Source organism: Streptomyces sp. NPDC026538 (genome assembly GCF_055567535.1).
In genome coordinates, this window is sequence record NZ_JBVHQG010000018.1 from 1 (window position 1) to 57,223 (window position 57,223).

The 57,223-nt window shown below is 70.3% G+C and carries 50 protein-coding genes (1 of these 50 cut by a window edge); 25 read left to right on the forward strand and 25 right to left on the reverse strand.

What is annotated here, in order from left to right; translation table 11 throughout:
- The 4 genes from ACZ4N4_RS43540 to glgB all read left to right on the forward strand — a co-directional run.
- Nucleotides 1-428, forward strand: a 428-nt coding sequence (locus tag ACZ4N4_RS43540; protein WP_467599699.1) for an alpha-glucosidase C-terminal domain-containing protein, incomplete at its 5' end; no start/stop codon positions are given.
- Nucleotides 425-2,122, forward strand: coding sequence for a maltose alpha-D-glucosyltransferase (gene treS, locus ACZ4N4_RS43545; RefSeq protein WP_467599702.1), 1,698 nt, complete (start codon nt 425-427; stop codon nt 2,120-2,122). The genes ACZ4N4_RS43540 and treS, both read left to right, overlap by 4 nt.
- A 104-nt stretch (nt 2,123-2,226) precedes the next feature.
- Entirely contained in the window at nt 2,227-3,591 is a 1,365-nt protein-coding gene (locus tag ACZ4N4_RS43550) for a maltokinase N-terminal cap-like domain-containing protein (protein WP_467599705.1), read from the forward strand.
- Between the two features lie 36 nt (nt 3,592-3,627).
- Nucleotides 3,628-5,805, forward strand: coding sequence for a 1,4-alpha-glucan branching enzyme (glgB, locus tag ACZ4N4_RS43555; RefSeq protein ID WP_467599877.1), 2,178 nt, complete (start codon nt 3,628-3,630; stop codon nt 5,803-5,805).
- Here glgB and ACZ4N4_RS43560 read toward each other — a convergent pair.
- The 5 genes from ACZ4N4_RS43560 to ACZ4N4_RS43580 form a co-directional block, all read right to left on the reverse strand.
- Complete coding sequence (locus tag ACZ4N4_RS43560; protein WP_467599880.1) at nt 5,780-8,068, reverse strand: HelD family protein; 2,289 nt, start codon at nt 8,066-8,068, stop codon at nt 5,780-5,782. The genes glgB and ACZ4N4_RS43560 overlap by 26 nt on opposite strands.
- Nucleotides 8,069-8,199: 131 nt before the next feature.
- Nucleotides 8,200-8,535, reverse strand: a complete 336-nt coding sequence (locus tag ACZ4N4_RS43565) for a thioredoxin family protein (protein WP_467599708.1) — start codon at nt 8,533-8,535, stop codon at nt 8,200-8,202.
- Complete coding sequence (locus tag ACZ4N4_RS43570; RefSeq protein ID WP_467599711.1) at nt 8,532-8,960, reverse strand: MerR family transcriptional regulator; 429 nt, start codon at nt 8,958-8,960, stop codon at nt 8,532-8,534. The genes ACZ4N4_RS43565 and ACZ4N4_RS43570 overlap by 4 nt, the downstream gene beginning before the upstream one ends.
- 29 nt (nt 8,961-8,989) lie before the next feature.
- Nucleotides 8,990-9,763, reverse strand: coding sequence for a DUF2127 domain-containing protein (locus ACZ4N4_RS43575; protein WP_467599714.1), 774 nt, complete (start codon nt 9,761-9,763; stop codon nt 8,990-8,992).
- 129 nt (nt 9,764-9,892) lie between these two features.
- Nucleotides 9,893-11,566, reverse strand: coding sequence for an MFS transporter (locus ACZ4N4_RS43580; protein ID WP_467599717.1), 1,674 nt, complete (start codon nt 11,564-11,566; stop codon nt 9,893-9,895).
- Nucleotides 11,567-11,741: 175 nt separating this feature from the next.
- Here ACZ4N4_RS43580 and ACZ4N4_RS43585 point away from each other — a divergent pair, with 175 nt between their 5' ends.
- Nucleotides 11,742-12,359 (forward strand): TetR/AcrR family transcriptional regulator, encoded by a 618-nt coding sequence (locus ACZ4N4_RS43585; protein ID WP_467599720.1) that lies wholly within the window; start codon nt 11,742-11,744, stop codon nt 12,357-12,359.
- 213 nt (nt 12,360-12,572) lie between these two features.
- Here the strand turns inward: ACZ4N4_RS43585 and ACZ4N4_RS43590 are convergent, their stop codons facing one another.
- The gene (locus tag ACZ4N4_RS43590) at nt 12,573-13,982 is read right to left on the reverse strand and encodes a cation:dicarboxylate symporter family transporter (RefSeq protein WP_453579864.1); all 1,410 of its coding nucleotides are present in this window, start codon (nt 13,980-13,982) and stop codon (nt 12,573-12,575) included.
- Between the two features lie 121 nt (nt 13,983-14,103).
- On the opposite strand from ACZ4N4_RS43590, the gene ACZ4N4_RS43595 reads away from it, so the two are divergent.
- Nucleotides 14,104-15,741, forward strand: coding sequence for a sensor histidine kinase (locus tag ACZ4N4_RS43595; RefSeq protein WP_467599723.1), 1,638 nt, complete (start codon nt 14,104-14,106; stop codon nt 15,739-15,741).
- Nucleotides 15,738-16,421: a response regulator gene (locus tag ACZ4N4_RS43600; RefSeq protein ID WP_467599726.1), complete on the forward strand. Its 684-nt coding sequence runs from the start codon at nt 15,738-15,740 to the stop codon at nt 16,419-16,421. Before ACZ4N4_RS43595 ends, ACZ4N4_RS43600 begins: the two co-directional genes overlap by 4 nt.
- On the opposite strand, the gene ACZ4N4_RS43605 is transcribed toward ACZ4N4_RS43600, so the two are convergent.
- Nucleotides 16,309-18,717: a tetratricopeptide repeat protein gene (locus ACZ4N4_RS43605; RefSeq protein WP_467599729.1), complete on the reverse strand. Its 2,409-nt coding sequence runs from the start codon at nt 18,715-18,717 to the stop codon at nt 16,309-16,311. The genes ACZ4N4_RS43600 and ACZ4N4_RS43605 overlap by 113 nt on opposite strands.
- Nucleotides 18,718-18,757: 40 nt before the next feature.
- The gene (locus tag ACZ4N4_RS43610; protein ID WP_467599732.1) at nt 18,758-19,318 is read right to left on the reverse strand and encodes a hypothetical protein; all 561 of its coding nucleotides are present in this window, start codon (nt 19,316-19,318) and stop codon (nt 18,758-18,760) included.
- Nucleotides 19,319-19,439: 121 nt separating this feature from the next.
- Here ACZ4N4_RS43610 and ACZ4N4_RS43615 point away from each other — a divergent pair, with 121 nt between their 5' ends.
- From ACZ4N4_RS43615 to ACZ4N4_RS43630, 4 genes are all read left to right on the forward strand, one after another.
- On the forward strand, nt 19,440-20,288 hold the full coding sequence (locus ACZ4N4_RS43615) for a 5'-methylthioadenosine/S-adenosylhomocysteine nucleosidase family protein (protein WP_467599735.1): 849 nt from the start codon (nt 19,440-19,442) through the stop codon (nt 20,286-20,288).
- A gap of 109 nt (nt 20,289-20,397) precedes the next feature.
- Nucleotides 20,398-22,371, forward strand: coding sequence for a tetratricopeptide repeat protein (locus tag ACZ4N4_RS43620; RefSeq protein WP_467599883.1), 1,974 nt, complete (start codon nt 20,398-20,400; stop codon nt 22,369-22,371).
- A gap of 736 nt (nt 22,372-23,107) precedes the next feature.
- A complete protein-coding gene (locus tag ACZ4N4_RS43625) occupies nt 23,108-23,959 on the forward strand; it encodes a helix-turn-helix domain-containing protein (RefSeq protein WP_467599738.1) in 852 nt (283 codons plus the stop codon).
- A 9-nt stretch (nt 23,960-23,968) separates the two neighbouring features.
- Nucleotides 23,969-24,160 (forward strand): hypothetical protein, encoded by a 192-nt coding sequence (locus ACZ4N4_RS43630; protein ID WP_217554459.1) that lies wholly within the window; start codon nt 23,969-23,971, stop codon nt 24,158-24,160.
- Between the two features lie 13 nt (nt 24,161-24,173).
- Here ACZ4N4_RS43630 and ACZ4N4_RS43635 read toward each other — a convergent pair whose 3' ends face one another.
- Complete coding sequence (locus ACZ4N4_RS43635; protein ID WP_467599741.1) at nt 24,174-24,638, reverse strand: PPOX class F420-dependent oxidoreductase; 465 nt, start codon at nt 24,636-24,638, stop codon at nt 24,174-24,176.
- Between the two features lie 132 nt (nt 24,639-24,770).
- Between ACZ4N4_RS43635 and ACZ4N4_RS43640 the strand changes: the two genes are divergently transcribed.
- The 4 genes from ACZ4N4_RS43640 to ACZ4N4_RS43655 all read left to right on the forward strand — a co-directional run bounded on the left by ACZ4N4_RS43640 (nt 24,771) and on the right by ACZ4N4_RS43655 (nt 28,718).
- On the forward strand, nt 24,771-26,144 hold the full coding sequence (locus ACZ4N4_RS43640) for an extracellular solute-binding protein (RefSeq protein ID WP_467599744.1): 1,374 nt from the start codon (nt 24,771-24,773) through the stop codon (nt 26,142-26,144).
- Between the two features lie 44 nt (nt 26,145-26,188).
- Nucleotides 26,189-27,061, forward strand: a complete 873-nt coding sequence (locus ACZ4N4_RS43645; protein WP_467599747.1) for a carbohydrate ABC transporter permease — start codon at nt 26,189-26,191, stop codon at nt 27,059-27,061.
- Between the two features lie 9 nt (nt 27,062-27,070).
- A complete protein-coding gene (locus ACZ4N4_RS43650; RefSeq protein WP_360477527.1) occupies nt 27,071-27,901 on the forward strand; it encodes a carbohydrate ABC transporter permease in 831 nt (276 codons plus the stop codon).
- A gap of 100 nt (nt 27,902-28,001) precedes the next feature.
- Complete coding sequence (locus tag ACZ4N4_RS43655; RefSeq protein WP_467599750.1) at nt 28,002-28,718, forward strand: XRE family transcriptional regulator; 717 nt, start codon at nt 28,002-28,004, stop codon at nt 28,716-28,718.
- Nucleotides 28,719-28,799: 81 nt separating this feature from the next.
- On the opposite strand, the gene ACZ4N4_RS43660 is transcribed toward ACZ4N4_RS43655, so the two are convergent.
- A complete protein-coding gene (locus ACZ4N4_RS43660) occupies nt 28,800-29,825 on the reverse strand; it encodes an ATP-dependent 6-phosphofructokinase (protein WP_453579819.1) in 1,026 nt (341 codons plus the stop codon).
- A gap of 197 nt (nt 29,826-30,022) precedes the next feature.
- Between ACZ4N4_RS43660 and pta the strand changes: the two genes are divergently transcribed.
- From pta to pyk, 3 genes are all read left to right on the forward strand, one after another.
- Entirely contained in the window at nt 30,023-32,122 is a 2,100-nt protein-coding gene (gene pta / locus ACZ4N4_RS43665) for a phosphate acetyltransferase (RefSeq protein ID WP_467599753.1), read from the forward strand.
- Nucleotides 32,119-33,336, forward strand: coding sequence for an acetate kinase (locus tag ACZ4N4_RS43670; RefSeq protein WP_467599756.1), 1,218 nt, complete (start codon nt 32,119-32,121; stop codon nt 33,334-33,336). Before pta ends, ACZ4N4_RS43670 begins: the two co-directional genes overlap by 4 nt.
- A gap of 73 nt (nt 33,337-33,409) precedes the next feature.
- Nucleotides 33,410-34,837, forward strand: a complete 1,428-nt coding sequence (gene pyk, locus ACZ4N4_RS43675; protein WP_360477511.1) for a pyruvate kinase — start codon at nt 33,410-33,412, stop codon at nt 34,835-34,837.
- A 200-nt stretch (nt 34,838-35,037) separates the two neighbouring features.
- Here pyk and ACZ4N4_RS43680 read toward each other — a convergent pair whose 3' ends face one another.
- The 4 genes from ACZ4N4_RS43680 to ACZ4N4_RS43695 form a co-directional block, all read right to left on the reverse strand.
- A complete protein-coding gene (locus tag ACZ4N4_RS43680; protein ID WP_467599759.1) occupies nt 35,038-36,420 on the reverse strand; it encodes a hypothetical protein in 1,383 nt (460 codons plus the stop codon).
- Nucleotides 36,410-36,988 carry a DUF6114 domain-containing protein gene (locus ACZ4N4_RS43685; RefSeq protein WP_467599761.1) on the reverse strand — a complete coding sequence of 193 codons (579 nt, stop codon included), beginning with the start codon at nt 36,986-36,988 and terminating at the stop codon, nt 36,410-36,412. The genes ACZ4N4_RS43680 and ACZ4N4_RS43685 overlap by 11 nt, the downstream gene beginning before the upstream one ends.
- A gap of 142 nt (nt 36,989-37,130) precedes the next feature.
- Complete coding sequence (locus ACZ4N4_RS43690; protein WP_467599764.1) at nt 37,131-37,778, reverse strand: DUF6230 family protein; 648 nt, start codon at nt 37,776-37,778, stop codon at nt 37,131-37,133.
- Nucleotides 37,779-38,410: 632 nt separating this feature from the next.
- Nucleotides 38,411-39,388, reverse strand: coding sequence for a tetratricopeptide repeat protein (locus ACZ4N4_RS43695; protein ID WP_467599767.1), 978 nt, complete (start codon nt 39,386-39,388; stop codon nt 38,411-38,413).
- Between the two features lie 232 nt (nt 39,389-39,620).
- Here ACZ4N4_RS43695 and ACZ4N4_RS43700 point away from each other — a divergent pair, with 232 nt between their 5' ends.
- Entirely contained in the window at nt 39,621-40,253 is a 633-nt protein-coding gene (locus ACZ4N4_RS43700) for a TetR/AcrR family transcriptional regulator (RefSeq protein WP_467599770.1), read from the forward strand.
- A 257-nt stretch (nt 40,254-40,510) separates the two neighbouring features.
- Here ACZ4N4_RS43700 and ACZ4N4_RS43705 read toward each other — a convergent pair whose 3' ends face one another.
- The 8 genes from ACZ4N4_RS43705 to ACZ4N4_RS43740 all read right to left on the reverse strand — a co-directional run bounded on the left by ACZ4N4_RS43705 (nt 40,511) and on the right by ACZ4N4_RS43740 (nt 46,327).
- Nucleotides 40,511-42,211 carry an acyl-CoA mutase large subunit family protein gene (locus ACZ4N4_RS43705; protein WP_467599773.1) on the reverse strand — a complete coding sequence of 567 codons (1,701 nt, stop codon included), beginning with the start codon at nt 42,209-42,211 and terminating at the stop codon, nt 40,511-40,513.
- Nucleotides 42,212-42,285: 74 nt separating this feature from the next.
- Nucleotides 42,286-42,624, reverse strand: coding sequence for a DUF3817 domain-containing protein (locus ACZ4N4_RS43710; protein ID WP_453579838.1), 339 nt, complete (start codon nt 42,622-42,624; stop codon nt 42,286-42,288).
- A 66-nt stretch (nt 42,625-42,690) separates the two neighbouring features.
- Nucleotides 42,691-43,200, reverse strand: a complete 510-nt coding sequence (locus tag ACZ4N4_RS43715) for a MarR family winged helix-turn-helix transcriptional regulator (RefSeq protein ID WP_467599776.1) — start codon at nt 43,198-43,200, stop codon at nt 42,691-42,693.
- 243 nt (nt 43,201-43,443) lie between these two features.
- The gene (locus ACZ4N4_RS43720) at nt 43,444-44,094 is read right to left on the reverse strand and encodes a TetR/AcrR family transcriptional regulator (protein ID WP_453579846.1); all 651 of its coding nucleotides are present in this window, start codon (nt 44,092-44,094) and stop codon (nt 43,444-43,446) included.
- A complete protein-coding gene (locus ACZ4N4_RS43725; RefSeq protein ID WP_467599779.1) occupies nt 44,091-44,771 on the reverse strand; it encodes a DUF4166 domain-containing protein in 681 nt (226 codons plus the stop codon). The genes ACZ4N4_RS43720 and ACZ4N4_RS43725 overlap by 4 nt, the downstream gene beginning before the upstream one ends.
- Nucleotides 44,768-45,511, reverse strand: coding sequence for a hypothetical protein (locus tag ACZ4N4_RS43730; RefSeq protein WP_467599782.1), 744 nt, complete (start codon nt 45,509-45,511; stop codon nt 44,768-44,770). The genes ACZ4N4_RS43725 and ACZ4N4_RS43730 overlap by 4 nt, the downstream gene beginning before the upstream one ends.
- Before the next feature lie 181 nt (nt 45,512-45,692).
- Nucleotides 45,693-45,986: an MTH1187 family thiamine-binding protein gene (locus tag ACZ4N4_RS43735; RefSeq protein WP_467599785.1), complete on the reverse strand. Its 294-nt coding sequence runs from the start codon at nt 45,984-45,986 to the stop codon at nt 45,693-45,695.
- On the reverse strand, nt 45,983-46,327 hold the full coding sequence (locus ACZ4N4_RS43740) for a DUF3817 domain-containing protein (RefSeq protein ID WP_453382504.1): 345 nt from the start codon (nt 46,325-46,327) through the stop codon (nt 45,983-45,985). Before ACZ4N4_RS43740 ends, ACZ4N4_RS43735 begins: the two co-directional genes overlap by 4 nt.
- Nucleotides 46,328-46,565: 238 nt before the next feature.
- Here ACZ4N4_RS43740 and ACZ4N4_RS43745 point away from each other — a divergent pair, with 238 nt between their 5' ends.
- The 4 genes from ACZ4N4_RS43745 to ACZ4N4_RS43760 all read left to right on the forward strand — a co-directional run bounded on the left by ACZ4N4_RS43745 (nt 46,566) and on the right by ACZ4N4_RS43760 (nt 49,214).
- Nucleotides 46,566-47,198, forward strand: a complete 633-nt coding sequence (locus ACZ4N4_RS43745; RefSeq protein ID WP_467599886.1) for an AIM24 family protein — start codon at nt 46,566-46,568, stop codon at nt 47,196-47,198.
- Nucleotide 47,199: 1 nt separating this feature from the next.
- Nucleotides 47,200-47,850, forward strand: a complete 651-nt coding sequence (locus tag ACZ4N4_RS43750) for an AIM24 family protein (protein ID WP_467599788.1) — start codon at nt 47,200-47,202, stop codon at nt 47,848-47,850.
- Nucleotides 47,847-48,644, forward strand: a complete 798-nt coding sequence (locus ACZ4N4_RS43755; protein ID WP_360477471.1) for an AIM24 family protein — start codon at nt 47,847-47,849, stop codon at nt 48,642-48,644. Before ACZ4N4_RS43750 ends, ACZ4N4_RS43755 begins: the two co-directional genes overlap by 4 nt.
- A 93-nt stretch (nt 48,645-48,737) precedes the next feature.
- Nucleotides 48,738-49,214, forward strand: coding sequence for a MarR family winged helix-turn-helix transcriptional regulator (locus tag ACZ4N4_RS43760; RefSeq protein WP_351710553.1), 477 nt, complete (start codon nt 48,738-48,740; stop codon nt 49,212-49,214).
- Between the two features lie 62 nt (nt 49,215-49,276).
- Here ACZ4N4_RS43760 and ACZ4N4_RS43765 read toward each other — a convergent pair whose 3' ends face one another.
- From ACZ4N4_RS43765 to ACZ4N4_RS43775, 3 genes are all read right to left on the reverse strand, one after another.
- On the reverse strand, nt 49,277-50,485 hold the full coding sequence (locus ACZ4N4_RS43765; RefSeq protein ID WP_467599791.1) for an MFS transporter: 1,209 nt from the start codon (nt 50,483-50,485) through the stop codon (nt 49,277-49,279).
- Between the two features lie 283 nt (nt 50,486-50,768).
- A complete protein-coding gene (meaB, locus tag ACZ4N4_RS43770; RefSeq protein WP_453580436.1) occupies nt 50,769-51,725 on the reverse strand; it encodes a methylmalonyl Co-A mutase-associated GTPase MeaB in 957 nt (318 codons plus the stop codon).
- 59 nt (nt 51,726-51,784) lie between these two features.
- On the reverse strand, nt 51,785-52,990 hold the full coding sequence (locus ACZ4N4_RS43775) for an acetyl-CoA C-acetyltransferase (protein WP_453580439.1): 1,206 nt from the start codon (nt 52,988-52,990) through the stop codon (nt 51,785-51,787).
- A 149-nt stretch (nt 52,991-53,139) separates the two neighbouring features.
- On the opposite strand from ACZ4N4_RS43775, the gene mce reads away from it, so the two are divergent.
- Both mce and scy read left to right on the forward strand, forming a co-directional pair.
- The gene (gene mce / locus ACZ4N4_RS43780; RefSeq protein WP_093499037.1) at nt 53,140-53,580 is read left to right on the forward strand and encodes a methylmalonyl-CoA epimerase; all 441 of its coding nucleotides are present in this window, start codon (nt 53,140-53,142) and stop codon (nt 53,578-53,580) included.
- Nucleotides 53,581-53,802: 222 nt separating this feature from the next.
- Nucleotides 53,803-57,223, forward strand: the 5' portion of a protein-coding gene (gene scy / locus ACZ4N4_RS43785) for a polarized growth protein Scy (protein WP_467599795.1). The gene runs 428 nt beyond the window's last position; only the first 3,421 of its 3,849 coding nucleotides appear in the window; the start codon lies at nt 53,803-53,805; the stop codon falls past the right edge of the window.

The following is a 57,223-nucleotide window of genomic DNA, read 5'->3' on the forward strand; positions in this document are numbered from 1 at the left end:
ACTCCGAGAAGTACCAGCTCAAACCCCGCGACTGGACCCGCGCCGACACCGAGGGCATCGCCCCCCTCATCACCCGCCTCAACACCGTCCGACGCGGCAGTCCGGCCCTGCAACAGCTGCGTGATCTCCACTTCCACCATGCCGACCAGGAATCGGTGCTCGTCTACAGCAAGCGGAGCGGATCGAACACGGTTCTGGTGGTCGCCAACCTCGACCCCCACCACACCCAGGAGGCCACGGTCTCGTTGGACATGCCGCAACTCGGCCTGAACTGGCACGAGTCGGTACCGGTGCGCGACGAGCTCACCGGTGAAACCTTCAACTGGGGCAGGGCCAACTATGTGCGCCTGGAACCGGGTCGACGACCCGCGCATATCTTCACGGTTCTGCGACCGTCCCCGCAGATCGGAGGGTCACCCACAAAATGATCGTCAACGAACCCGTCCCGGACACCTTCGAGGACACTCCCGCAAAGGACCGGGACCCGGACTGGTTCAAACGCGCCGTCTTCTACGAGGTCCTGGTCCGGTCCTTCCAGGACAGCAACGGTGACGGCATCGGCGACCTCAAGGGCCTGACCGCGAAACTCGACTACCTGCAGTGGCTCGGTGTCGACTGCCTCTGGCTGCCGCCCTTCTTCAAGTCCCCTTTGCGGGACGGCGGTTACGACGTCTCCGACTACACCGCGGTACTCCCCGAGTTCGGCGACCTCGCCGACTTCGTGGACTTCGTCGACGCCGCCCACCAGCGTGGCATGCGCGTGATCATCGACTTCGTCATGAACCACACCAGCGACCAGCACCCGTGGTTCCAGGAGTCCCGCAAGGACCCCGACGGGCCGTACGGCGACTACTACGTCTGGGCGGACGACGACAAGCAGTACCAGGACGCGCGGATCATCTTCGTCGACACCGAGGCGTCCAACTGGACCTACGACCCGGTCCGCAAGCAGTACTTCTGGCACCGCTTCTTCTCCCACCAGCCGGACCTCAACTACGAGAACCCGGCGGTCCAGGAGGAGATCCTCTCCGCGCTGAAGTTCTGGCTGGACCTGGGCATCGACGGCTTCCGGCTGGACGCGGTGCCGTATCTCTACCAGCGCGAGGGCACCAACTGCGAGAACCTGCCCGCCACCCACGACTTCCTGAAGCGGGTGCGCAAGGAGATCGACAGCCAGTACCCGGACACCGTGCTGCTGGCGGAGGCCAACCAGTGGCCGGAGGACGTGGTCGACTACTTCGGCGACTACCGCAGCGGTGGCGACGAGTGCCACATGGCGTTCCACTTCCCGGTGATGCCGCGGATCTTCATGGCGGTGCGCAGGGAATCCCGCTACCCCGTCTCCGAGATCCTCGCCAAGACACCGGCCATCCCGTCCGGCTGCCAGTGGGGCATCTTCCTGCGCAACCACGACGAGCTGACCCTCGAGATGGTCACCGACGAGGAACGCGACTACATGTGGGCCGAATACGCGAAGGACCCGCGTATGCGCGCCAACATCGGCATCCGCAGGCGGCTCGCCACGCTCCTCGACAACGACCGCAACCAGATCGAGCTCTTCACCGCCCTGCTGCTCTCCCTCCCCGGCTCGCCGATCCTCTACTACGGCGACGAGATCGGCATGGGCGACAACATCTGGCTCGGCGACCGGGACGCGGTCCGCACCCCCATGCAGTGGACGCCGGACCGCAACGCCGGCTTCTCCTCCTGCGACCCGGGGCGCCTGTATCTGCCGACCATCATGGACCCGGTCTACGGCTACCAGGTCACCAACGTCGAGGCCTCGATGTCCTCGCCGTCCTCGCTGCTGCACTGGACGCGCCGGATGATCGAGATCCGCAAGCAGAATCCTGCCTTCGGACTGGGGTCCTATACCGAACTCCAGTCGTCGAACCCGGCGGTGATCGCGTTCCTGCGGGAGTACGAGGACGATCTCGTCCTCTGTGTGCACAACTTCTCCCGGTTCGCGCAGCCCACCGAGCTGGACCTGCGGCGCTTCAACGGCCGGCATCCGGTGGAGCTGTTCGGCGGGGTGCGCTTCCCGGCCATCGGCGAGCTGCCGTACCTGCTGACCCTGGCGGGACACGGCTTCTACTGGTTCCGGCTGCGCGCGGACGGGTAACCGGAACACGGCATAGTCCACCCCGGGCGGCGGCGGTTTCCTCCGGCCCGCCCGGGGCACGCATCACTAACGCCCCCGACGACCGGGGAAAGGACGTACCCGCCATGGCGGAAACGGTCACCCCCTCCACGCCCCCACTCCTCGCCTCGCTCGATCCCCTCCTGCGCGAATGGCTGCCCCGGCAGCGCTGGTTCGCGGGCAAGGGCAGTCCGGTCACCGGCTTCGCCACGGTGGCGGAGACCGAACTCCTGCCGTCGGACAGCAGGCTGGGCCTGCACCATCTGCTGGTCCGCGCCGAACAGCCGCCCGCCCCCGCCGAGGCCGGCGACTGCTACCAGCTGCTCATAGGCACGCGCGAGGCGCTGCCGCCCCGGCTGGCGCCCGCACTGATCGGCCATCTCACCGACGGCCCGCTGGCCGGACGCACGGTGTACGACGCCCTGTACGACCCCCGGCCCGCCGAACTGCTCCTGGAGGCGCTGCGCACCCGGGCCCGTATCGGCGGGCTGTTCTTCGAACGCGATCCCGGCACCGAGATACGCGACGGGCTGGTGGCCCGGCTCCTGACCGCCGAGCAGTCCAACTCCTCGGTCGTCTACGGAGATACGTTCATCCTGAAGCTCCTGCGGCGCGTCGTGCCCGGCGTCAACCCCGACCTGGAGATACCCCTGGCCCTGGCCCGCGAGGGCTGCGACCGGGTGCCCGCCCCGACGGCCTGGCTGCGGGCGGAACTGGCCGGGGAGTCGTACGTCCTCGCCGTCCTCCAGCCCTTCGTACGCGGCGCGACCGACGGCTGGGAGCTGGCGCTGCGCGAGCTGGCCAAGGGCGAGGACTTCGCGGCGGACGCGCGGGCGCTGGGACGGGCCACGGCCGAGGTGCACACCGCGCTGGCCCGGGCGCTGCCGACCGTCACCCTCGGGCACAGCCGGCTGGAGTCGATGATCGCCGGCATGACCGAGCGGCTGACGGCGGCCGCCCAGGCGGTCCCGGCGCTGCGACCGTACGAGGACGGGCTGCGCTCGGCCTACGAGGCGCTGGCCGGGCTGGCCGCCGAGGGCCGCACCTGGACCGCTCAGCGGGTGCACGGCGACCTGCACCTGGGGCAGTGCCTGCGCTCGCCGTCCGGGGAGTGGTCCCTGATCGACTTCGAGGGCGAGCCGGCCCGCCCGCTGGCCGAACGCCGGATGCCGCAGCCGCCGGTGCGGGACATCGCCGGCATGCTGCGCTCCTTCGACTACGCGGCCCACTCGGTGACCCCGCCGGCCCGTGCCTGGGCGCAGCTGTGCCGGGCGGCCTACTGCTCCGGATACGCCGAGATCACCGGCGTCGACCCGCGCACCGACCCCGTGCTGCTGCGGGCCTACGAGACCGACAAGGCCGTCTACGAGGTCGTCTACGAGGCCCGGCACCGCCCGGACTGGCTTCCCGTGCCCCTGTCGGCCGTCCACCGCCTCGCCACCTCCGACTGACTCGACCTGATCCCGGGAGAACCGTCCGTGACCTCCATGAAGTCCGTTTCCGTAGCCGCCGAGGACCGCGATCGGCTGCTGCTCGGCACGCACCACGACCCGCATTCGGGACTGGGCGCCCATCCGGTGCCGGGCGGCGGGATAGCCGTGCGGGTGTTCCGCCCGTACGCCCGCGCGGTGACGGTGGTCGCCGGCCACGATCTGCGGACCGGCCTGCACGACGACGGCGACGGCTTCTTCTCCGTCCTGCTCCCCCTCTCCGACGTGCCGGTCTACCGGCTGCTGGTGGAGTACGAGGGGACGGTCCAGGAGTCCGAGGACGCGTACCGCTTCCTGCCCACCCTGGGCGAGCTTGACCTGCACCTGCTCGGCGAGGGCCGGCACGAGCGGCTGTGGGAGGCGCTGGGCGCGCACCCCATGACCCACCAGGGCGTGTCCGGCACCCGTTTCTCGGTGTGGGCGCCGAACGCGCAGGGCGTCCGGCTGGCCGGCGGTTTCAACTTCTGGGACGGCACCGCGTACCCGATGCGCTCGCTCGGCTCCTCCGGGATCTGGGAGCTGTTCGTGCCGGGCATCGGGGCGGGCGAGCTGTACAAGTTCGACATCACCCGCCCGGACGGCTCGCACACCCTGCGCGCCGACCCGCTGGCCCGGCGTACCGAGGCTCCGCCCAGCACGTCGTCGATCGTCCACACGTCCCACCACGAGTGGACCGACGAGGAGTGGATGAGGCACCGGGCCGACACGCCCGTGCACGAGGCCCCCTTCTCGGTCTACGAGGTGCACCTGCCGTCCTGGCGCCCCGGCCTGACCTACCGCGAACTGGCCGAGCAACTGCCGCGCTACGTCGGCGACCTGGGCTTCACGCACGTCGAGCTGATGCCGGTCGCCGAGCACCCCTTCGGCGGTTCCTGGGGCTACCAGGTCACCGGCTTCTACGCCCCCACGGCCCGCCTCGGCACCCCCGACGACTTCAAGTACCTGGTCGACGCCCTGCACCGGGCCGGCATCGGGGTGCTGATGGACTGGGTGCCGGCCCACTTCCCGCGGGACGACTGGGCGCTGGCGGAGTTCGACGGGCGGCCGCTGTACGAGCACTCGGATCCGCTCCGGGCCGCCCACCCCGACTGGGGCACCCTGGAGTTCGACTTCGGGCGCCGGGAGGTGCGCAACTTCCTGGTGGCCAACGCGGTGTACTGGTGCGAGGAGTTCCACATCGACGGGCTGCGGGTGGACGCGGTCGCCTCGATGCTCTACCTGGACTACTCGCGCGAGCCGGGCCAGTGGACGCCGAACGAGCACGGCGGCCGGGAGAACCTGGACGCGGTGGCGTTCCTCCAGGAGATGAACGCGACGGTCTACCGGCGGGCGCCGGGCGTGGTGACGATCGCCGAGGAGTCGACGGCCTGGGAGGGCGTGACCCGCCCCACCGACGCCGGGGGTCTCGGCTTCGGACTGAAGTGGAACATGGGCTGGATGCACGACTCGCTGGAGTACATGTCCCACGAGCCGGTCCACCGCAAGTACCACCACCACGAGATGACCTTCTCGATGGTGTACGCGTACAGCGAGAACTACGTGCTGCCCATCTCCCACGACGAAGTCGTGCACGGCAAACGCTCGCTGGTCTCCAAGATGCCCGGCGACTGGTGGCAGCAGCGCGCCAACCTCCGCGCCTACCTGGCCTTCATGTGGGCCCACCCCGGCAAGCAGCTGCTCTTCATGGGCCAGGAGTTCGCCCAGGGTGCGGAGTGGTCGGAGGCGCACGGCCCGGACTGGTGGCTGCTGGACCCGGCCTACGGCGCCGAGGCCGACCACCGGGGCGTCCGCGACCTGGTCCGCGACCTCAACACCGGCTACCGCGCCACCCCGGCCCTCTGGCAGCGGGACACCTCCGTCGCCGGCTTCCAGTGGATCGCCGGCGACGCGGCCGAGGACAACGTCTTCGCGTTCCTGAGGTACGACGCCGAGGGCACCCCGCTGCTCGCGGTCTCCCACCTCGCCCCGGTGGTCCGCGCCGACTACCGCCTGGGCGTCCCGGACGAGATCCCCGCCTGGCACGAGATGGTCAACACGGACGCGGCCGGGTACGGCGGCAGCGGCATCACCAACCCCGATCCGGTGAAGCCGGAGCACCAGCCGTCCCACGGCCGCCCCACGAGCATCCGCCTGACCCTGCCGCCGCTGGCTACGGTGTGGCTGCGGCCTGCCTGAGCCCGTCCGGCAGCGGGCCGGTGTGCAGTACGCCCAGTCGCTGGGTGGCCCGGGTCAGCGCCACGTACAGGTCGCTGGTGCCGTAGCGGCCCGGTTCGACCACCAGGACCGAGTCGAACTCCAGGCCCTTGGCCTGCCGCGGGTCCAGGAGTACGACCGCCTGGGTCAGGTCGGGTTCGGTGCCGGGCGTGACGCCGGCCAGGCGGCCGGCGAGGGTGCAGTGCAGGTCGCGTGGGGCGATCACCGCCAGGCGGCCCTCGGCGGGGGTGAGTTCGGCCACCGCCTTCTCCACGGCGCCGGGGAGGTCGTCGTGGGCCTGCCGGATCCACGGGCTCACGCCCGTCGAGCGGACCGAGCTCGGGGGCTCGAAGTCCGGGTTCTCGGCGCGGACCACGGCCGCGGCGAGGTCCATGATCTCGGACGGGGTGCGGTAGTTGACGCCGAGGCGGGTGTGGTCCCAGCGGTCCTCGACATACGGTTCGAGGATCTTCGACCAGGAGCCCACGCCCGCCGCCTCCGCGGTCTGGGCGGGGTCGCCGACCAGGGTCATGGAGCGGGTCGGGCTGCGCCGCATCAGAAGCCGCCAGGCCATCGGCGACAGCTCCTGCGCCTCGTCGACGATGATGTGCCCGAAGGCCCAGGTGCGGTCGGCCGCCGCGCGTTCGGCCGCGCTGCGGAAGTCCTCCTCCTCATGGCGTTCGGCGAAGCGCTCGGCGTCGATGATGTCGTGCGCGGACAGGACCTCCGAGGCGTCGGGATCGCTGTCCTCCTTGTCGTCGAACTCGTAGGTCCGGGAGGCGTAGGAGACGTCGAGGACGCCCTGCGCATAGGCGATCTGGGTCTCGCGCTCGCGTTCGGCCCGGGCCCGGGCGACCCGTTCGTCGACACCCAGCAGCTCGGCCGCCTCGTCGAGCAGGGGGACGTCCGAGACCGTCCAGGACCGGGTGACCGGGCGGCGGATCGCGGCCGCGTCCTCGGCGCCGACGTAGCCCTCGGGCCCGGCGAGGAAGTCGGCGACCAGGCGCTGCGGGGTCAGCCGCGGCCACAGCTGGTCGACGGCGGACCAGACCTCGGGGTTCTCGGCGAGTTCGTCGCGGATCTGGGTGATGTCGGAGGCGTCCAGCAGGCTGCTGCCGTCGAAGGGGTCGGTGCCGACCCGCTCGGCGTACAGCTCGGTGAGGGTGTTGAGGATGTGGCCCTCGAAGTACTCACGGGCCACGTTGTGCGGGAGATCGGCGGCGCGGGTGCGCTCGCGGGCCATGTTCACCAGGCCGTCGTCGAGCATCAGCACCTCGCGGTCGTGCTCGACGGTGATGACCGGGTCGGGCAGCGCCTGCCGGTCGCGTACGACGGCGGCGAGCACGTCGGCCATGTCCGCGCGGCCCTTCACCGCGGCCGCCTCGGGGGTGTCGGCGGCCGTGGCCTTCACCCCGGGGTACAGCTCGCCGACGGTCGCCAGCAGCACGCCGGTCTCGCCGAGCGAGGGCAGTACCTCGCCGATGTAGCCGAGGAAGGCGGGGTTGGGGCCGACGATGAGCACGGCCCGCTTGGCGAGCAGTTCGCGGTGTTCGTAGAGGAGATAGGCGGCCCGGTGCAGGGCGACCGCGGTCTTGCCGGTGCCCGGGCCGCCCTCAACGACCAGGATCCCGCGGTGCGGCGCCCGGATGATCTCGTCCTGCTCGGCCTGGATGGTCTGCACGATGTCGCCCATCCGGCCGGTACGGGCCGAGTTGAGGGCGGCGAGCAGCACCGCGTCGCCGGACGGGTCCTCGTGGCCGGTGCGCTCCTGGTCGCCGAGGTCGAGGATCTCGTCGTGCAGGGAGGCGACCTTGCGGCCGTCGGTGGCGATGTGCCGGCGGCGGCGCAGACCCATCGGGGTGTGGCCGGTGGCCAGGTAGAAGGGGCGGGCGACCGCGGCGCGCCAGTCGATGAGGAGCGGGGTGCGCTCGGCGTCGTCCCGGCGCAGCCCGATCCGGCCGATGTGGTGCTTGGTCCCGGAGGTCAGGTCGATCCGGCCGAAGCAGAGCGAGCCGTCCACGGCGTTCAGCGCGGCGAGCAGCCCGGACCGCTCGACGACCAGGATGTCCCGCTCCAGTCGGGCCTGCATCGGCTTGTCGCCGAGGGAGAGGGCGTCCGCGACGGAGTCCTCGGTGTCGCCGCGCAGCGCGTCCACCCGTGCGTACAGTCCGTCGATGAATTCCTGCTCGTGCCGCAATTCATCGTCCGGAAATTCGGTGTTTGACAATTCCGCTCCCGCCCGGATATACTGTGCCCACTGAACTTCTTCGCGACCGAACCGATTTCACATCGGCCTGAAGTCACGAACTCTTGAATATACGCAAAGAAATCCCCCGAGCGCAATTGCTCGGGGGATTCTTCGTGTCGCCGGTCGGTTCAGAGCAGCACGTCGGACAGCTCCTCCAGGAGCCGCCGCTTGGGCCGGGCGCCCACCATCGACTTCACCGGCTCGCCGTTCCGGAACACCATGAACGTCGGCATCGACAGCACCTTGTAGGCGTTCGTCGTCTCCGGATTGAGGTCCACGTCCAGCTGGACCACCTTCAGCCGCTCACCCTCCTCCGCCGCCAGGGCCGTGAGCACCGGCGCCATCTGCCGGCACGGCGGGCACCAGTTCGCGGTGAACTCCACCAGCACCGGCCCGTCCGCCCCGATCACCTCCGCCGCGAAGTCCGCGTCCGTCACCTCGGCCACACCCGCCGCCTTGGTCATCCGCCATCCCCTCCCAGCTCGCACACCGGTTCCGGACCACCCGGAACCTCCGCCTCGGCAGCCAGCTCGTCCCGTGCCCGTTCGGCCCGCTCCAGCTGGGCGCCGACCTCGGCCCGCACGGCCTGCAACTCGCCGATGAGCGAGTCCAGCTCCGCCAGCTTGCGCCGGTAGACCGCGAGCGACGCCGGACAGGTGTCGCCCTCCGGGTGCCCGGCCCGCAGGCACTCCACGAACGGCCGGGTCTCCTCCAGCTCGAACCCGAAGTCCTGGAGCGTCCGGATCTGCGTGAGCAGCTTCAGATCGCTCTCGTCGTAGGTCCGGTGGCCGTTGCCGGAACGCCGCGCGGGCAGCAGCCCGCGCGCCTCGTAGTACCGCAGGGTGCGCGTGGTGGTACCGGCCCGTGCGGCCAGCTCGCCGATTCGCATGTCCACGACGGTACGACTTGACGCCGACGTCAAGGCAAGCTCGGCTGCACCCCCGCGGACTCCTCGACCTCCAGCAGGGAGGCGCTGTGCCGCTCCTCCTCGAAGGCCCGGCGCCCGCCGCGCAGCCCGAACAGCCGCTTGGCGAGGGCGATGTAGAGCACCGCGAGAATGTTCAGCACCAGGGTGGCGATCTTCAGGTAGCTGACCTTCTCGGTGAGTTCGTAGATCTCCAGCGGCAGAAAGGCGGCCGTGGCGACCACCGTCAGGTACTCCGCCCACCGCTTGGCGTACCAGAGGCCGACCGCCTCGACGAGTTCGATCAGCGCGTACGCCAGCAGCAGCACGGCCACCAGCAGCAGCGTGGAGTGCTTGTAGCCGAAGGCCTTCTGTATGGAGCCGACGACCGGTGAGTGGTCGAGGTCGTAGTGGAAGTGCCTGAAGACCGGCCGGAAGGTGTCCAGGTACTCGTTGAAGAGCCGGCGCACCGCGTCCTGGCTGTTGCTGAACTTCCACACCGCGACCGCGACCAGCACGATGAACACCCCGCGCACGGCCCGCTCGATCGCCAGGAAGCGCAGGATGAACAGGTCCCGCAGCACCTTCCCGCGCGGCACCAGCGGGGCGTCCGCCGCCGGCCCCGAGCCGTGCGGCTCACCGAGCGCGAAGTCTCCGCAGCGCAGACAGCGCCAGGCCACCCCGACCGCGGTCTGGGCGTGCAGCCGCACCCGCAGCCGCGGGTCGTCGGGGGCATAGGTCACATGCCCCTTGCGCGCGCAGTGCCGACGGTCCCAGTCGATCTTCATCCCCCGTGCCTCCATGCAGCCATGCCGATGTGCCGTTCCGGTCGAAGTCCCGGTCGACGCTTCGGTCGAAGTTCCGGTCGAACAGGAACGGCACGTTAGTGGATACGGCTGACAAGTGGCGGCCAGGGGTCAGCGCGCCCCGCTGTCCACCAGCTTCCGCTCCTCGGCCGGAGCCTCCGCTTCGGCCTTCCCCCGCCCCGGCAGCAGCACCGCCACCAGCACGGTCCCGATGCCCAGGATCACCGCGCCGACCAGGCTGGTGTGGGCCACCGCGTCGGCGAAGGAGGAGCCGACGGCGTCCGCCATCTGCCGGGCGCCCCCGGCCAGTTGCTGCGCCTGCGCCTTCAACTGCGCGGCCTGCTGCGGGTCGGTGGCCCGCGCGGCCTGGGCGGCCGTCCGCCGGGCCTGCTCGCCGATGCCCTGGGCGACCGCGTATCCGGCGCCGACCGAGTCCTGGGCGGTGGCGAGGGCGCTCGCGGACAGCTTGCTGCCGCTGGTGGCGTCGGTGAGGTGGCTGCCGTAGGAGGTGGCGAGCAGCGAGCCGAGGATGGCGATGCCGAGGGAGCCGCCGAGCTCCAGCGAGGTGTCGTTGACGGCGCCGCCGACGCCCAGTTCGGACTCCGGGAAGGCCCCCATGATCGCGTCGGTGCACGGCGAGAGCGCGAGGCCGATGGCCAGCCCGAGGATGATCAGGGGCGCCACGAAGTCCCCGTACCCCGAGGCGGCGTCCACCCGGGTGAGCAGGGCGAGTGCCGTGGTCCCGCCGACCATCCCCGCCGTGACCGTCCACTTCATGCCGACGCGCGGGGTGAGCCAGCCGGTCAGGGCCGAGCCGGCGAAGACCGCACCGGCCAGCGGGAGCATGCGGACGCCGGTGCCGAGGGCGTCGTAGCCGAGGACGAACTGGAGGTGCTGCGTGAGGTAGTAGAAGGCGCCGAAGACGGCCAGGAAGAACAGGGCGACGGCGAGGTTGGAGCCGGCGAAGCGGCGGTGGGCGAAGCGGCGGACGTCCAGGACCGGGTGCGGGTGGCGCAGCTCCCACAGGACGAAGGCGACGAGGCCGGTGCCCGCGACCACGGCCGCGGTGACCGCCTTGACGCCCCAGCCGAAGTGCGGCCCCTCGATGATCATGTAGACCAGCGAGCCGATCCAGAGCACGGAGAGCAGCCCGCCGACGTAGTCGATGCGGTCGTGGTGACCGGCCCTGGACGGCGGTACGAGGACGAGGGCGCCGACGATCGCGACGGCCGCGATCGGCACGTTGATGAGGAAGGTCGAGGACCAGCCGTGGTCGCGCAGCAGGGCGCCGGCGACCACCGGTCCGGCGGCGATGGCGAGCCCGGCGGTGGCGGTCCACAGGGTGATGGCCTTCGCCCGCTCGTGGCGCGGGAAGGTGGCGGCGAGCAGCGAGAGGGTGGCCGGCATGATCAGCGCGGCGCCGGTGCCCATCACGGCACGGGCCGCGATCACGGTCGCGGCGCTGTCGGCGAGGTACCCGAAGACGGCCCCGCCCCCGAACACGACCAGGCCCAGGATCAGCGCCCCGCGGCGGCTGTACTTGTCGCCGATCGCCCCGAGCAGCAGCATCAGGGCGGCGTACGGCACGGTGTAGCCGTCGATGACCCACTGCAGGTCGGCACTGCTGAGCCCGAGGTCGGTGGTCATGTCGGGCGCGGCCACCGTGAGGGCGGTGTTGGCCATCACGATGATCAGCAGGCTCAGGCAGAGCACCAGCAGCGCCCACCAGCGGCGCGGATACGGCCGCTCCGTGGTCTCGACCGGTTCCTTCATGACGAGTCGCATGGCAGGGATCGCCTTCCTCACGCGTCGGATTCCGTCTGATGCGTACGGCTGAACTTGCACAGCAGCGTGCAATTGCACAACCATGTGCAATGTAGAGGACCTGCACACCACTGTGCAAATAGAGGAGGTGAAGCCCTTGCGGAGAGACGGTGCGCCCCGCTGCGGGGCAGGCAGAATGACAGTCATGACCACGGGTAACCCCTCCCGCGCCGACCTGAACCGGCGCCGCATCCTCGACGTCGCCCTCGCCGAGCTGCTGCTTGACCCCGACGCCTCGATGGACCAGATCGCGCGCGCGGCAGGGGTCGTACGACGGACCGTGTACGGCCATTTCCCGAGCCGTGAGGCGCTCATCGGCACGCTGGTCGACGGCGCGGTGGAGGCGCTGATGGCAGCCGACGCGGGGGCCCGCCGGGAGACGGCGAACCCGGCGGAGGCGGTGGCCCGCTCGGTGCTCGCCATCTGGGAGATCGCCGACCGCTACCGGCTGCTGGTCGGCCTCGCCCAGCGCACGGTCACCATGCGGGGCATCCGCGACCGTCTGGCCCCCCTGCGCGAGAACAAGGTGGAGCTGCTGCAACGCGGCCTCGACGAGGGCGACTTCAGCTCACCGCTGCCGGCGCCGGCGCTGGCGTACGTCCATGAGCAGCTGCTGTTCGCGGTGATGGAAGCGGTCAACGACGGCCTCCTCGACGCGAAGGAGGCGGGCCGCTCCGCCGCGGTCAGCGCACTGACGGCAGCGGGCGTGCCCGCCTCCAGGGCCACGGAGCTGGTGGCCGAGTTGAGCGACTAGCCCGGGTACGGCTCCGGACGGCTGAGCGGGGGGGTGTCAGCCGCCCGGAGGTTTGGGCCGGACGCCCGGCCCCGGTTCAGGCGGGGCCGGACGTCCGACGGTTCTGGAGCGCCCCAAAGGGGCGCGGGCCGTATCGATGTGCGGCTCCGCCGCGTGGGCGCGACCAGCCACACGCGACCGGCAGCCGCGCATGCACAGCGGCCAGGCAGACGCTCAGGCCTTCGCCAACTCCTCCCGCTGCTCAGGAAGCTCGGGCGTGCCCGGCTCCCCGTCATCCAGCAGCGTCTTCTCGTCGAACGGCAGCTCACCCGCGAGCACCTGCCGCACGCGGCCCTTGTCGATCTCCTTCGTCCACGTGCCGATGAGCACCGTCGCGACCGCGTTGCCGGCGAAGTTCGTCAGCGCGCGGGCCTCACTCATGAACCGGTCGATGCCGACGATCAGACCGACACCGTCCACCAGCGCGGGCTTGTGCGACTGCAGACCACCGGCCAGCGTGGCCAGACCGGCGCCGCTGACACCCGCCGCGCCCTTCGAGGCCAGCAGCAGGAAGAGCAGCAGCGGGATCTGCTCACCGATCGACATCGGCGTACCGAGGGCGTCGGCGATGTATAGCGACGCCATCGTCATGTAGATCATCGTGCCGTCGAGGTTGAAGGAGTACCCCGTCGGAACGGTGATACCGACGACCGGCTTGCTGACGCCCAGGTGCTCCATCTTCGCGATGAGCCGCGGCAGCGCGGACTCGGAGGAGGAGGTGGACAGGATCAGCAGGAACTCGCGGGCGAGGTACTTGAACAGGGTGAAGATGTTCAGCCCGGCGATGGCCCGGAGCATCGCGCCCAGCACCACGAAGACGAACAGCACACAGGTGATGTAGAAGCCGAGCATCAGCACGGCGAGGCTCTTGAGGGCGTCGAGCCCGGCGGACCCGACGACGGCCGCGATGGCACCGAACGCACCGATCGGCGCGGCCCACATGATCATGCCCAGGATGCGGAAGACGAGCCGCTGGATGTGCTCGACGCCCCGCAGCACCGGCTGCCCGGCCGAACCCATGGCCTGCAACGCGAACCCGGCGAGCAGCGCGATCAGCAGCGTCTGCAGGACCTGGCCCTCGGTGAAGGCGGAGACGAACGTGGTCGGAATGATCGACAGCACGAAGTCGACGCCGCCGAGCGCCTCGGAGTCCACCTGGGCGTGTCCGGAGGCCTTGAGGGCGTTGGTGATGTGCAGCCCGTCACCGGGGTGCAGGATGTTGCCGACGACCAGGCCGATGGTGAGCGCGACCAGCGACATCACCAGGAAGTAGCCGAGCGCGATACCGCCCACGGCGCCGACCTTGGCGGCCTTCCGCACGGACCCGATCCCGAGCACGATCGTGCAGAAGATGATCGGCGAGATCATCATCTTGATCAGGTTGACGAAACCGGTGCCGAGGGGCTTGAGCTCGACGCCGGCGTCGGGCCAGATGAGCCCTACGGCGATGCCCAGCGCGACCGCGACGATCACGGCGATGTACAGGTAATGGGTACGGTCCCGCTTCACAGCGGGTGCGGCAGGTGCCGTACTGGGGGTGCTTGCGGCGGCCACGGCTGCCCTCCTTGACGTCTTCGTCGGCATCACCGGCGTGCGGCTCACGTCCGGGGGATATGGGGGTTGCCGTGACTATCTCCTGGTCTGTGAGCCCGGTCACCCTTCCGTTCATTTCGTTCACGCTTCACCCGGGAGGCACACTGCTGCCATGCGCCTCCCGTCCCTCCCCCGACCTCGCAGCCTGGCCGGCCAGCTGTTCGCCATGCAGGCCGTGCTGATAGCGGTGCTGGTCGCCGGGTACGCGCTGTTCACGTATGTGAGCGACCGCCACCAGGCGCAGGAGGCGGCGACCCGGCAGGCGACGGCGGTGGCACGGTCGGTGGCGGACGCGCCCTCGGTGCGTTCGGCGATCCACACGTCCGATCCGAGCGCCCTGCTGCAGCCGTACGCCCTCCAGGTCATGCGGGACACCGAGGTCGACTTCATCACGATCATGACCCCGGACGGCATCCGCTGGACCCACCCCGACAAGAACGAGATCGGCAAGCACTACCTGGGCCATATCGGCGCGGCCCAGCACGGCGACACCCGCAGCGAGACGTACAAGGGCACCCTCGGCGCGTCCGTGCGCACGGTGACGCCGATCCTGGAGAACGGTCGTGTGATCGGCCTGGTGAGCGCCGGCATCAAGGTGGAGGCGATCAGCGAGCGGGCCCAGGAGCAGGTCACGGCCCTGCTCGGGACCGCGGCCGGCGCGCTGCTGCTGGGCGCGCTCGGCACCTACGTCGTCAACGCCCGCCTACGACGTCACACGCACAACATGAACGCGGCCGAGCTGAGCCGGATGCACGACTACCACCAGGCGGCGCTGCACGCGGTCCGGGAGGGCCTGCTGATGCTGGACGGCCAGTTCCGGGTGGCGCTGATCAACGACGGGGGCCGGGAGCTGCTGGGGGTGGGCCCGGAGGGGGAGGTCGTGGGCCGCTCGGTGGCGGACCTGGGCCTGCCGGCACCGCTGACCGGCGCGCTGCTGGCCTCGGAGCCCCGGGTGGACGAGGTGCATCTGACGGCGGACCGGGTGCTGGTGGTGAACACCTCGCCGGTGTCGGGCGGTGAGCGCCGCGGCACGGTGGTCACGCTCCGGGACGTCACCGAACTCCAGGCCCTGATGGGCGAGCTGGACTCGGAGCGGGGCTTCACGCAGGCGCTGCGCTCCCAGGCGCACGAGGCGGCGAACCGGTTGCACACGGTCGTCTCGCTCATCGAGCTGGGGAGGGCTGCGGAGGCGGTGGACTTCGCGACGGCCGAGCTCGAGCTGGCGCAGGCGCTGACCGACCAGGTGGTGGCGGCGGTCAGCGAGCCGGTCCTCGCCGCGCTGCTGCTGGGCAAGACGGCCCAGGCGAACGAGCGGGGCGTGGAGCTGGTGGTCTCGGACGAGAGCCGGCTGGATGACGGTTTGCTACCGGAGAGCCTGTCGGCGCGCGATCTGGTCACCGTCCTCGGCAACCTGATCGACAACGCGGTGGACGCGGCCCAGGGGACGGTACGGGCGCGCGTGACGGTGACCGCGTACGCGGACGATGCCGATGACGACGCCGAGCTGGTGATGAGGGTGGCGGACACGGGTGCGGGAGTGGACCCCGCACATGCCGAACTGGTCTTCCAGCGCGGCTTCTCGACGAAGCCGGCGGGGCCGGGCGGACGAGGGCTCGGGCTGGCGCTGGTCCGCCAGGCGGTGACCCGGCTGGCGGGCACGCTGACGGTGACCGAGGCGCCGGAGGGCGGGGCGGTGTTCGAGGTGCGGTTGCCGTTGCGGGCGTCGCTGGCGGGGGGCGAGGCCCGATGACCGGGGAGCCGATCAGAGTCCTGGTCGTCGAGGACGATCCGGTGGCCGCGGACGCGCACGTCATGTACGTGGGCCGGGTGCCGGGGTTCGTGGCGGTGGGGAAGGCGCACACCGGGGCGGAGGCACGGCGGATCCTGGACCGTACGCCGGTGGATCTGCTCCTGCTGGACCTGCACCTGCCGGACGTGCACGGCCTGCAGTTCGCCCGCTCCCTGCGGGCGGCCGGCCATCAGGCCGACGTCATAGCGGTGACGTCGGCACGGGACCTGGCGGTGGTGCGGGAGGGCGTCTCGCTGGGGGTCGTCCAGTACGTCCTGAAGCCGTTCACCTTCGCGACGCTCCGGGACCGGCTGACCCGGTACGCGGAGTTCCGGGCGGCGGTGGGCGAGGCGAGCGGCCAGGACGAGGTGGACCGCGCGCTGGCCGCACTCCGGGCGCCGTCGTCGCCCGCGGCGCTGCCGAAGGGGCTCAGCGCACCGACGCTGGAGCGGGTGACCGTCGCACTGCGGGAGTCGGAGGAAGGGCTGACCGCGGCGGCGCTGGCGGAGAGCGTGGGGATCTCCCGGATCACGGCACGGCGGTACCTGGAGCACCTGGTGGAGGCGGGGCGGGCGGGGCGGAGTCCGTTGTACGGGCAGGTGGGGAGGCCGGAGTTGGTTTATCGGTGGGGGCGGCGGTGAGCGCCTCGGCTTGGGCGCGGGCCTCTGCTGTTTCGCGGGAAGCATTCGCGCGCTCATAGGCTTCGGCGGCTTGAAGCAGGTAAACCCGTGCCTCAGCTGGCTGATCATTGGTCTCGTAAGCATGGGCCAGGTTGTCCAGCGTCAGGCCCGCTCCGTACCAGTCCTCGAATTCTCTGCAGATTGCCAAGTCCTTGCCGTACGCCTCGATGGCCTCGTCCGTCCGGCCCAGGCTCCACAGCGCGATGCCAAGGTTGTTCCACGTGATGCCCTCGCCATGACGATCCCCAGTGATCTGATACAGGTCGCGGGCATGCACGTACGCGCTGATCGCTTCCTCCACCCGCCCCTCGTCGAGAAGCGCGGCGCCGATTTGATTCCAGGCTCCAGCTTCACGGTTTCGGTCTTGGAGCACCTGGAACAGATCTCGGGCTCGACTGTGCGCGTCAATCGCCTCACTCAACCGATCCACTGCCGCAAGGGCGGCACCGAGGTGGTCCCAAACGATCGCCTCACCGTGACGCTCTTCGAGCATCTGGAACAGATCCCGGGCGCGAATGTGCGCGTCAATCCCTTCCTGGGCCCGCCCCGCTCTCTGCAAGGCGTAGCCGAGGTTATTCCACGCAAGGGCCTCCCGTGATCGCTCCCCTGCGCGGCAAGCAGCCTCCTGTGCGACACGGCAGACAATGATCAAGTCGTTGAAATACCGTCGCCAGTCGAGATACTCCCCCAGGCGCTCGGACAGCCCCACTGCCATGTCCGCGAACCGCTCCTCCCGCGCCCACAGCGCCGCCGCCACCAGTCCCGCCCGCTCCCGGTCCAGCCACGCCAATGCCTGCCTTCGGTCCGCGAACAGGTCCGGCACCGGTCTTCCCGGCAGCCAGCGCAACCGATCATCGGCCGCATCCGCCACCTGGCAGTAGAACCCCAGCACTCGGTCCCGCGCTGCCTCTCCCTCCTCCCGCAACTCCGCATTCCCCGCCACCACGCCCGCCCCATACGCCCGCACCAAGTCATGCAACCGCCACCACGTCCGCCCACTTCCCCGCTCGACAAGGTGCGCACGAGCCAGCGCCCTCAGACCTCGTAGCGGAGGAGCGTCGTCGCCCACCAGGACGGCGGCAACCTCGTCACTCACCTCAGGCCCAGGCGCAAGCGCGAGCAGCCGCAGCAGCCGGGCCTGCTCAGGCGGCAAACGCCGGTACGACAGCTCGAAGGCCGCACGCACGCTGCGCTCCCCGTCGTCGAGGTGAACGAGCCGGTCGTGCGAAGCCTCAAGCTCGCCGACGAGTTCCGCGACCGGCATCCCCGGGTCCTCCGCCAGCAACGCGGCCGCGATCTGGAGCGCCAGCGGCAAATGTCCGCACAGACCGGCGAGTTGTCCGGTGGCCTCCGCGTCGACCGCCACCCGACCGTCCTCCGGATCGGCGATCCTCAGGGCAAGGTCGAGAACCCGCCGTGCCTCCTCATGCGTGAGCTGATCCAACGGCACAAGCCGAGCCCCCAGTTGGGGCAGCCGGTCGCGTGACGTCACCAGCACCCGATGCCGCCCCTCCCCCGGCAGCAACGGCCGTACCTGATCCGGCGACGAGGCGTTGTCCGCCAACACCAGGACCGCCCCTCGCCGGGCGAGCACCGACCGGTAGAGAACCGCCCGGTCATCGGCCGTAGCCGGAATATGCTCCGGCGCCACCCCGAGCGCCCGCAGCAACGACTGCAGAGCCTGATCGGCACTGACCGGCTGCTCGTCGTACCCATGCAGGTCGAGGAAGAGCACCCCGCCCGGGAACCACCCCTTCCCACAGGCCAGATGCGCGGTCTCGACAGCGAGCGCCGTCTTCCCGATGCCACCAAGCCCCGACACGGCGGTGACGAGAACCGCAGCCGAATCGTCGAGCGCGCGCAGAAGCTCAGCCGACTCGTCCTCCCGCCCGGCGAACCCACCGGGCCGCGGCGGCAACGAAGCCAGCGCCTCCCGCGCCGCCGCGCCCTGCTGGATCACGACCTGGACCCCGATCACCTCACGCAGAAAGACCCCACCACGGAAGTCGGAGTGGTCACCGCCGTACCAGGCAGCCGCGCTGCCCGGCGCATACCGCTCCATGGCATCCGCAACCGCACCCGCGACCCTCGGATCGCCGCCGAGCAGCTCCGCGACCCGGTCACCCCAGGCCCATAGCGCCTCCGGCCGCCCCGAACCGTCCGCCGCTTCGGCCAGCGCCTGGCCGGCGTCCCCTCCCGCGCCCTCGGCCAGGGCCGCCAGCAAAGCCGATAAAGCCGCTCTCATGCGCCGTTCCATCCCCCGATGCCCCTGATGCGTGGGCATCAACGGTACGGCGTCAGCCCGCTGTCCGTACTGCTCTCGCCGGCCTCATGTACAGCAGGACCTGCACCCCGAGCCCCACCACCGCGAGCGCCTCCACCACCGACAGCCCGACCAGCAACCCACCGCCGTCCCCGCCGGCCCAGAACACCACCAGCGCGGCCAGCGGCACCGCGCAGAACGCCGTCAGATCGATCACGGCCTGGATCGTCTTGCGGGTCCGCCGCCGGACGTCGGTCCGGTGGTAGGCCTCCCACCCGAAGGTGGCGAACTCGGTTTCGCTCGGAGTCAGTTGAGCAAGCCGCGGCCCCAGCTCATCCCGCACGTAGTACCCGATCGCCGAGATCTTCTCGTCGTTGACCAGGTACGTCCACCCGAGCACCACACACACCGGCGGCAGCGCCAGCAGCATCGACGCCTGCTTGGCCTGTGCCGCCGCGGCGATGACGGCGGCCACCACCCCGAGCGTCACGTACAGCAGGTTGTCCCGAAACCCGATGCGCGCCTTCTGCTCGTCCTTGATCGTCTGGTACTCAGCGAGCAGCAACTGCCCGATGGTGACCCCTTGCTCCGGCATACGGCTCTCCCCACCCGACGCGCCGACCCACGCCGGACGACCATACCCGCGCCGATCTGGTCTTATTACGGCAGTCGCCAACAGGCCTGTGGGCCAGGCAGCTTGGCGCTACCGTTGGCAAATGCCCGCGAAGCGACCGCGTCCCACCGCCGCAGCCGTCATCCTCACCGCTCTGCCGGAGGAGTACGACGCCGTGCGCGCCCATCTCGTGGACGCCGAGGAGATTGTCCACCCCAGGAACGGCACCCGGGCCGAACTCGGCCGGCTCGCGGACACCGCCTGGACCGTGGCCCTCGCCGAGCTGGGCGTGGGTGCCCTGACCGCCGCCTCGCTCACCACACAGATCGTCGACTGGCTCGACCCCGAGACGGTGCTCTTCGTCGGCGTCGCGGGCGGCCTCAAGGACGACGTCGAGATCGGTGACGTCGTGGTCGGCACAAAGGTGTACGCCATCCACGGCGGCAAGCAGACACCGGACGGCTTCCAGGCACGCCCCGAGGTCTGGCACGGCTCGCACCGACTGGTGCAGGCGGCGCGCTCGGCCCTGCGGGACATGCCGGACGTACGAGGGCACCGCAAGCCGATCGCCGTCGGCGATGTCGTCCTGGCCGACGACAGATCGGCCTTCGCCGCCCACATCCGCCACCACTACAACGACGCGTGCGCGATCGAGATGGAGGGCTCGGGCGCCGCGCACGCGGCCCACCTGAACGGCCAGTTGGACACCCTGGTGATCCGGGGCATCAGCGACCTCGCCAACGCCGACAAGCACGCGGCCGACGCTTCCGGCTCGCAGATCCTCGCCGCCGAACGGGCCGCGTCGGTGGCGGTGGAGGTCCTGCGCAAGCACCAGCCCCGGGAGTCCTCCGACTCCGAGGAGGATCCCCAAGAACGTTACCGGGGCGACCACATCGACTTCAGGGGCGGCATCTTTCACGGCCCCGTCATCGGCAAGCAGACCGGACGCTAGCGGCAAGGGCACGACCCACGGCCCGGTCCCCCACGCGACGGCCACCCTGCTGCCGCGCCCGCTGGGCTTCACCGGCCGGACGGCGGAACTGGAGCGCCTGCTTCCCCACCTGGCCCCGGACAAGGCCGACAGGGACGCCCTCCCCCTTTTCATCTTCGCCGTCACCGGCATGGGCGGCATCGGCAAGACCGCGCTGGCGGTGGAGACGGCGCATCGGGCACGCGCGAAGGGGTGGTTCCCGGGCGGCACGCTCTTCGTGGACCTGCGCGGCTACGACGACGATCCGGTCACCGCCGACCAGGCTGTCCTCGCCCTCCTCGACGCGCTCGGGGTCCGGGGGGCGGATCTGCCGCCGACCACGGATCGCCTGTACGACGCGTACCGCGCGCTCCTCGCCGAACAGCAGGACCGGATGCTGCTGATTCTGGACAACGCCTCGGATCCGTCCCAGTACCTGCCCCTGCTGCCGGGCGAGGACCACCACCGGGTCCTGATCACCTCCCGGGACCGCCCCGACGCCCTGCCGGTACGCCTCATCGACCTGGAGGCTCTGAGCCCGGACGACTCCGTCGCCCTGGTCAGCCGCGCCCTGCATGACACCGACGAACGCGACGAACGTCCCGGTCGCGAACCCGACGCCCTGCGCGAACTGGCCGACCTCTGCGGGCACCTGCCCCTGGCTCTCCAGGTCGTCGCCGCAATGCTGCGTAGACGCCGACACCGAAGCATCGCCTCGCTGGTCGTCGAGATCACGCGGCCCGGAGACACGACCACCGCCCTCGACAACGGCAGCCACGGTACGGATCAGTACGGCCGTTCGCTGATTCTCCGGCCTGTGCTGGACACCTCGTATCGTCGGCTGCCCCCTGATCAGGCTCGGTTGTTGCGGCTGCTCGCCCTCGCCCCGGGTGCGGAGACCGGCACGGAGGCGGTCGCCGCACTGCTCGGCCTCGACGAGGAGACCGCGCTGTCCCTGCTGGAGGACTTGGCCGCCACACATCTCGTCACGCCGGTCCGAGAAGGCGAGGGGACGGCTTCGGCGGTGCGGTGGCGGTTGCATGATCTTGTGCGGGTTTATGGGTTGGGTGTGGTGGCGGGGGACGTGGGGTTGCGGGAGGAGGGGGAGGCGGCGCGGGAGCGGGTGCTGGGGTTCTACTACCGAATGGCGAATGCGGCTGATGACCGGTTGCGGTGGCTGCCGGGAAGGCCGGTGCCGAAGCGGTTCGTTGACCATCGGCAGGCGCTGGGGTGGTTGGACGGGGAGCGGGCAGGTCTCGTGGCAGCGGTGCTGTGGGCGCGGGAGGAGCGGTTCGCGGACACGGCGGTGCGACTGGCGGAGTGCCTCTCCAAGTATCTCGGCTGGCGGCGATACTTCGAGGACAAGATCACCGCCTGCCGTGCCGCGAAGGATGCAGCCCGCCACGCCGGGGACCGCTGGCGCGAGGCCATGGCGTGGAACAACCTCGGCAATGCCCTGCGCGAAGCGGGCCGGGCCGGAGAGGCGATTGACGCCCACACGCACGCCTGCGACGTATTCCGAGCCACCGGGGACCGCCTCCGCGAGGCCACAGTGTGGAACAACCTCGGCATTGCCCTGCGGGCGGAGGGTCGAATCCAGGAGGCGATCGACGCCCTCACCCGCGCCCGCGAGCTCCACCAGGCCACTGGAGACCGCCAGCGCGAGGCCATGTCGTCGAACAACCTCGGCGTTGCCCTGTGGGAGGCAGGCCTGGCCGAAGAGGCGCTAGACGCCTACTCCCACGCCCGCGACGTATATCGGGCCGCCGGAGACCTGCACGGCGAGGCAGCGACGTGGAACAACCTCGGCAAGACCCTGGTTGTGACGGGCCGGGCGGATGAAGCGGTCGAGGCATACAGAAAGGCCTCCGTGATCTTCCTGGAGTTCGAGGACTGGTACCGGGCAGGCCAGGCCCTGTACCACCTCGCCGTCACCCACAAGCACGGCAACCGCCCCAGCGGAGCCCGCGTCCACTACCTTCAGGCCGCCGACGCTTTCGCCCGGGCCAATGCCCCCGCCGAAGCCGCCGAAGCCCGCGCCCAGGCCGACGAGGTGCCGGACTAACCCCCCTCACCCCACTCCCGCAAACCCCCGAGCCCCCCACCCCGGCAGCACCGCCCACATCCGCGTCCCACCCCCGGGTTCCCGCGCCTCCCCGAACCCCCACTCCCCCTCACACGCCTGCACCACGCACCCCAGCACCCGCAGCGCGGCCTGCCTCCGCACCTCGCAGCCGCAGCGACGCGAGGGTGACGGTGCCGGGGATGTCCGTCGTAGAGGATCACCCGCAGCGCGTCCTCCCGGTACCGCAGCGACAGATACACCTCCTCCCCTGGTGTGAACCGACACGCACACGCGGCCAGTTCGCTCACCACCTGAACCACCGCGTCCGTCATGTCCTCCAGCCCGTGCACCTTCAGCACGACCCGGGGTGGCCGCCCGCGCGACCCGGCAACTGGCCGCCCCTGCGGGCAACGTGAAGCTGTAGGCGAGCGTGTCCGGGGAGGGTGCCGCCACCTCCGGGACGTCGTCCGTGACGATGGGACAGGACGTAGCCATGAGTAACTCCTCTTCAGCAGAGAGAACTTGAGGCGCGCACCCGACACCGCTGGTGGCCTGTCGCACGAACCCGGACAGGCTCATGCGATGCACTTCCGGTGACATCGATCCGTAAGCGACTCGTCACCGATTGTAGAGCATCGTCGGAGTACATGTACTACTCTCGGCGGAACCGATCGGTGGACCAACCCCCCGTCTCAAGGCAGACTGGCCCCGTCGACAGCCAGCCGCGAGGGATCACATGCCGCCGAGAAACGCACCGACGGAACGCCAGCGCCGCCTCGGCGAGGAGTTGCGCAGGATGCGGATCGCGGCCGGGATGACCACGGAGCACGCCGCCGGCTTGCTGGGCGTGCCGCGCACCAACGTGCCCAACATGGAGTCCGGCCGCTCCGGTATCAGCCCCGAACGCGTCCGCACCCTCGCCGACAACTACGGCTGCACGGACCAGGGGCTCGTCACGGCACTCGCCGCCATGGCGGGCAGACGCGAGAAGGGCTGGTGGGAGGCTTACCGGGGGCAACTCCGCGACGGCTTCCTGGACATCGCCGAACTGGAGTGGCACGCCACGCGACTGAGCATCGCGGTCACCGTGCACATGCCCGGACTCCTCCAGACCGAGGAGCACGCACGTGCGGTCTTCGGCGCCGTCTTCCCGCCCCTCGCCCCGGCCGACATCGACCTGCGCACTGCCCACCGCATGGACCGGCAGCAGGTTCTCGGCCGCCCCGAGCCCCCCGCCCTCGACGTGATCCTCCACGAGGCGGCCCTGCGCATGGAGTTCGGGGGGCCGAAGGTGGCCGGGCGGCAACTCGACCACCTGCTGCGCATGTCCGAGCGCGACAGCGTCACCCTGCGGGTCATCCCGTTCAAGGCCGGCAGCTTTCCCGGCGCCGGGCAGTCCGTCGTCTACGCCGAGGCCGCCGTACCCCGCCTGGACACCGTCGAACTGGACAGCACCCACGGTCCCGAGTTCCTCGACACGGAGGCGCAGCTCGGCAAGTACCGGGCCCAACTCGACGCGGCCGCCGCCGTGGCCCTCGACGCCGACGCGTCCCGTGACTTCATCCGCACCCTTGCCGCCGACCTCTAGGAGCACCCCGTGCCGGACATCACCTGGGAAGAACCCTTCTGCGGCGAGGGCGCCAACTGCTTCCGCCTGGGCACCGACCCCCAAGGCAACGCCTACATAGCCGTCGCCGGTCAGGAGGACACGTACCTCACCGACACCCGCGAAGCCCTCCGTACCCTCATCCGCGACATCAAGGCCGGCAGAGCCGACCATCTCCTCTAGCCACCCCAGCCCCTCACTCGCTCCTCTCCCCCTCCAACACCCCCGGCCGGAACGGCTCCACGCCGACCACCCTCCGTACCTTCACCGGCTCGATCAGCAGCATCACGCGCCGCTCCCCGGGCAGCAGCCACGGATACCGGTCCTCCCCGATGTACTTGCGGGTCAGCCGGTCCATGGAACGCTCCGCCTCCTCCCCCTCCACGAACCGCACCACCCGTCCCCGGATCTCCACCCGGTCGTAGGGGTTCTCCGGGTCGTGGTGCGAGAGCGAGACGGCGGGGTTGCGCCGGAGGTTCTCCTCCTTCACGCGGCCGATCGCCGTGTTGACCATGACGTGGTCGCCCTCCAGGTCCACCCACATGGGCGACACCTGCGGCGCACCGTCCGGCCCGACGGTCGCGAGATGCCAGAAGTTCGGCGCCAGCAGCCGCTCACGAACGTGCTCGTCCAGCTTGCCCGTACGGTCCACGGAATACATGGGGGCATCCTCACCGCGTCCCTCCCGCAGCAAACCCCCGCAGACTCATTGACCTGACTAGACCACTCCACTTACCTTCACACCGCAAGAGACGAACCCCCAGGCCACAGCGCAGTGGCCGCCGAGGAGGTCGTGCCCGTGCGCCCCACCGCCGTCAGCATCCTTGCCCTCTCCCTCGTCACCGCCGCCGCATCCCTCACCGCGTGCGGCAGCGGGTCCGGGAGCAGTCCCGACACCGTGAAGATCTCTTTCAAGCAGTCCACGGACAACTCCATCAAGGTGATGGACACGTACCTCGCGGACATCAAGAAGCAGTTCGAGAAGGAGTACCCGGGGAAGAAGGTCGAGCTCGTTCCGATCAAGGCTCCGGACTCCGAGTACTACACGAAGCTCCAGCAGATGCTCCGGTCCCCGCGGACCGCGCCCGACCTGGTCTACGAGGACACCTTCCTCATCAACTCCGACATCACCAGCGGGTACTTGAAGCCCCTCGACTCCTACCTCGACAAGTGGAGCGACTGGGGGCAGTTCATCGACACCGCCAAGGCGGCGGCCCAGGGTGAGGACGGCAAGACGTACGGCGTCCCCGACGGCACCGACACCCGCGGGCTGTGGTTCGACAAGCGGGTGTTCGAGAAGGCCGGGCTGCCCCTGAACTGGCAGCCGAAGAACTGGGACGACGTGCTCGCCGCCGCCCGGACCATCAAGAAGAAGGTCCCCGGCGTCACGCCCCTCAATGTCTACACCGGCAAGCCCGCCGGCGAGGCCGCCACCATGCAGGGCTTCGAGATGCTGCTGTACGGGACCAATGACGGGACCAGCGACCCGCTGTACGACAGGACCGGCAAGAAGTGGATCGCCGGGAGTCAGGGGTTCAAGGACGCGCTCTCCTTCGTCGAGACCGTGTACAAGGAGAAGCTCGGGCCGGACGTCTCCGACGCCCTCGACCCCAACTTCGGCACCGCCGTGCGCGGTGAGCTCCTCCCGCAGGGCAAGCTCGGCATCGACCTCGACGGGTCGTGGCTGCCGCAGGACTGGAACAAGGGCAGTGGGCACGAGTGGGCCGACTGGTCCAAGCAACTGGGCCTGGCGTACATGCCGACCCAGCACGGGCAGGCCCCCGGCAAGGTGAGCATGTCCGGCGGCTGGACCTGGTCCATCCCCGCCAAGGCCGGCAACCCCGACCTCGCCTTCGACTTCGTCAAGACCATGCAGACCAAGGCGAACGCCCAGAAGTGGTACATCGCCAACTCCGGGATCGCGGTACGGAAGGACGTCGCGGGCGATCCGTCGTACGCGTCCGCCCAGCCGGGCATCAAGTTCTTCACGGATCTGGTCGCGAGCACGCACTACCGGCCCGCCTACCCGGCCTACCCGAAGGTCTCCACCGCCGTCCAGGAGGCCATGGAGAGCGTGACCACCGGTGACGCGTCCGTGGACAAGGCGGCGGGTCAGTACGACTCGACGCTCAAGGACGTCACCGACAACCAAGTGGTCACCCAGTGAGCCAGTCGGTGAGTCAGCCCGCGAGCCGGTCGGTGACCGGGGCCGTGAGTCATCCCGTGATCACCCGGCGGCTCTTCCGCGCCCTCCCCCTCACCCCCGCCCTGGCCCTGCTGCTTCTCTTCCTCGGCGGGCCCATCGTCTACTGCGCCTGGATCGCCTTCACCGACCTCCAGCTCACCGGCCAGGCGCACTCCTCCTTCGTCGGTTTCGCCAACTTCCGTACGGCGTTCCACGACGACGCCTTCCTGAACGCCGTCTGGCTGACCCTCGTCTTCACCGTGCTGTCCGCGCTCGTCGGGCAGAACACGCTGGGGCTGGCGCTCGCCGCGCTGATGCGGCGGGCGTCGAAGCCGGTACGGACGCTGACCGGCGGGATCGTGATCACGGCGTGGGTGCTGCCGGAGGTCGTCGCCGGGTTTCTGCTGTACGCCTTCTTCCGGCGGGAGGGGACGCTCAACGCGATCCTGGACCTCCTTCATCTCCCGTCCCAGAACTGGCTGTACACACTGCCCATCCTGGCCGTGTCGTTCGCCAACGTCTGGCGGGGGACCGCCTTCTCGATGCTCGTCTACTCCGCCGCCCTCGACGAGATACCGAACGAGATCGAGGAGTCGGCGGAGGTCGACGGCGCCGGGGGCTGGCGGCGGATGTGGCACATCACGCTGCCGATGATCCGCCGGTCCATCGGGACCAACCTGATGCTCAACACCCTCCAGACCCTCTCCGTCTTCGGGCTGATCTGGGTGATGACCCGAGGGGGGCCCGGCGACAAGAGCCAGACGCTCCCCCTGTTCATGTACGAACAGGCTTTCCAGAACAGCATGATCGGGTACGGGACGGCGGTCGCCCTGCTCCTTCTCCTGGTCGGTTCGCTGTTCTCCGTCGTCTACATGCGGCTGCTGCGTACGGAGGTGTGAACAGGACAGATGCCTCGCAACCGCCGGCGCTCCCGCCGCCTCGCCGCCGACCTCGGACTTCTGGTCGTGGCCGCCGCCTTCGTGCTGCCGCTGGCCTGGGTGCTGCTCTCCGCCGTCGATCCGCACGCCGGTCTCCGGGTGCGGATCCCGGACGGGTTCACCTTCGCCAACTTCGACGCGATCCTCACCCCCGACATCACCTACACCCCGCTCCTCAACAGCCTGATCCTCTGCGGCGGCGCCACCGCGCTCACCGTCGTGTGCGCCGCCCTCGCCGCCTACCCGCTCTCCCGCTACCGCTCCCGGCTCAACCGGCCGTTCCTGCTGTCCATCCTCTTCGCGACCAGCCTGCCGATCACCGCGATCATGGTGCCGGTGTACGCCCTGTTCGTGCGGATCAACCTCATCGACACCCTGCAGGGCACCATCCTGTTCTTCGCCGCCTCCCAACTCCCCTTCGCCATCTGGCTGATGAAGAACTTCATGGACGGCGTGCCGAAGGAGCTGGAGGAGGCCGCCTGGACGGACGGCGCCAACTCCGCCCAGTCGCTGGTGCGGATCGTGCTGCCGCTGATGGGGCCGGGGCTCGCCGTCGTCACCGTCTTCGCCTTCGTGATGATGTGGGGCAACTTCTTCGTCCCCTTCATGCTGCTGCTCTCGCCGGACCAGATGCCCGCCTCGGTCAGCATCAACGACTTCTTCGGCAACCGCGGCATGGTCGCCTACGGCCAGCTCGCCGCGTTCTCCGTCATCTACTCGACGCCGGTGATCCTGCTGTACGTCCTGGTGGCGCGACGGCTGGGCGGTGGGTTCGCCCTGGGGGGCGCCGTCAAGGGATGAACAGGTCGGCCGTACGGTCGAATCCGTACGTTCCCACAATCCGTGTTCCTGGCCGAACGGACCGTAGTCAGTGTCCTCGTACGCGCCTACCTTGTGCGCTGTGCGCCGACCCCCAGCTCTGCCGAACCAGCCAGGTCCCCCCTTCAACGCTCCAGCCGCCCGCAGACTCCGTGCCGCTCTCGGAATGGGTCCCGAACATGTGGCCCACCATCTGCGGGTCTCGTACGGGCTGCCGTACGCCACCCCTGATCTCGTCCTCGCCTGGGAGCGCGGGGCAGTGGTTCCGAGCAGTCCGGAACTCACCGCGCTCTCGGGAGTGCTGTGGTGCTCCCCGGGTGAACTGATCGGCCGGCCGCGGACCTTGCGCGACCATCGCGTCGCCCGCGGACTGGCACCGGAGGACGTGGCCCTGGCCGTGGGCCTGGAACTCCTCGTCTACCTGGCCATGGAGGAGGACGGGCACTGGCAGGGCACGGAACGCCAGTCCGCCGCCCTCGCCGACCTGCTCAAGCTGTCTCTGCCCGACTACATCACTGTCACCGGCCGCGAGGAGAAACTGGCCGAACTGCTGCGCAGCGCGGTCACCACCCGCTGGCAGGCCTATGTCCGTCCGGTGACCAAGGTGGTCCCCCTGGACAGACGCCTGATCGAAAACGTGCTGCGCGGGTTGCACGAGGACTACCAGGGCCAGATGACAGCCACCCTGGCCTGGGGCAACACGACCTCGACGGCGGAGGACGCCAAGGAAATGGGCGAGGACTTCCTGGCCGGGATAGTGCCACGCTTCTGGAACCGGGCCGAGGAGCCGACCCCGTAAGGACAAGCGCCCCGTAAGGGGCGCGGGGAACTGCGCGCTCGACCCCCACCGGCCCGCAGTTCACCTGCAACCGAACCGCCCCTAGAAAACCGACTCCGCCTCGTCCATACGGTCCTTCGGCACCGTCTTCAACTCGGTCACCGCCTCCGCGAGCGGCACCATCATGATGTCCGTCCCCCGCAGCGCCGTCATCTTCCCGAACTCGCCCTGGTGGGCCGCCTCCACGGCGTGCCACCCGAACCGCGTCGCGAGCACCCGGTCGTAGGCGGTCGGCGTGCCGCCCCGCTGGACGTGCCCGAGGATGACCGGCTTGGCCTCCTTGCCGAGCCGGCGCTCCAGCTCGTACGCCAGTGCCGTACCGATGCCCTGGAAGCGCTCGTGGCCGTACAGGTCGATCTCGCCCTTGCCGTAGTCCATCGTGCCCTCGGCGGGATGCGCGCCCTCGGCCACGCACACCACGGCGAACTTCTTGCCGCGGGAGAACCGCTCCTCGACCATCTTGGCCAGGTCGGCGGGGTCGAAGGGCCGCTCGGGCAGGCAGATGCCGTGGGCGCCCGCCGCCATCCCGGACTCCAGGGCGATCCACCCGGCGTGCCGGCCCATCACCTCGACGACCATCACCCGCTGGTGGGACTCGGCGGTGGTCTTCAGCCGGTCCATCGCCTCCGCGGCGACGCCGACCGCCGTGTCGAAGCCGAACGTGCGGTCGGTCGAGGAGATGTCGTTGTCGATGGTCTTCGGGACGCCCACGACCGGCAGGCCGGCGTCGGACAGCATGCGAGCCGCCGTCAGCGTGCCCTCGCCGCCGATCGGGATCAGCACGTCGATGCCGAACTCCTCCGCCATGTCGGTGGCCCGCTCGCAGGCCTCGCGGAGGCGGTCCCGCTCCAGTCGCGACGATCCCAGGATCGTGCCGCCCCGGGCCAGGATGCCGCCGACGGCGTCCAGGTCGAGGGGGCGGTAGTGACCCTCGAGCAGACCTCGGAAACCGTCCTCGAAACCGATGACCTCGTCGTCGTACTGTGCGACTGCGCGGTGTACCACCGATCGGATGACGGCGTTCAGGCCGGGGCAGTCGCCGCCTGCGGTGAGAACTCCGATGCGCATGGTGGTGTGTCTCCTGCTCGCTGTCGTTACCGGTGAGCCGATCCGATTGTTTCACGCCGCGCGGGCGGGTGGAGTACTGACGGGCGCCTTATCCGGCGTCGGGGGTATTGTCAAGAGGGTTCTGCTCACCTCGGTGGGCGATTTTTATGCCGAAGACTTTTCTGCCGGAGACGAGACACAGGAAACGGAGTGCACACGTGACGCGCAGCGTGTACGTGACCGGGATCGACCGCGGCGACGGCCGCCAGGTCGTGGAGCTGGGCATGATGGAGCTCCTGACCCGGCAGGTCGACCGGGTCGGTGTCTTCCGCCCCCTCGTCCACGACGGCCCCGACCGTCTGTTCGAACTGCTGCGTGCGCGATACCGGCTCTCCCAGGACCCGGCGACCGTCTACGGCATGGACTACCACGAGGCGTCCGCCCTCCAGGCGGAGCAGGGCGCCGACGAACTGGTCTCCACCCTCGTCGACCGGTTCCACCTGGTGGCCCGCGACTACGACGTCGTCCTCGTGCTCGGCACCGACTTCGCCGACACCCAGTTCCCGGACGAGCTGTCCCTCAACGCCCGGCTCGCCAACGAGTTCGGCGCCTCCGTGATCCCGGTGGTCGGCGGCCGCGACCAGAACACCGAGTCGGTGCTCGCGGAGACCTGGAACGCGTTCCGGGCGTACGACGGTCTCGGCTGTGACGTGCTGGCGATGGTCGCCAACCGGGTCGCCCGCGAGGACCGGGACGAGATAGCCGAGCGGATCGACGGGCGGCTGCCGGTGCCGGTGTACGTGCTGCCGGACGAGCCCGCGCTGTCCGCGCCGACGGTCGCCCAGATCAGCCACGCGCTCGGTGCGAAGGTGCTGCTCGGCGACGACTCGGGGCTGGCCCGGGACACGCTGGACTTCGTCTTCGGCGGCGCGATGCTGCCGAACTTCCTGCCCGCGCTGACGCCGGGCTGTCTGGTGGTGACCCCGGGCGACCGCGCCGACCTGGTCGTCGGCTCGCTCGCCGCGCACAGCGCCGGCACCCCGCCGATAGCCGGCGTACTGCTCACCCTGAACGAGCGGCCCTCCGACGAGATCCTCACCCTCGCGGCCCGGCTCGCCCCGGGCACCCCGGTCCTCTCGGTGCCCGGCAACAGCTTCCCGACCGCCGCCCGGCTGTTCTCCCTGGAGGGCAAGCTGAACGCGGCCACCCCGCGCAAGGCGGAGACCGCGCTCGGCCTGTTCGAGCGGCACGTCGACACCGCCGGCCTCGACAAGCGGGTCTCGGCGCCGAGCAGCGGCCGGCTCACCCCGATGATGTTCGAGCACAAGCTGCTCGAGCAGGCCCGCTCCGACAAGCGGCGGGTCGTCCTGCCGGAGGGCACCGAGGCACGCGTCCTGCGCGCGGCCGAGGTGCTGCTGCGCCGGGGCGTCTGCGACCTGACCCTGCTCGGGCCCGTCGACCAGATCCGTAAGAAGGCCGCCGACCTGGGTATCGACCTCGCGGACGCCCAGCTGATCGACCCGGCCACCTCCGAACTGCGCGACACCTTCGCCGAGCGGTACGCCCTGCTGCGGGCCCACCGGGGCGTGACGGTGGAGCTGGCGTACGACGTGGTCACCGACGTCAACTACTTCGGCACGCTGATGGTCCAGGAGGGTCTGGCGGACGGCATGGTCTCCGGGTCCGTGCACTCCACGGCGGCGACCATCCGCCCGGCCTTCGAGATCATCAAGACCAGGCCGGGCTCGTCGATCGTCTCGTCGGTGTTCTTCATGTGCCTCGCCGACAAGGTGCTGGTCTACGGCGACTGCGCGGTCAACCCGGACCCGAACGCCGAGCAGCTCGCCGACATCGCCATCCAGTCGGCCGCCACCGCCGCCCAGTTCGGGGTGGAGCCGCGGATCGCGATGCTGTCCTACTCCACGGGTACGTCGGGTTCGGGGGCGGACGTGGACAAGGTGCGGGAGGCGACCGAGCTGGCGCGCTCGCGGCGGCCCGACCTGAAGATCGAGGGGCCGATCCAGTACGACGCGGCCGTGGAGCCGAGTGTGGCGGCCACCAAGCTGCCGGGCTCCGAGGTGGCCGGGCAGGCCAGCGTGCTGATCTTCCCGGACCTCAACACCGGCAACAACACCTACAAGGCCGTGCAGCGGTCGGCCGGCGCGATCGCCGTCGGACCGGTGCTCCAGGGGCTGCGCAAGCCCGTCAACGACCTGTCCAGGGGTGCCCTCGTCCAGGACATCGTCACGACCGTCGCGATCACGGCGATCCAGGCCCAGACCCTCGATTCCTCCAACGAGAAGGCGTCCGCCCTGTGAGCCCCACCCGTGTCCTCGTCCTCAACTCCGGTTCCTCGTCGCTGAAGTACCAGCTGCTGGACATGCGGGACAGCAGCCGGCTCGCGGCGGGCCTCGTCGAGCGCATCGGCGAGCAGACCTCGCGGCTCAAGCACACCTGCCTCACCAGCGGGGACACCCGTGAGTACAACGGGCCGATCGACAACCACGACGCGGCTCTGAAGGCCGTCTCGGAGGAGCTGTCCGGCGACGGGCTCGGGCTGGACTCGGCGGAGCTGGCGGCGATCGGGCACCGGGTGGTGCACGGCGGGATGTTCTTCACCGAGCCGACGGTCGTCGACGACGAGGTGCTCACCGAGATCGAGCGGCTGATCCCGGTCGCCCCGCTGCACAACCCGGCCAACCTGACCGGCATCCGTACCGCGCGGGCGCTGCGCCCGGACCTGCCGCAGGTTGCCGTCTTCGACACGGCGTTCCACACGAGCATGCCGGAGTCGGCGGCCCGCTACGCGATCGACCCGAAGATCGCCGACCGGCACCGGATCCGCCGCTACGGCTTCCACGGCACCTCGCACGCCCATGTCTCCCGGGCGACCGCACGGCTGCTGGGGAAGACACCTGAAGAGGTGAATGTCATCGTGCTGCATCTCGGCAACGGGGCGTCGGCCTCGGCGGTCGAGGGCGGCCGGTGCGTGGACACCTCCATGGGGCTGACGCCTTTGGAGGGGCTGGTGATGGGTACGCGTTCCGGTGATCTGGATCCCGCCGTCATTTTCCATTTGGCACGCGTTGGCGGAATGTCCATGGATGAGATCGACACTCTTCTCAACAAGGGGAGCGGTCTGTTCGGACTGTGCGGTGACAACGACATGCGGGAGATCCGGCGCCGGATCGACGAGGGCGACGAAGAGGCGAAGCTCGCCTTCGACATCTACATTCACCGTCTGAAGAAGTACATCGGCGCCTACTACGCGGTGCTCGGCCGGGTGGACGCCGTGGCGTTCACGGCGGGGGTCGGCGAGAACGCGGCACCCGTCCGGGAGGCGGCCGTCGCCGGGCTGGAGGGGCTGGGACTGGCGGTGGACCCGGAGCTGAACGCCGTACGGGCGGACGGGCCGCGGCTGATATCGCCGGCCGGCGCGCGTGTCGCCGTCGCCGTGGTGCCGACGGACGAGGAACTGGAGATCGCCACCCAGACCTACGCGTTGGTCTGTGCGGGCAGAAATAACAGCTGAGCATATCGGCGCCCATTTGTATCTTCCGCCAGACGGAATATTCCGCAGCGAAACAAACCGATAGGATCGCCCCATGCGCCGTTCGAAAATCGTCTGTACTCTCGGCCCCGCGGTCGACACCCACGAGATGCTCGTCGCCATGATCGAGGCCGGCATGAACGTGGCTCGTTTCAATTTCAGCCACGGCTCGCACGCCGAGCACCAGGGCCGCTACGACCGTGTCCGGGCCGCCTCCAAGGAGACCGGCCGGGCCATCGGGGTCCTCGCCGACCTGCAGGGCCCGAAGATCCGTCTGGAGACCTTCGCCGAGGGCCCGGTCGAACTGGAGCGCGGTGACGAGTTCGTCATCACGACCGAGGACGTCCCGGGCGACAAGCACATCTGCGGTACGACCTACAAGGGCCTGCCGGGCGACGTCTCGCGCGGCGACCAGATCCTCATCAACGACGGCAACGTCGAGCTGAAGGTCCTGGACGTCGAGGGCGCGCGGGTGAAGACGATCGTCATCGAGGGCGGTGTCGTCTCCGACCACAAGGGCATCAACCTGCCCGGCACGGCCGTCAACGTGCCCGCGCTGAGCGAGAAGGACATCGAGGACCTGCGGTTCGCCCTGCGGATGGGCTGCGACCTGGTCGCCCTGTCCTTCGTCCGGGACGCCAAGGACGTCAACGACGTCCACCGCGTCATGGACGAGGAGGGCCGCCGGGTCCCCGTCATCGCCAAGGTGGAGAAGCCGCAGGCGGTGCAGAACATGGAGGACGTCGTGATGGCGTTCGACGGTGTGATGGTCGCCCGTGGCGACCTCGCCGTCGAGTACCCGCTGGAGCGGGTCCCCATGGTGCAGAAGCGCCTGATCGAGCTGTGCCGGCGCAACGCCAAGCCGGTGATCGTGGCGACCCAGATGATGGAGTCGATGATCACCAACTCCCGGCCGACCCGCGCCGAGGCCTCCGACGTGGCCAACGCCATCCTGGACGGGGCGGACGCGGTCATGCTGTCCGCCGAGTCCAGCGTGGGCGCGTACCCGGTGGAGACCGTCAAGACGATGTCGAAGATCGTCTCGGCCGCCGAGCAGGAACTGCTGAGCAAGGGCCTGCAGCCGCTTGTCCCGGGCAAGAAGCCGCGCACCCAGGGCGGTTCGGTCGCCCGTGCCGCGTGCGAGATCGCCGACTTCCTCGGCGGCCGCGGCCTGGTCGCCTTCACCCAGTCCGGTGACACGGCGCGCCGCCTCTCCCGCTACCGCGCCCAGCAGCCGATCATCGCCTTCACCACCGACGAGAACACCCGCAACCAGCTCACCCTCAGCTGGGGCGTGGAGTCGCACGTGGTGCCGTTCGTGAACACCACGGACGAGATGGTCGACATGGTCGACCAGGAGCTCGCCAAGATCAACCGCTTCAACCCGGGCGACACCGTCATCATCACGGCCGGCTCGCCCCCCGGTGTCTCCGGCACCACCAACATGCTCCGCGTCCACCACATCGGCGGCATCAACAAGTGAGGCACCCGTAAAGGGCCTTGTACGACACTGAGGGCGCCTCCTGCGGCAGGGGGCGCCCTCGTCGTCGGCCGAGGTCGTAGAAGGGCCCGGTCATTCGCACATCACCTCCGTCGTCCAGCACTGTGGCCCGGTCCCCGCGCGAGGCGGAGGACCGGGCCACAGTTCTGTGCGCGGCTCCCGAAAGGGTCTGTGGGTGGCGCTCAGCCGGTTCCGTCGGTGGTGTAGACGTGCATCCCGGGCACGTGCAGGGTGCCACCGAACTGGGCCGCCTGGACGACCTTCACGTTGGTGAAGTAGATCAGCGGGATGTTCAGCGGCGGCGGGCTGTCCGGGGTGAACGTGATCGGGATCAGCCCGAACAGGTTCCCCGAGATGGACTCCGTGTACATCGTGGTGTCGCCGCCGCGGATCGTGGACGTCGAACCGGACGCGGCCTGCACGTGGTAGGTCTTGTCGATGTTCGTGTCCTTGACCGTCTGGTGCAGGTCACCGATGTCGGTGCCGCCGGAGATGACGTACTTCAGCACCTTCTTCGTCTTGCCGCTGGCCGTCTTCACCTCCACGACACCCTGGTAGTCGGCGCTCTTCAGCAGCAGTGAGCTGGCACTCAGGTACCAGGGGTCGTCCGCCACCGCCACCTTGTTGTCGACACCGCTCACGTCGTCGGTGGCGACCTTGCAGTCGTCGGCCGACGTGCTGGAACTCGCGGACGGGCTCGGCGAGGCGCTGGAGGTGGCGTCGCCGGCCGCCTTGGTGGCGTCCTTGGTGACCTCACCGGCCGCCTTGGTCGCCGTGTCGGTGGTGTCCTTCACGGTGTCCGTGACCGTCTTGGCGGCCTTGGTGACCGTGTCCTTGACGGTGCCGGAGGCACTGTCGTCCTTGCCCGTGCTCGACGACTTGTCCGAGGACGACGCGGACGACGCGGAGGCCGACGGCGTCGGGCTCGCGGTGGAGTCCGACGAGGACGAACCCGTCGTGCTGCCGCCGCCGAGGATGCCGGTGATGGCGTCCCCGATGGAGTCCAGCAGGCCGCCGCCGCTGCCGCTGCTCGCGGAGGCGGACGGCGAAGGGGTGGCCGTGCCGTCGGAGCCGGAGGAACCCGAGGAGGAGCCCGAATCGTCCGAGGACGAGGACGACTTGGACGGGGTCGGAGTCGGGGTCTTCGTGTCGTCGGAACCTGAATCCGACGACGAGGACTTGCCCGAGTCCTTGTCCGTGCCCGACGACGTCGAGTCCTTGGCGTCGGACGACGCCGAGGGGGACGGCGTGGCCGAGTCCTTGGAGTCCTCGCTCGCGCTCGCGGAGGGCGAGGCGGAGTCCAGGGCGGAGACGCAGTCCTTGTAGTCCTCCGCAAGGCTCTTCGACGACGCCGACGACGTGTTGTTCGTGTCGGCGATCGCGAGCGTCGACGTGAAACCCATGCCCATGATCACGGCCGTCGGCATCGCCACGGAGGCTATCGCCTTGCCGGCCGGCATGTGGAACCTGGTGAACAGCGGCTTCTTGGGTGCCGCGTGGCGCGGCCCGGTTCTCACACGGGACGCGTCCACATCAGTCCCGTGGGTCACCTCGTCAGCCGGCACTGTGCCTCCCGTTCGCCCCGTTCAGCGGGCTCGTTCCTGACAGGTCATTCGTCTTGCCCACGCCGTCCGAGCCCGTGAAGTGGTGGCCCTCGCCGGGGGTGTGGTCCCCGGCCGGCGGAACGTCGCCCTCCGGCTGCGGCGCACCCGGCGCCCAGGCGACCTCCGGCTGCGGCGGGGCGCCCGGCGACCAGGCCACGGCCATCGCTCCGCCGACGAGGGCGAAGAGGAAGCCCATGATGAAGCCACCGAAGTTGGACACGGGGAGGGACACCAGCGCCAGCAGGATCGCGGCGACTCCCGCGAACGTGCGGATGTGCTTCTGGAACCAGACGCTGATGCCGAGGACGACGAGCAGCACGCCGATGATCAGGGAACCGGCCCCCGCGGTGGTCGCCATCGCGACCGTGAGGTTGCCGATCTGGAGATGCGCGTACGGGAAGTACATGATCGGGAAACCGGCGAGCAGGATGTACAGACCGGCCCAGAACGGCCGCGTGCCCCGCCAGGAGCGGAACTGCAGCCTCCGGCGGCTGAACTGGCCGGGTGCGGCAGGAGTCTCGGCGCTCATGGAAAACAGCTCCCTGGTGCGGCGTTGCTGTGGTGGTGTTGCTGTGATTGGGCGGTGTTGTTGTGGTGCACCGCTTGTGAAGACCGCGGGAAGAAGGGGGAGGGCGGGGGTGCCGTCGGCGCCCCCGCCCGTCACGGGGTGCTTAGTAGCACTCCGCACCCTTCGTCGAGATCGACATGTGCAGGCCGCTCAGCTTGAAGGTTCCGGCAGTGGTGGCCCACGCCGTCTGCTTCACGCCGGACAGTGAGGCGTGGTCCGCCTCCTGCGCGAACCCGTTCGGGTTCGTCTGGCCGGCCTTGGCCTCGTCCGACTTGATGCCGGGGCCCTTGGTCGAGCTGCCGGCCGCGACACCGATGTTGATGTTGGTGAACGTCGCGTCGGCGCTCAGGTCGTCCAGGTCGATGTACAGCTTGCTGGCCTCGACCGGCTTGCTGCTGTCGGCGCCGGCCTTCAGGATCAGGCTGACATTGCCGAAGACCGGGACGTTCGGGGTGACCACGGACTGGCACAGGTTGGTGATCTTGGCGGTGTTGAACGCCGAGACCGCCACCGGGTGGATCGTCTTGTCGCCCGCGAGGGTGACACCCGAGTCGACGGCACCGTACTGGACGAAGCCGTCACCTTCGAGCTGGTCGGCCGTGACCTTGAACTGCTGGCCCGACACGCTGAACGACGCGGCGAGAGCGCCCTGCGCGAGGGCGACACCTATACACGCCGTGGCGGCCACGCTGGGCACCATGACCACAGCGAACCGCTTCCATCTGGTCCCGCCACGCACCTGGGACTCCATATTTCCTCCTTCTCGGACGTACATCTCCTGGCCCGGAATCGCCCCCAACGGCGGCTCGCCGGGCAGGGATGGGAGAAGTGCTACGTCCTCGGAAGGGGAGCGCCCGCACTCGGAGGCACGAACCGCACCTCGATCACCGGCGATCACCCCCGAGCGACAACCACTGGTCGCGCCTGACACGCATCACGCACAACCCTGCTGGACAGGCTCCGCCTCGCGGCGAAGACCCCCCTGCCCAAGAGCCGGCGTCACTGCCGCCGACTCTGCTCGGTGGGGACCCAGATGAGCCCGCGGCCCGACCGGCTGTCGGGGTACGGCAATGGACCGAGCGTCGCCGATCGTGGTGCATTCTCGCCGCCCGCACAAGGGGCTTCGTTACTGGGTAGTAACGGCCGGATAACCGAAGGACGACCCGCTGGTCTCGGAGAGCAACGCTGGGTGGCATCCGGGGGCAGAACAAAACAGTTGATCCCTGGACGGAACCAGACAGACCAAGGCCCCTGATTTACTGCGAGTAACAGCGACCGCGATTACCAAGATTTGGTAAAGAGCGGCCGCCGTGACCCCGCGTCGGCAAATCTTTCACTCCGGCATCACAGGACGTGACGTTTAGCGACTGGTCAGGACCGTGTTCAGAACAGCGCCCGCGCCAGTGCCCGACGTGCGTCCACCACCAGAGGATCGTCGGTGCCGACGACCTCGAAGAGCTCGAGGAGCCGCCGCCGTACGGCGTCCCGGTCGTCGCCGGCCGTCCGCCGCACGGTCTCGATCAGCCGCCCGAAGGCGTCCTTGACATGGCCGCCCACCAGATCCAGGTCGGCGGCCGCGATCTGCGCCTCGACGTCGGCCGGCTTCTCGGCCGCGTCCGTGCGCACCCGCTGCGGGTCCATCCCCTGCACGCGCTTGAGCAGTTCGGCCTGCGCCAGTCCCAGCTTGGCCTCGCTGTTGCCCGGGTCGTCGCTCAGCACGTTCTGGTACGCCTGGATCGCACCGCCCAGGTCGCCCGCGTCCAGCGCCTGGACGGCGGCTTCGAGGAGCGCGTCGTGCGGACCGGCGGGCATCGCGGGCCCGGCCGCCGGAGCGGCGCCCGGCTGCGCGTCGGGATCGACCGTCAGGCCGGTCAGCCCGAAGCGCTCCTCGGCGACCTGGACCAACTGGTCGAGGGTGCCCCGGATCTGGTCCTCACCGGCGGCGCCCTGGAAGAGCGGCAGCGCCTGCCCGGCGACCACCGCGAACACCGCCGGGATTCCCTGGATCCCGAACTGCTGCATCAGCATCTGGTTGGCGTCGACGTCGATCTTGGCCAGCAGGAAGCGGCCGTTGTACTCGACGGCGAGCCGCTCCAGGACCGGGCTCAGCTGCTTGCAGGGCTGACACCACTCGGCCCAGAAGTCGATGACGACGGGGACTTCGGCGGACCGCTGCAGGACATCGCGCTCGAAGCCGGCTTCGTCGACGTCGATGACCAGGTCGGCCGGGGCGACGGCACCGGCTCCACCGTGCCGGGCCGCTTCGGCGCGCGTCTGCTCGGCCTTGGCCTTGGCCTCTTGGGCCGCCTTCACCGCGGCGAGGTCGACGACGCCGCTCATGGACATGTTCCGTGGCTGCATGCGCCTATCCTCCCCCGTTCCCGCGCGTGTGTGAAAAGCGTTGTGAAAGCCAGGCCGAACAAACGTCTGATGTGGGCGCCGGGTCCCCACCCGGCGCCGTGGTCGTCGCCCGTGCGGTCAGCCACGAGCTTTCGCTACGAGTCGTAGCGTAATGCCATGCGGACCCCGCGCGACACCCCTTCCCGGTGATCTCCCTCACGACGTCACATGAACCGCCGGTTATGGTCGTGGGATGCAGAGCCGCACCCCCGCCAGCCGTACCGGGCGCCCGCGCAGCGCCGAAGCGGACGCCGCGATCCTGGCGGCGACGCGGCAGGCGCTGGTGGAACTGGGCTGGTCCAAGCTCACCTTGGGAGACGTGGCGACACGGGCCGGGGTTGCGAAGACGACCCTCTACCGCCGCTGGGCCGGCAAGAACGAACTCGTCGTCGACGCGGTCGCAGAACTGTTCGACGAGCTCGAACTCCCCGACCGGGGCAGCCTCGCCGACGACATCGAGGGCGTGGTGCTGCAGTTCGCGGCGATCCTGGACCGCCCGGAGGCGAAGAGCGGGCTGATGGCGGCGGTGGCCGAGTCGACCCGCGACGACGCGCTGCGGGAACGTATCCGCGCGTCCATCGTGGACCGCCAGAAGCGGCTGGTCCTGGAGGGCCGGGAGCGCGCCCAGCGGCGCGGGGAACTGCCCGAGCAGCCCGACCCGGGCGAGGCGGACCGCACGGCGGACCTCATCTTCGACCTGGTGGCAGGCTCGGTGGTGCACCGCGCCCTGGTGAGCGGCAAACCGGCGGACGAGGAGTGGGTGCGCGGCCTGACCCGGATCCTGCTGCTGGGCCTGGCGGGCGCGGCGGACGACGCCAGGACGTGACCCCGGCCCCCACCGCGGAGTCGGCGTCGAGCGCTTTCAGCGGAGCACGACGGTGCCGTCACCCATCTCCACGACATGCCCTTGGAGGACACGGTCCTCGTCGCGAGCCCATTCCAGATAGACGCGCTCCGTCGGCGCACTCGCGGTGACCGTGGCGCCGGACTTGTCGGCCAGGGGTGACCGTGAATATGCAGCTCATCACGGTCACCGTACGCGGATGTCGATGCCCCCTCCGGAACTCCGCCGCCCGTGACCGGTCAGAACCCCGCCGGCTCCGTGTACACCCCCCACTCGTCCCGCAGCACCCCGCAGATCTCGCCCAGGGTCGCCTCTGCGCGTACCGCGTCGAGCATCGGCTCGATCATGTTGGCCCCGGAGCGGGCGGCGGCGAGCATCGCGTCCAGGGCGGTGCGCACCGCACCCTCGTCGCGTGCGGTCCTGCGCTCGTCCAGCACCCGCACCTGCTCCCGCTCCACCTCGTGCGAGACCCGCAGGATCTCCAGGTCCCCGGTGACGGAGCCGGTGTGCACGTTGACGCCGACGACCCGCTTGTCGCCCTTCTCCAGCGACCGCTGGTACTGGAAGGCGGACTCGGCGATCTCCCCGGTGAACCAGCCGTCCTCGATGCCCCGCAGGATCCCGGAGGTGACCGGCCCGATCGGGTGCCGCCCGTCGGGATGGGCGCGCAGCCCGCGCTCCTTGATCTGGTCGAAGATCTTCTCTGCGTCGGCCTCGATCCGGTCGGTCAGCTGCTCGACGTACCAGGAACCGCCCAGCGGGTCCGCCACGTTGGCGACGCCGGTCTCCTCCATGAGCACCTGCTGGGTGCGCAGCGCGATCTCGGCGGCCTGCTCGCTCGGCAGCGCGAGGGTCTCGTCGAGCGCGTTGGTGTGCAGCGAGTTGGTCCCGCCGAGGACCGCCGCCAGCGCCTCCACGGCCGTCCGCACCACGTTGTTGTACGGCTGCTGGGCGGTCAGCGAGACGCCCGCCGTCTGGGTGTGGAAGCGCAGCCACTGCGACTTCTCCGACCGGGACCCGTACACGTCCCGCATCCAGCGCGCCCAGATCCGGCGGGCCGCGCGGAACTTGGCGATCTCCTCGAAGAAGTCGACGTGCGCGTCGAAGAAGAAGGAGAGCCCGGGCGCGAAGACGTCGACGTCCAGGCCGCGGCTGAGCCCCAGCTCCACGTACCCGAAGCCGTCCGCGAGGGTGTACGCCAGCTCCTGCGCGGCCGTCGCGCCGGCCTCGCGGATGTGGTAGCCGGAGACGGACAGCGGCTTGTACGCGGGGATGCCCGCCGCGCAGTACTCCATCAGGTCGCCGATGAGCCGCAGATGGGGCTCGGGCTGGAAGAGCCACTCCTTCTGGGCGATGTACTCCTTGAAGATGTCGGTCTGGAGCGTGCCGTTGAGGATCGACGGGTCGACGCCCTGCCGTTCGGCGGCGACGAGGTACATGCAGAAGACCGGGACCGCCGGACCGCTGATCGTCATCGACGTCGTGACGTCGCCCAGCGGGATGTCCTTGAACAGGACCTCCATGTCGGCGGCGGAGTCGATGGCCACCCCGCAGTGCCCGACCTCACCGAGCGAGCGCGGGTCGTCGGAGTCGCGGCCCATGAGGGTCGGCATGTCGAAGGCCACGGACAGACCCCCGCCGCCGTTGGCGAGGATCATCTTGTACCGCTCGTTGGTCTGCTCGGCGTTGCCGAACCCGGCGAACTGGCGGATGGTCCAGGTCCGCCCCCGGTAGCCGGTCGGGTACAGCCCGCGCGTGAAGGGGTACTCCCCCGGCCAGCCGATCCGCTCGAATCCCTCGTAGGTGTCCCCTGGGCGGGGCCCGTACACCGGCTCCACGGGATCCCCGGAGAGCGTGGTGAAATCGGCGTCCCGCTTGCGGGCCGCGTCATAGCGGGCCTGCCAGCGTAGGCGGCCCTCCGTGATGGCGTCAGCGTCCATAGCTCAAATTTACTAGGACGTCCTAGTAAATGTCGATGGCGAACCGCCGCACGGTCGTCCGTACGGCGGTGGGATCAGACCTTGGCCACGGCCGGGGCGCCCTCGGCGATCCTGTCGTCGAGTTCGCGGGTGACCTTGCGCTCCACGAAGAACGCCGCGGTCGGGATGGTGCCGGCGAGCAGCACCCACAGCTGCTTGCCGACCGGCCACTTCGCCTTGGAGCCCAGGTCGAAGGCGAAGACCAGGTAGACGACGTAGAGCCAGCCGTGCGCGATGGCGACAACCCGCGTGACGTCGGCCGCACCGTCGATGTCCAGCCCGTACTTGGCGATCATGCTCAGGCACAGCAGCACCAGCAGCACACCGGTGACATAGGCCAGGACGCGGTAGCGGGTCAGCACGCTCTTTTTCATGGGGACGAGCGTAACCACCCGTTCCGGGAGATCTTGTCCCGGGTCGGCCCTCGCGGCGGGGCCGGGTCACGCCTCGTCGAAGTCGTGCGCCGAGACCCGCAGGGGACGCAGTATCGCGAAGATCTCCGCGCACTCCTCGGAGTCGTACGCCCCGAGCCCGAAGTCCATCGCCATCAGGTCCCGGGTGGCCGCCTCGACCACCTCGCGGCCCTTCTCGGTGATCGTGGCGAGCGTGCCGCGCCCGTCGTTGGGGTTGGGCCGCTTGTCGACCAGACCGGATTTGACCAGCCGGTCGACGGTGTTCGTCACCGAGGTCGGGTGCACCATCAGGCGCTCACCGATCTTCGACATCGGCAGCTCACCGGCCTTGGAGAAGGTGAGCAGCACCAGCGCCTCGTACCGCGCGAACGTCAGTCCGTACGGCTTGACCACCGCGTCGACCTCGGCCAGCAGGATCTGCTGGGCCCGCATGATCGACGTGATCGCGGCCATCGACGGGACGTTTCCCCAGCGCTGCTTCCAGAGGTCGGCGGCACGGGCGATGGGGTCGAAGGGGAGACTGAGAGGCTTCGGCACGCCACCGACCCTACCGGCCGGTCATATACCGGTCAGCCGTGTCTCGGCTTTCGGTCACCTCGGCCCCCACCGCCGACGGCACACTCCGGCAGGGAGTGCCGGGACGGCCGCACACCGGCCCCTACGACACCGGCCGCGACGGCCGCCGGACCGCCGCCGCGAGGCCGCAGCAGCACACCACCCCCGGCGCCCCGGCACCCGTCACGGTACGCCGCGTCCGCGGCATGATCCGCCGGACAGCCCCTAGCGGCGGCCGACCCGCCGCAGGTGGTGCCGGACCGCGCGCTGGGCCACCGGACCGAGGTCGTCCAGTGCGGCCACCAGTGCGCCGAGCTGCTCCAGGGCGTCCAGGGCCGCGTGGGCGCCGGACGCGTCGACGCCCTCGTAGAGCTCTATGCCCACGAAGGACGCGGCGACCGCGCGGGCGAGCCCGGCCGGGTCGGCGAACTCACCGAACGGCGTGGCCGCGAGGACCCGGACCAGCACCGTCTCGATCTCCGCGATCCACAGGTCGAGGCCGGCCGCGGTGGCGGGGCGGAGTGCCTCCTGGGTCTGGGCGCCGGCCAGCAGCTGTCCGAGCAGGGCGACATGGCCGCCCGCGCGCTCCTCCTCGTGGATCTGCCGGCCCACGGCCAGGAGTTCGGCGAGCGAGCCGACCGCGGCGAGTCGGGGGCGGAAGCGGTCGACGGCCTGTGCGGCACCGTACCGGCAGGCCGCCGCGAGCAGTTCGTCCACGGAGCCGAAGTGGTAGAAGACCAGCGCCTGGTTGACCCCGGCGGCCGCCGCCACCGTACGGGCCGAGGTCTTGGCGATCCCCTGCTCGGTGAGCGTCCGCAGCGCGCCCTCCAGCAGCTTGTTCTTCGTCTCCAGGGACTTGGCGGTCTCCGGGCTCACGCGCGCGGCTCCTCACGGACCGGCCGCAGCCCCGGCCGGACCCCGCACCGGCGGACATCGGTGTACGACGCCTCGAAGGAGCCCTGATAGCCGAAGAGCGGACCGAAGTACCGGTTCACGACCCGCACCTGGATACGGAAGCGGCCGGCCCGGTCGTCGTAGGACTCGCGCACCTCGGCGGTGGCACCGGCGAGTTCCGGGACCCGGACGTCCACCGGGCCCTCCCTGAACCGGTGTTCGCCGGAGCGGATGAGCAGCGAGCCGTCGGGCTCGGCGTGCAGGTGCAGCTCGCTGGCGAGGTGCTGGTGGGTGCCGAGGTAGTCGAGGATGCGGTCGCCCTTGGGGCTGAGCACCATCTGGGCGTCGAAGCGGCGGAAGCGTCCGGGCAGGTCGAAGGTGCGCACGAAGGTCACCGTCTCACGGCCGTAGGTGTCGACGTAGGGCACGTTCTCGATCACGAACGGAATGTTCCGGCCCGCCTTCGGGACCAGGATGTTCCGGGTGGTGCCCAGCGCCAGGAACGGCTTCACGAACGCCGGCCCGTGCCAGATCCGTTCCATCACACCCCGGCCGGTGCAGGCCTCACCGCTCGCCAGGCCGACCGAGAAGCGCCGCTGGAGCTGCGGATGCAACCGGTCGAAGTCGTCGCCCAGGACGGTACGGAACATGGACGTCACGGCTGCCTCTCCAGGGTGCGCAGGACCCGGGGCGCGGTCACCCGGGTCGGCGGGGTGCGCCGGCAGCGGCGGGCGGCCGGAGTGGTGGCGAGCGGGGGCGCGAAGAGGGCCAGGGAGAGGGCCACCACGAGGAGCAGCGGGACCAGGAAGGCGACGGTGGGCGAGAGGGCGTCGAGGACCGGCCCCCGGCTCAGGCCCGCGGCGCAGCCGGCGGTCGTCAGCGCACGGGCCGTCATCTCGGCCAGCCAGTTCCACCGCGCCCGCTCCGGGGTGATCCCGCGCTCCAGCCACAGCCGCAGCCGGTCGAAGGACCAGGCGGTCGCCCAGCCCATCAGGGGGCGCAGGACGAACCGGTCGGCGAGCGCGCCGAAGCCGCCCCAGCGGGGCCGGTAGTCGTAGCCGGTGAGGAACCGGACGCCGTCGGCGACCGGGACGTAACGCCAGTAGCCGCTGCCCTCGGCGAGCAGCGAGAGCGGGTGCGGGGAGGCGAAGCGCAGGGCGGAGGTGCGGGTGCCGTCGGGGCGCTCCTTCTCCCCCGCCGAGATCCCGGTCCCGGCGATCGTGAGGAACGGCAGCACCCGGGTGGCGTAGCGGAAGCGCTGCGGGTCGTCCGGCACGCGCGCGAGGTAGTCGATCTCGGTGAACCTGAGGTCCCAGCGCTGGTGCCGGGCCGGGTCCTGGGTGTGTGCCCACAGTTCGTCGAGGTCGGCGCGGATGTGCGCCTCTATATAGAGCCCCATTGGTGTCGTACCCCCGTCACCTGGTCCTTTGAGTATTTTTGAGCGATCGCTCAACCCCACCGAGGCGACGGTACCGGTTTTTGAGCGATCGCTCAATCACCGGGGAGAAGAAAACCCCGGCCCTGAGGGACCGGGGGTCGCGACGTCCGGCTGCGGCTACGACCGCGGCCGCGGCTGTCGGCTACTGGGCGAGGTGCCGCTCGACCGTCTCCATCTTGCTGGTCAGGCCGTCGGTGACACCGGGGCGGATGTCCGCCTTCAGGACCAGGGAGACCCGCGGGGCACGCGCCTCGACGGCGGCGACGGCGCGCTTGACGACGTCCATGACCTCGTCCCACTCGCCTTCGATGGAGGTGAACATGGCGTCGGTGCGGTTGGGCAGCCCGGACTCGCGGACCACCCGGACGGCGTCGGCGACGTACTCCCCGACGTCCTCGCCGACGCCCAGCGGCGTCACGGAGAAGGCGACGATCATGCGTTCACGACCCCTTCCTGGCGGGCGCGGGCGGCGATGAGCGCGTCCTCGGCGGCCCGCTTGAGCTTGCGCTCGGCGAAGAAGCCGCCGGTCGGCAGGACGGAGAGGACGAAGTAGAACGCGGCGGTGCCCGGGGACCACTTGGTGCGGTTCCAGGCGTCGGCCCAGAAGATCACGTACAGGATGAACAGGACACCGTGGATCGCGCCCATCACGGGCACCGCGTTGAAGTCCGTGGTCCGCTTCAGCACCGAGCAGACGAGGAGGATCAGGAAGGAGACGGCCTCCGGGGCGGAGACCAGGCGCAGGCGGCGGATGGCGGTGGCGGTCTTGATGTCCACGAGTCACCTTCGGTGGGAGAGACGTCCACTCTTTGTGAACGCAAGCACAAACGTTCACCCATTGTGGCAAAGGGTCTCACCGCCCCCGCGCGGGGGTGGGCGGCCCGCTCCCGGGCGGGCCCCCTCGGGGCGCTGTCTCCGGGATCCGCGGCCGGCCCCTAGGGGTCGGATCCGGGACGGTGTCCACCCGTGGGACCTGTTGGTGGCGTCGGCCTGCGGCTACCTTCGCAGCGTGGCGATGTTCCGACTCCAAGGCAGCAAGGTGCTCGCCGTCGAGATGACCGGGGACGCCGTGAAGGCGAAGAACGGCTCGATGGTCGCGTACGACGGGCAGATGGCGTTCAAGAAACTGAGCGGCGGCGGTGAGGGGCTACGGGGGATGGTGACCCGGCGGCTCACCGGCGAGCAGATGACGGTGATGGAGGTGAAGGGGCACGGGACGTGCTGGTTCGCGGACCGCGCGTCCGAGATCAACCTGGTCGGTCTCCAGGGCGACAAGCTGTACGTCGAGTCGAGCAACCTGCTCGCGACCGACGCCGGCCTGCGCACCGGCACGACCTTCACGGGCCTGCGCGGCGCCTCCCAGGGCAACGGCCTGTTCACGACCACGGTCGAGGGCCACGGCCAGGCGGCGATCATGTCGGACGGCCCGGCGGTGGTGCTCCGGGTCAGCGCGCAGTACCCGCTGACCGTGGACCCGGGCGCCTATATCGCCCACCAGGGCAACCTCCGCCAGTCCTTCCAGTCAGGTGTGACATTCCGCACGCTCCTCGGGGAGGGCGGCGGCGAGGCCTTCCAGATCCGGTTCGAGGGGAACGGCTTGGTGTACGTGCAGCCGAGCGAGCGGAACACGATCGCGGGGGACGTGTGAGATGGCCCTGCGCGAAGTGAACTCCAAGATGGTCGAGGCGACCGTCATGCCCGGGCAGCGGCTCTACAGCCAGCGCGGGGCGATGCTCGCCTACAAGGGCGAGGTGTCCTTCACACCCAACATCCAGGGCGGCCAGGGCGGCCTGATGTCCATGATCGGCCGCCGGGTCACGGGCGAGGCCACCCCGCTGATGACCGTCGAGGGCAGCGGCACGGTCTTCTTCGGGCACGGCGGCCATCACGTCCAGGTCATCACCCTCACCGGCGACACCCTCTACGTCGAGGCCGACCGGCTGCTCGCCTTCGAGGGCACGCTCCAGCAGGGCACGATGTTCATGGGCTCCCAGGGCGGTGTGATGGGCATGGTGCGCGGCCAGGTCACCGGCCAGGGCCTGTTCACGACCACCCTCAAGGGCCGGGGCGCGGTCGCCGTGATGGCCCACGGCGGGGTCTTCGAGATCCCGATCACCCCGCAGCGCCCGGTCCATGTCGACCCGCAGGCCTACGTCGCCCACCACGGCGACGTCCGCAACAAGCTGTCGACCGCGCTCGGCTGGCGGGACATGGTGGGCCGGGGCTCCGGCGAGGCGTTCCAGCTGGAGCTCAGCGGAAACGGCACGGTGTACGTCCAGGCGTCGGAGGAGAAGCTGTGAGCGCGTACGGTGCCGCCGGGCCGGTCGTCCACGACCCCATGACCCTCCCCGTCGACGACAACGTCAACAAGTACACCTTCTGCGTGGAGCTCAAGAGCGGCCAGTGGTTCCTGCAGAAGGGGAAGATGATCGCCTACTACGGCTCGATCGACTTCAACGGCGTCGGACACGGCCGTCTGGACCGTCTGGTGCGCACTTCGTTCCATTCGCCTCTGCACGCGAGCGACTGGGTGGTGGCGGAGGGCTCGGGCAAGATGCTCCTCGCCGACCGGGCCTTCGACGTCAATTCGTACGATCTGGACGAGGGCAACCTGACCATTCGCTCTGGCAACCTGCTCGCTTTTCAGCCAAGTCTCGCGCTCAAACAGTCGATCGTGCCGGGTTTTCTGACCCTTATCGGAACCGGAAAGTTTGTGGCCGCGTCCAACGGTCCGGTGGTGTTCATGGAACCCCCGATCCGGGTGGACCCGCAGGCGCTCGTGGGATGGGCCGACTGCCCCTCCCCGTGCCACCACTACGACCACGGTTACATGACCGGGGTCATGGGCGGTCTACGTGCGATGACGGGCCTCGGCGGGGCCTCCGGGGAGGAGCACCAGTTCGAGTTCGTGGGGGCCGGCACGGTGCTGCTCCAGTCGACCGAGACCCTGATGGCGGAGCAGGCGACGGGAGCGGTTCCACACGAGCCCGGAGTACCCGGCGGAGGAGGGCCTTTCACAGGTCATTCACAGCAGCAGGGCACACCGCGCCTTCCCGGACAGCTGGGGGACCTGCAACGTCGCTTCGGGCTGTGAGCGGTAGTCTGCGGAGTGTGACATCGAACGCGTGCGCGCAGTCACACCACCCTCACTAGTTCGCCTTTCAACATTTTAGGTAGACTTCATACTATGGAGACCGAGACGGCCACGCGCTGGCTGACCGATGCGGAGCAGTGCGCCTGGCGCACCCACCTGGAGGTCAACAGGCTGTTGACGTACCAGCTCGAAAAGGATCTGCAGCCGTTCGGCCTGACAATGAACGACTACGAGATCCTGGTGAATCTGTCCGAGTCCGAGGACTACCGGCTGCGGATGAGCGACCTCGCGGCGGCGACGCTCCAGTCCAAGAGCCGGCTCTCCCACCAGATCACCCGTATGGAGAACGCGAACCTGGTACGCCGCGAGAACTGCGAGTCCGACCGCCGCGGGCTGTTCGCCGTCCTCACCGAGCACGGCATGGAGACGATGAAGAAGGTGGCGCCACATCATGTCGCCTCCGTGCGACGGCACTTCATCGACCTGCTGTCGCCGGAGGCACTCATAGAGCTCGACAAGGGCCTGAAGCCGATCGCCGAACACCTGCGGGGACAACGCGGGCGCCCGTGACGGCGCACGGCACCTGACGAGGGGCGGCGGACGAGGGTTCAGGTCTCGTCCGCCGCCCCTCGTCATGGGCGTCGCCGGGTGACCGCCGCCACCGCTGCGGCCGAGGTCAGGGCCGTGGCTCCGGCCAGGGCGAAGCAGAGTCCCAGCGGCAGCCGGCCGAGTACCAGCCCGGCGGCCACCGGGCCCGCCGAACTTCCGGCGTTCACCGCCGCGTTCACCCAAGCGCCGGCCCGGGTCCGTGCGGACTCGCCGGCCATCTCGTCGGCCAGCAGGTACGCCGTCGTCAGGGTCGGTGCCACGAACACGCCCGTGGCCGTCATGGCCAGGGCCAGGGACCAGACACCGGGGGCCGACCCGGCCAGGGCCAGCGCCGCCCCCAGGGCCACCGTCAGCCATGCCAGCCGTTCGGCGGCCGGGCGGCGCCAGTCCACCGCCCCGTTCAGCAGGCCTCCCACCGCGCTGCCCACCGAGAGCGCGGCCAGGACCCAGGCGACGACCTCGGTGCCGTACGACCGCTGCTCGGCGAAGGCCATCACGAGCAGGTCGGCACCGCTCAGGGCGAGCCCCAGGCCGGCGGCCGCGACCACGGGGGCCGCCGGGAAACGCCCGGGCGGGCCGCCGGCCGCACCCTTCGCGGGAGTCGCGCCCCGCACCGCCGGTGACATCACGAACGCGCAGGTGCCGGCCGGCATGAGCACCGCGCTCAGCAGCAGGCCGGCCGGCGGCGGACCGAAGCGCAGCAGCAGGCCGACCAGCGCCGGGCCGGACACGAACAGCAGTTCCTCGGCGACCCCGTCCAGGCTGTAGGCCCGCCGAAGCAGCGCCGGGTCGTCGACCAGGCGGCCCCACACCGCCCGCATGGTGGGGCCGAGGGGTGGCGCGACGCAGCCGGAGAGGGCGGCGGTGACGGCGAGCGCCGTCGGCGGGGCGCCCGGGCGCCAGGTCAGGGCCGCGAGCAGGCAGAGCACGGCGCTGTAGACGGCCGCCATGGGTGGCAGGGCCCGCCGGGGGCCGTACCGGTCCACCAAGGTCGCCCGGACCGGCAGCAGGATGACCGCGGAGCCGCCGAAGAGGGCCATTACCAGGCCCGTCACGGCGTAGGAACCGGTCGCGCGGGTCACGGACAGCAGGACGGACAGGGAGACGGTGCCGTAGGCGAGGCGAGCCGCGAGGGCCGCGAGGAAGGTGCGGCGCGCGTGCGGGACGCGCAGGACGGCGGCGTACGACGGTCGCCGGGCGGCTGAAGGGCGCGATGAAGTCAGCGCGGACATACGTGGGTTCCTCTGTGGGACGCGGAAGAGGGGACACCTGAGTCCGCCCCGGCACACGACGGTCACGTGCCGAGGGCGGCGCCGGATGCGCTCTTACGCCAAGGAGAGGAACACGCCGCTCAAGCTAGCAGCACGGACGGGACTTCGGGCCGCTGCCGCCGTAACGCCCCTTCAAGGGCGCGGGGCTGGGACTTGGGCGGCTCCGCCGCGTGGGCGCGATCAGCCGCCGTCGGCCCGCGGCGCACCACGGCCCGTACCCCCCGCGGTGTCGGGCCGGCCGGTGTCAGGCCTCCGTCAGTCCCGTCACCAGTTCGTCCGCCGCGCGGTAGGGGTCCAGTTCGCCGGTGACGATGCGTTCCGCGAGTGCGCCGATGTGGCGGTCCCCGTGGAGGTCGCCGATGCGTGCGCGCAGCGCCGTCACGGCGATGGTCTCGACCTCGCGGGCGGCGCGGGCCAGCCGGCGTTCCGCCAGGACGCCCCGCTCCTCCATCCACGCGCGGTGCTTCTCCAGGGCCTCCACCAACTCGTCGATGCCCTCGGCGCGGGCCGCGACCGTCTTGACGATCGGGGGGCGCCAGTCGCCGGGGCCCCGGGACTCGCCGAGCCCGAGCATGTGGTTCAGTTCGCGGGCGGTGGCGTCCGCGCCGTCCCGGTCGGCCTTGTTGACCACGTACACGTCGCCGATCTCCAGGATTCCGGCCTTGGCCGCCTGGATGCCGTCGCCCATGCCGGGGGCCAGCAGGACGACGGACGTGTCCGCCTGGGAGGCGATCTCCACCTCCGACTGGCCCACCCCGACCGTCTCGACGATGATCACGTCGCAGCCCGCGGCGTCCAGGACGCGGATGGCCTGCGGGGCGGCCCAGGCGAGGCCGCCGAGGTGGCCTCGCGTGGCCATCGAGCGGATGTAGACGCCGGGGTCCGAGGAGTGGTCGGACATGCGGACGCGGTCACCGAGCAGGGCGCCTCCGGAGAAGGGCGAGGACGGGTCGACGGCCAGCACGCCGACCCGTTTGCCCTGTTTGCGGTAGGCGGTCACCAGGGCCGAGGTGGAGGTCGACTTGCCGACCCCCGGGGAGCCCGTCAGGCCGACGACATACGCGTTGCCCGTCAACGGCGCGAGTGCCGCCATGACCTCCCTGAGCTGCGGGGACGCCCCCTCCACCAGGGAGATGAGCCGGGCCACCGCACGCGGTCGGCCCTCCCTGGCCTGGGCCACCAGTGAGGAGACGTCCTGCATCACAGCTCCGTTCGCTTCCGTTCGCTTCCGTTCGCTTCCGCTGGCTCGGAGAAGCGTGCTCAGGCCTTCGGTACCCGCACGATCAGGGCGTCACCCTGGCCGCCGCCACCGCACAGCGCGGCCGCGCCGACCCCGCCGCCGCGCCGCCTGAGCTCCAGGGCGAGGTGCAGGACGAGACGGGCGCCGGACATGCCGATGGGGTGGCCCAGGGCGATGGCGCCGCCGTTGACGTTCACCGTTTCGGTGGACACCCCGAGGTCCTTCATTGACTGGACGGCGACCGCGGCGAACGCCTCGTTGATCTCGATGAGGTCCAGGTCGCCGACCTCCAGGCCCTCCTTCTTGAGGGCGTGGTTGATGGCGTTGGACGGCTGGGACTGCAGGGAGTTGTCCGGTCCCGCCACGTTGCCGTGGGCGCCGATCTCGGCGAGCCACTCCAGGCCCAGCTCCTCGGCCTTGGCCTTGCTCATCACGACCACGGCCGCCGCGCCGTCGGAGATCTGCGAGGAGGAGCCGGCCGTGATCGTGCCGTCGCGGGTGAACGCGGGGCGCAGCCGGCCCAGCGACTCGGCCGTGGTGTCGCCGCGGATGCCCTCGTCCTTGCTGAAGACGACCGGCTCGCCCTTGCGCTGCGGGATCTCGATCGGGGTGATCTCGGCCTCGAAGACGCCGTTCTTCTGCGCGGCGGCGGCCCGCTGGTGGGACAGGGCGGCCACCGCGTCCTGCTCCTCGCGCCCGAGGCCGAGGCGGGTGTTGTGCTTCTCGGTCGACTCGCCCATGGGGATGTTCTCCCAGGCGTCGGTCAGGCCGTCGTACGCCATCGCGTCGAGCATCTCGATGGCGCCGTACTTGAAGCCCTCGCGGGACTTGGGGAGCAGGTGCGGGGCGTTGGTCATGGACTCCTGGCCGCCCGCGACCACGATGTCGAACTCGCCGGCGCGGATCAGCTGGTCGGCCAGGGCGATGGCGTCGAGGCCGGAGAGGCAGACCTTGTTGATGGTGAGCGCCGGGACGCTCATCGGGATGCCGGCCTTCACGGCGGCCTGGCGGGCCGGGATCTGGCCGGCGCCGGCCTGCAGCACCTGACCCATGATCACGTACTGCACCTGGTCGCCGCCGATCCCCGCACGGTCGAGGGCGGCCTTGATCGCGAAGCCGCCCAGGTCGGCTCCGGAGAAGGACTTCAGCGAGCCCAGCAGTCGTCCCATGGGCGTCCGCGCGCCCGCGACGATCACTGAGGTGGTTCCGGCGGTTCCAGAAGTCATGAGCTGCGAATCCCCTTACCGGCTGCACTGCCGAGGAGTGAACGAGGGTTTACTTCGAATGTATTGCGTGGCACTCCGTGCCGTCATCGGGCCGTCAGTGTGATCGCTGGCACGTTGCGTAACCAACGCGGTGGCGCTGCACTGAATCCATGCTGACGCGAATCGACCACATCGGGATCGCCTGCCACGACCTCGACGCGACCGTCGAGTTCTACCGGGCCACGTACGGCTTCGAGGTGTTCCACACCGAGGTCAACGAGGAGCAGGGCGTGCGGGAGGCCATGCTCAAGATCAACGAGACGTCCGACGGAGGCGCCTCCTACCTGCAGCTTCTGGAACCGACCAGGGAGGACTCGGCGGTCGGCAAGTGGCTCGCGAAGAACGGCGAGGGGGTGCACCACATCGCCTTCGGTACGGCGGACGTGGACGGTGACGCCGCGGACATCCGTTCCAAGGGCGTACGCGTTCTGTACGAGGAGCCACGGATCGGCTCCATGGGGTCGCGGATCACCTTCCTGCACCCGAAGGATTGCCACGGAGTACTGACAGAACTGGTCACTTCGGCGGCGGTTGAGTCACCTGAGCACTGACCCTCGTACATATGGGCCGGTAGGGTTGGGGGCGGTCGTCCCTTCGCACGTTCGCAGGGCCGGGGCGGCCGCATGCCGGGGTCCGGGTTTCGGGGGACGAGCGTCGGGGCAGCAGCCCGTGCTCCGCCGTTGATCTGACACCATTCCCCGGGGGCCCCGTTCGGCGGATGGACGGAGCTCGTTCGGAGAAGGTTGCGACCAGGGGACGGATGGGACCGCGCAGTGCGGGGCTACGAGAGCCAGGAGCGAGAGCCGGCGGCTGACGTCGACCACCTCTCTCGGTTCGAGGCCGAGATGAAACGGCTGAAGACCGAGCGGGAAAAGGCGATCCAGCATGCCGAGGACCTCGGCTACCAGGTCGAGGTGCTGCGCGCCAAGTTGCACGAGGCGCGCCGCACCATCATGTCCCGGCCCGCGTTCGACGGCGGTGACATCGGTTATCACGCCGAGCAGCTGCTGCGGAACGCCCAGGTGCAGGCCGACCAGATCCGCCAGGAGGCGGAGCGGGTGGCCGCGGAGGCTCGGGCGCAGACCCAGCGCATCCTCCAGGAGCATGCCGAGCAGGCCGCCCGGCTCCAGGCCGAGCTGCACCAGGAGGCGGTGACCCGCCGCCAGCAGCTGGACCAGGAGCTGGCCGAGCGCCGCCAGACCGTCGAGTCGCACGTCAACGAGAACGTGGCGTGGGCCGAGCAGCTGCGGGCCCGGACCGAGTCCCAGGCCCGGCGGCTGCTCGACGAGTCGCGGGCCGAGGCCGAGCAGGCCATGACCGCGGCCCGCGCCGAGGCCGAGCGGCTGGCCACCGAGGCCCGGCAGCGGGTCACCAGCGACGCCGAGGCGGCTCGCGCGGAGGCCGAGCAGCTGCTGCTGCGCGCCCGCCGGGACGCCGAGCGGCTGCTGAACGCCGCGTCCACGCAGGCCCAGGAGGCCACCGACCACGCGGAACAGCTGCGCAGTTCCACCGCGACGGAGTCGGACACGGCCCGCCGGCAGGCCGGTGAGCTGAGCCGGGCCGCCGAGCAGCGGATGGCCGAGGCCGAGGAGACGCTGCGCAAGGCGCAGTCCGAGGCCGAGAAGCTGGTCGCCGAGGCCGAGGCGAACGCCACGAAGGCCCTCTCCAGCGCCGAGGCCACCAACGAGCAGCGCACCCGTACGGCAAAAGAGCAGGTCGCCCGGCTGGTCAGCGAGGCCACCAAGGACGCCGAGGCCACCAAGGCGAGCGCCGAGCAGGTCGTCGCGGACGCCAAGGCCGAGGCCGAGAAGATCATCGCGGAGGCCTCCGAGAAGGCCCGCACCCTGACCGCCGAGGAGAGCGCCTCCCAGCTGTCCAAGGCCGCCAAGACCGCCGAGGACGTCCTGAACAGGGCGGCCGAGGAGGCCAAGCGCACCACCAAGGCCGCCGCCGAGGAGGCCGAGCGGATCCGCACCGAGGCGGAGACCGAGGCGGACCGGCTGCGCGCCGAGGCGCACGACATCGCCGAACAGCTCAAGGGCACGGCGAAGGACGACACCAAGGAGTACCGCGCCAAGACGGTCGAGCTGCAGGAGGAGGCCCGCCGGCTGCGCGGCGAGGCCGAGCAGCTGCGTTCCGAAGCGGTCGCCGAGGGCGAGTCGATCCGCGCCGAGGCCCGACGCGAGGCCGTGCAGCAGATCGAGGAGGGGGCCAGGTCCGCCGAGGAGCTGCTCGCCAAGGCCAAGGCCGACGCGGACGAGCTGCGGCAGACCGCCACCGCGGACAGCGAGAAGGTCCGCACCGAGGCCATCGAGCGCGCGACCACGCTGCGCCGGCAGGCCGAGGAGACCCTGGAGCGCACCCGCCAGGAGGCCGACCGGCACCGCACCGAGATCCTGGAGCAGTCCGAGGCTCTCAAGGAGGACGCCGAGCGGGCCGCGCGCGAGCTGCGCGAGGAGACCGAGCGGGGCGTCGAGGCCCGGCGCGCGGAGGCCGCCGAGGAGCTGGCCCGGCTGCACACCGAGGCCGAGGAACGGTTCGCGAACGCCGAGCAGTCGCTCACCGAGGCCCGTGAGGAGGCCGGCCGGATCCGCCGGGAGGCCGGCGAGGAGACCGACCGGCTCCGCTCCGAGGCCGCCGAGCGCATTCGCACGCTGCAGCAGCAGGCCGAGACCGAGGCCCAGCGGCTGCGCGACGAGGCCGCCGCCGACGCGTCCGCGTCCCGCGCGGAGGGCGAGTCCATCGCCGTACGGCTGCGGTCCGAGGCCGCGGCCGAGGCGGAGCGGCTCAAGCAGGAGGCCCAGGACACCGCCGACCGGGTCCGCGCCGAGGCGCAGGCGGCGGCCGAGCGGCTGTCCACCGAGGCGTCCGAGACGCTGGCGGCCGCCCAGGAGGAGGCCGCCCGGCGGCGCCGGGAGGCCGAGGAGCTGCTCGGTTCCGCACGCCAGGAGGCCGACCAGGAGCGCGAGCGGGCCCGCGAGCAGAGCGAGGACCTGCTGGCTCAGGCGCGCAACCGGGTCGAGGAGGCGCAGGCCGAAGCCGTACGGCTGGTCGAGGAGGCGGACCGGCGGGCCACCGAGATGGTGTCGGCCGCCGAGCTCCACGCCCAGCAGGTACGGGACTCGGTCTCCGGGCTGCACGAGCAGGCGCAGGAGGAGATCGCCGGGCTGCGTTCGGCCGCCGAGCATGTCGCGGACCGCACGCGCCGGGAGGCCGAGGAGGAGTCGGACCGGGTCCGCGCGGACGCCTACGCCGAACGGGAGCGGGCCAGCGAGGACGCGGCCCGGATCCGCCGTGAGGCCGCCGAGGCCTCCGAGGCGGCGAAGGCGCTGGCCGAGCGGACCGTGGCCGACGCCATGACGGAGTCGGAGCGGCTGCGTTCGGAGGCGGCCGCACACGCCCAGCAGGTGCGCACCGAGGCCTCCGACACCACCGCGCGGGCCGAGCAGGACGCCACGCGCACCCGTGCCGAGGCCCGTGAGGACGCCAACCGCCTGCGCTCGGACGCGGCGACCCAGGCGGACACCCTCATCACCGAGGCACGCAACGAGGCCGAGCGGCTGCAGAACGAGACCATCACCGAGGCGGACCGCGTCCGCGCGGACGCCATCGCCAAGGCGGAGAAGCTGATCGCGGACGCCTCCGGGGACGCGGAGCGGCTGCGGGCCGAGGCCGCCGAGACGGTCGGTTCCGCGCAACTGCATGCCGAGCGGACCCGCAGCGACGCCGAGCGGCTCAAGGCGGAGGCGGAGGCGGAGGCCGAGCGCATGGTCAACGCCGCCCGCGAGGAGGCCGACCGCACCCTCGACGACGCCCGCAGGGAAGCCAACAAGCGGCGTCAGGACGTGGCCGAGCAGGTCGACACCCTCATCAACGAGACGACCGCCGAAGCCGACAAGCTGCTCACCGAGGCGCAGCAGCAGGCCCACCAGACCACCGCGGACGCCGAGGCGCAGGCCGACAGCATGGTGGGCGCGTCCCGCAAGGAGGCCGACCGGCTGGTGTCCGAGGCCACGGTCGAGGGCAACTCGCTGGTGGAGAAGGCCCGCACGGACGCGGACGAGCTGCTCGTCGGCGCCCGCCGGGACGCCACCGCCATAAGGGAGCGGGCGGAGGAGCTGCGCGACCGCATCACCAGCGAGATCGAGGACCTGCACGAGCGCGCCCGCCGCGAGGCCGCCGAGACCATGAAGT

Excerpts from the sequence above, each read along its gene's own strand:
- treS (WP_467599702.1), top strand. The coding sequence starts at position 425 with ATGATCGTCAACGAACCCGTCCCGGACACCTTCGAGGACACTCCCGCA.
- ACZ4N4_RS43550 (WP_467599705.1), top strand. The coding sequence starts at position 2,227 with ATGGCGGAAACGGTCACCCCCTCCACGCCCCCACTCCTCGCCTCGCTC.
- glgB (WP_467599877.1), top strand. The coding sequence starts at position 3,628 with ATGAAGTCCGTTTCCGTAGCCGCCGAGGACCGCGATCGGCTGCTGCTC.
- ACZ4N4_RS43565 (WP_467599708.1), bottom strand. The coding sequence starts at position 8,535 with ATGACCAAGGCGGCGGGTGTGGCCGAGGTGACGGACGCGGACTTCGCG.
- ACZ4N4_RS43570 (WP_467599711.1), bottom strand. The coding sequence starts at position 8,960 with ATGCGAATCGGCGAGCTGGCCGCACGGGCCGGTACCACCACGCGCACC.
- ACZ4N4_RS43575 (WP_467599714.1), bottom strand. The coding sequence starts at position 9,763 with ATGAAGATCGACTGGGACCGTCGGCACTGCGCGCGCAAGGGGCATGTG.
- ACZ4N4_RS43580 (WP_467599717.1), bottom strand. The coding sequence starts at position 11,566 with ATGCGACTCGTCATGAAGGAACCGGTCGAGACCACGGAGCGGCCGTAT.
- ACZ4N4_RS43585 (WP_467599720.1), top strand. The coding sequence starts at position 11,742 with ATGACAGTCATGACCACGGGTAACCCCTCCCGCGCCGACCTGAACCGG.
- ACZ4N4_RS43590 (WP_453579864.1), bottom strand. The coding sequence starts at position 13,982 with ATGCCGACGAAGACGTCAAGGAGGGCAGCCGTGGCCGCCGCAAGCACC.
- ACZ4N4_RS43595 (WP_467599723.1), top strand. The coding sequence starts at position 14,104 with ATGCGCCTCCCGTCCCTCCCCCGACCTCGCAGCCTGGCCGGCCAGCTG.
- ACZ4N4_RS43600 (WP_467599726.1), top strand. The coding sequence starts at position 15,738 with ATGACCGGGGAGCCGATCAGAGTCCTGGTCGTCGAGGACGATCCGGTG.
- ACZ4N4_RS43605 (WP_467599729.1), bottom strand. The coding sequence starts at position 18,717 with ATGGAACGGCGCATGAGAGCGGCTTTATCGGCTTTGCTGGCGGCCCTG.
- ACZ4N4_RS43610 (WP_467599732.1), bottom strand. The coding sequence starts at position 19,318 with ATGCCGGAGCAAGGGGTCACCATCGGGCAGTTGCTGCTCGCTGAGTAC.
- ACZ4N4_RS43615 (WP_467599735.1), top strand. The coding sequence starts at position 19,440 with ATGCCCGCGAAGCGACCGCGTCCCACCGCCGCAGCCGTCATCCTCACC.
- ACZ4N4_RS43625 (WP_467599738.1), top strand. The coding sequence starts at position 23,108 with ATGCCGCCGAGAAACGCACCGACGGAACGCCAGCGCCGCCTCGGCGAG.
- ACZ4N4_RS43635 (WP_467599741.1), bottom strand. The coding sequence starts at position 24,638 with ATGTATTCCGTGGACCGTACGGGCAAGCTGGACGAGCACGTTCGTGAG.
- ACZ4N4_RS43650 (WP_360477527.1), top strand. The coding sequence starts at position 27,071 with ATGCCTCGCAACCGCCGGCGCTCCCGCCGCCTCGCCGCCGACCTCGGA.
- ACZ4N4_RS43660 (WP_453579819.1), bottom strand. The coding sequence starts at position 29,825 with ATGCGCATCGGAGTTCTCACCGCAGGCGGCGACTGCCCCGGCCTGAAC.
- pyk (WP_360477511.1), top strand. The coding sequence starts at position 33,410 with ATGCGCCGTTCGAAAATCGTCTGTACTCTCGGCCCCGCGGTCGACACC.
- ACZ4N4_RS43685 (WP_467599761.1), bottom strand. The coding sequence starts at position 36,988 with ATGAGCGCCGAGACTCCTGCCGCACCCGGCCAGTTCAGCCGCCGGAGG.
- ACZ4N4_RS43690 (WP_467599764.1), bottom strand. The coding sequence starts at position 37,778 with ATGGAGTCCCAGGTGCGTGGCGGGACCAGATGGAAGCGGTTCGCTGTG.
- ACZ4N4_RS43695 (WP_467599767.1), bottom strand. The coding sequence starts at position 39,388 with ATGCAGCCACGGAACATGTCCATGAGCGGCGTCGTCGACCTCGCCGCG.
- ACZ4N4_RS43700 (WP_467599770.1), top strand. The coding sequence starts at position 39,621 with ATGCAGAGCCGCACCCCCGCCAGCCGTACCGGGCGCCCGCGCAGCGCC.
- ACZ4N4_RS43705 (WP_467599773.1), bottom strand. The coding sequence starts at position 42,211 with ATGGACGCTGACGCCATCACGGAGGGCCGCCTACGCTGGCAGGCCCGC.
- ACZ4N4_RS43710 (WP_453579838.1), bottom strand. The coding sequence starts at position 42,624 with ATGAAAAAGAGCGTGCTGACCCGCTACCGCGTCCTGGCCTATGTCACC.
- ACZ4N4_RS43730 (WP_467599782.1), bottom strand. The coding sequence starts at position 45,511 with ATGGGGCTCTATATAGAGGCGCACATCCGCGCCGACCTCGACGAACTG.
- ACZ4N4_RS43735 (WP_467599785.1), bottom strand. The coding sequence starts at position 45,986 with ATGATCGTCGCCTTCTCCGTGACGCCGCTGGGCGTCGGCGAGGACGTC.
- ACZ4N4_RS43745 (WP_467599886.1), top strand. The coding sequence starts at position 46,566 with ATGTTCCGACTCCAAGGCAGCAAGGTGCTCGCCGTCGAGATGACCGGG.
- ACZ4N4_RS43750 (WP_467599788.1), top strand. The coding sequence starts at position 47,200 with ATGGCCCTGCGCGAAGTGAACTCCAAGATGGTCGAGGCGACCGTCATG.
- ACZ4N4_RS43760 (WP_351710553.1), top strand. The coding sequence starts at position 48,738 with ATGGAGACCGAGACGGCCACGCGCTGGCTGACCGATGCGGAGCAGTGC.
- ACZ4N4_RS43765 (WP_467599791.1), bottom strand. The coding sequence starts at position 50,485 with ATGTCCGCGCTGACTTCATCGCGCCCTTCAGCCGCCCGGCGACCGTCG.
- meaB (WP_453580436.1), bottom strand. The coding sequence starts at position 51,725 with ATGCAGGACGTCTCCTCACTGGTGGCCCAGGCCAGGGAGGGCCGACCG.
- ACZ4N4_RS43775 (WP_453580439.1), bottom strand. The coding sequence starts at position 52,990 with ATGACTTCTGGAACCGCCGGAACCACCTCAGTGATCGTCGCGGGCGCG.
- mce (WP_093499037.1), top strand. The coding sequence starts at position 53,140 with ATGCTGACGCGAATCGACCACATCGGGATCGCCTGCCACGACCTCGAC.